Source organism: Salmonella sp. SAL03688, from assembly GCF_046551895.1.
GTDB classification, from domain to species: domain Bacteria; phylum Pseudomonadota; class Gammaproteobacteria; order Enterobacterales; family Enterobacteriaceae; genus Salmonella; species Salmonella enterica.
Map to the genome: position 1 here is coordinate 56,607 of NZ_JBGDVI010000016.1, position 50,798 is coordinate 107,404.

At 52.9% G+C, this 50,798-nt stretch carries 46 protein-coding genes and 1 pseudogene (1 of these 47 only partly in view); 25 read left to right on the top strand and 22 right to left on the bottom strand.

Annotated features, from left to right (window positions below):
• The 4 genes and pseudogenes from ACLJR2_RS16290 to bssR form a co-directional block, all read right to left on the bottom strand.
• Positions 1-323 carry the 5' end (the start) of an electron transfer flavoprotein subunit beta/FixA family protein gene (locus ACLJR2_RS16290; RefSeq protein WP_001523061.1) on the bottom strand. It extends 427 nt beyond the left edge of the window, so only the first 323 of its 750 coding nucleotides appear in the window; the start codon lies at positions 321-323; its stop codon lies off the left edge, out of view.
• 22 nt (positions 324-345) lie between these two features.
• Positions 346-861: a CoA ester lyase gene (locus ACLJR2_RS16295; protein ID WP_001534229.1), complete on the bottom strand. Its 516-nt coding sequence runs from the start codon at positions 859-861 to the stop codon at positions 346-348.
• 325 nt (positions 862-1,186) lie between these two features.
• Positions 1,187-1,472: pseudogene (locus ACLJR2_RS16300) on the bottom strand (IS4 family transposase); the annotation flags it as partial.
• Positions 1,473-1,573: 101 nt separating this feature from the next.
• Complete coding sequence (gene bssR / locus ACLJR2_RS16305; RefSeq protein WP_000259648.1) at positions 1,574-1,957, bottom strand: biofilm formation regulator BssR; 384 nt, start codon at positions 1,955-1,957, stop codon at positions 1,574-1,576.
• A 230-nt stretch (positions 1,958-2,187) separates the two neighbouring features.
• Between bssR and rimO the strand changes: the two genes are divergently transcribed.
• On the top strand, positions 2,188-3,513 hold the full coding sequence (rimO, locus tag ACLJR2_RS16310; protein ID WP_000073317.1) for a 30S ribosomal protein S12 methylthiotransferase RimO: 1,326 nt from the start codon (positions 2,188-2,190) through the stop codon (positions 3,511-3,513).
• Between the two features lie 90 nt (positions 3,514-3,603).
• On the opposite strand, the gene gsiD is transcribed toward rimO, so the two are convergent.
• The 5 genes from gsiD to iaaA are packed head-to-tail and all read right to left on the bottom strand — an operon-like array spanning position 3,604 to position 9,893.
• Positions 3,604-4,515 carry a glutathione ABC transporter permease GsiD gene (gsiD, locus tag ACLJR2_RS16315; RefSeq protein WP_001236024.1) on the bottom strand — a complete coding sequence of 304 codons (912 nt, stop codon included), beginning with the start codon at positions 4,513-4,515 and terminating at the stop codon, positions 3,604-3,606.
• 2 nt (positions 4,516-4,517) lie between these two features.
• Positions 4,518-5,438 (bottom strand): glutathione ABC transporter permease GsiC, encoded by a 921-nt coding sequence (gene gsiC, locus ACLJR2_RS16320; RefSeq protein ID WP_000936067.1) that lies wholly within the window; start codon positions 5,436-5,438, stop codon positions 4,518-4,520.
• Between the two features lie 60 nt (positions 5,439-5,498).
• Positions 5,499-7,037: a glutathione ABC transporter substrate-binding protein GsiB gene (gene gsiB / locus ACLJR2_RS16325; protein ID WP_000191427.1), complete on the bottom strand. Its 1,539-nt coding sequence runs from the start codon at positions 7,035-7,037 to the stop codon at positions 5,499-5,501.
• 32 nt (positions 7,038-7,069) lie between these two features.
• Positions 7,070-8,941, bottom strand: a complete 1,872-nt coding sequence (gene gsiA, locus ACLJR2_RS16330) for a glutathione ABC transporter ATP-binding protein GsiA (protein ID WP_001120598.1) — start codon at positions 8,939-8,941, stop codon at positions 7,070-7,072.
• Positions 8,942-8,951: 10 nt separating this feature from the next.
• The gene (gene iaaA, locus ACLJR2_RS16335) at positions 8,952-9,893 is read right to left on the bottom strand and encodes a beta-aspartyl-peptidase (RefSeq protein WP_001030503.1); all 942 of its coding nucleotides are present in this window, start codon (positions 9,891-9,893) and stop codon (positions 8,952-8,954) included.
• A 203-nt stretch (positions 9,894-10,096) separates the two neighbouring features.
• On the opposite strand from iaaA, the gene moeA reads away from it, so the two are divergent.
• From moeA to ACLJR2_RS16355, 4 genes are all read left to right on the top strand, one after another.
• Complete coding sequence (moeA, locus tag ACLJR2_RS16340) at positions 10,097-11,332, top strand: molybdopterin molybdotransferase MoeA (protein WP_000395782.1); 1,236 nt, start codon at positions 10,097-10,099, stop codon at positions 11,330-11,332.
• Positions 11,332-12,081 (top strand): molybdopterin-synthase adenylyltransferase MoeB, encoded by a 750-nt coding sequence (moeB, locus tag ACLJR2_RS16345; protein ID WP_000829278.1) that lies wholly within the window; start codon positions 11,332-11,334, stop codon positions 12,079-12,081. Before moeA ends, moeB begins: the two co-directional genes overlap by 1 nt.
• Before the next feature lie 277 nt (positions 12,082-12,358).
• Entirely contained in the window at positions 12,359-13,258 is a 900-nt protein-coding gene (locus ACLJR2_RS16350) for a glycyl-radical enzyme activating protein (RefSeq protein WP_000576954.1), read from the top strand.
• A gap of 5 nt (positions 13,259-13,263) precedes the next feature.
• Complete coding sequence (locus ACLJR2_RS16355; RefSeq protein ID WP_000192657.1) at positions 13,264-15,696, top strand: glycyl radical protein; 2,433 nt, start codon at positions 13,264-13,266, stop codon at positions 15,694-15,696.
• Positions 15,697-15,773: 77 nt separating this feature from the next.
• On the opposite strand, the gene ACLJR2_RS16360 is transcribed toward ACLJR2_RS16355, so the two are convergent.
• Positions 15,774-16,583 carry a Cof-type HAD-IIB family hydrolase gene (locus ACLJR2_RS16360; RefSeq protein WP_000217910.1) on the bottom strand — a complete coding sequence of 270 codons (810 nt, stop codon included), beginning with the start codon at positions 16,581-16,583 and terminating at the stop codon, positions 15,774-15,776.
• A 261-nt stretch (positions 16,584-16,844) separates the two neighbouring features.
• Between ACLJR2_RS16360 and ACLJR2_RS16365 the strand changes: the two genes are divergently transcribed.
• Positions 16,845-18,110: a DUF1479 domain-containing protein gene (locus ACLJR2_RS16365; protein WP_000210946.1), complete on the top strand. Its 1,266-nt coding sequence runs from the start codon at positions 16,845-16,847 to the stop codon at positions 18,108-18,110.
• Between the two features lie 121 nt (positions 18,111-18,231).
• On the opposite strand, the gene ACLJR2_RS16370 is transcribed toward ACLJR2_RS16365, so the two are convergent.
• The gene (locus ACLJR2_RS16370; RefSeq protein WP_000961480.1) at positions 18,232-19,827 is read right to left on the bottom strand and encodes an ABC-F family ATPase; all 1,596 of its coding nucleotides are present in this window, start codon (positions 19,825-19,827) and stop codon (positions 18,232-18,234) included.
• A gap of 219 nt (positions 19,828-20,046) precedes the next feature.
• Here ACLJR2_RS16370 and ldtB point away from each other — a divergent pair, with 219 nt between their 5' ends.
• Entirely contained in the window at positions 20,047-20,967 is a 921-nt protein-coding gene (gene ldtB / locus ACLJR2_RS16375) for a L,D-transpeptidase (protein ID WP_001056404.1), read from the top strand.
• A 43-nt stretch (positions 20,968-21,010) separates the two neighbouring features.
• Here ldtB and ACLJR2_RS16380 read toward each other — a convergent pair whose 3' ends face one another.
• Together ACLJR2_RS16380 and mntR are read right to left on the bottom strand one after the other, a co-directional pair.
• Positions 21,011-22,123 carry an anion transporter gene (locus tag ACLJR2_RS16380; RefSeq protein WP_001534219.1) on the bottom strand — a complete coding sequence of 371 codons (1,113 nt, stop codon included), beginning with the start codon at positions 22,121-22,123 and terminating at the stop codon, positions 21,011-21,013.
• Positions 22,120-22,593 carry a manganese-binding transcriptional regulator MntR gene (gene mntR, locus ACLJR2_RS16385; protein ID WP_000533542.1) on the bottom strand — a complete coding sequence of 158 codons (474 nt, stop codon included), beginning with the start codon at positions 22,591-22,593 and terminating at the stop codon, positions 22,120-22,122. Before mntR ends, ACLJR2_RS16380 begins: the two co-directional genes overlap by 4 nt.
• Positions 22,594-22,778: 185 nt before the next feature.
• Between mntR and mntS the strand changes: the two genes are divergently transcribed.
• On the top strand, positions 22,779-22,907 hold the full coding sequence (gene mntS, locus ACLJR2_RS16390) for a manganase accumulation protein MntS (RefSeq protein WP_001001755.1): 129 nt from the start codon (positions 22,779-22,781) through the stop codon (positions 22,905-22,907).
• 264 nt (positions 22,908-23,171) lie between these two features.
• Positions 23,172-24,752 (top strand): phosphoethanolamine transferase, encoded by a 1,581-nt coding sequence (locus tag ACLJR2_RS16395; RefSeq protein WP_001089327.1) that lies wholly within the window; start codon positions 23,172-23,174, stop codon positions 24,750-24,752.
• A 62-nt stretch (positions 24,753-24,814) separates the two neighbouring features.
• Here ACLJR2_RS16395 and ompX read toward each other — a convergent pair whose 3' ends face one another.
• Positions 24,815-25,330 (bottom strand): outer membrane protein OmpX, encoded by a 516-nt coding sequence (ompX, locus tag ACLJR2_RS16400; protein ID WP_000716763.1) that lies wholly within the window; start codon positions 25,328-25,330, stop codon positions 24,815-24,817.
• A 353-nt stretch (positions 25,331-25,683) separates the two neighbouring features.
• Between ompX and rhtA the strand changes: the two genes are divergently transcribed.
• The 6 genes from rhtA (at position 25,684) to ybiO (ending at position 32,465) form a co-directional block, all read left to right on the top strand.
• Positions 25,684-26,571, top strand: a complete 888-nt coding sequence (gene rhtA, locus ACLJR2_RS16405; RefSeq protein ID WP_001119555.1) for a threonine/homoserine exporter RhtA — start codon at positions 25,684-25,686, stop codon at positions 26,569-26,571.
• Positions 26,572-26,873: 302 nt separating this feature from the next.
• A complete protein-coding gene (dps, locus tag ACLJR2_RS16410) occupies positions 26,874-27,377 on the top strand; it encodes a DNA starvation/stationary phase protection protein Dps (protein ID WP_000100805.1) in 504 nt (167 codons plus the stop codon).
• Positions 27,378-27,853: 476 nt separating this feature from the next.
• Positions 27,854-28,600 (top strand): glutamine ABC transporter substrate-binding protein GlnH, encoded by a 747-nt coding sequence (gene glnH, locus ACLJR2_RS16415; protein WP_000838671.1) that lies wholly within the window; start codon positions 27,854-27,856, stop codon positions 28,598-28,600.
• Positions 28,601-28,745: 145 nt separating this feature from the next.
• The gene (glnP, locus tag ACLJR2_RS16420) at positions 28,746-29,405 is read left to right on the top strand and encodes a glutamine ABC transporter permease GlnP (protein ID WP_001159076.1); all 660 of its coding nucleotides are present in this window, start codon (positions 28,746-28,748) and stop codon (positions 29,403-29,405) included.
• Entirely contained in the window at positions 29,402-30,124 is a 723-nt protein-coding gene (gene glnQ, locus ACLJR2_RS16425) for a glutamine ABC transporter ATP-binding protein GlnQ (protein WP_000569093.1), read from the top strand. Before glnP ends, glnQ begins: the two co-directional genes overlap by 4 nt.
• A 118-nt stretch (positions 30,125-30,242) precedes the next feature.
• Entirely contained in the window at positions 30,243-32,465 is a 2,223-nt protein-coding gene (gene ybiO / locus ACLJR2_RS16430; RefSeq protein WP_001267702.1) for a mechanosensitive channel protein, read from the top strand.
• Here ybiO and rlmF read toward each other — a convergent pair.
• Entirely contained in the window at positions 32,462-33,388 is a 927-nt protein-coding gene (rlmF, locus tag ACLJR2_RS16435) for a 23S rRNA (adenine(1618)-N(6))-methyltransferase RlmF (protein ID WP_001275966.1), read from the bottom strand. The two genes, ybiO and rlmF, sit on opposite strands and share 4 nt — an antisense overlap.
• Before the next feature lie 204 nt (positions 33,389-33,592).
• Here rlmF and ACLJR2_RS16440 point away from each other — a divergent pair, with 204 nt between their 5' ends.
• Positions 33,593-33,859 (top strand): DksA/TraR family C4-type zinc finger protein, encoded by a 267-nt coding sequence (locus tag ACLJR2_RS16440; RefSeq protein WP_000146332.1) that lies wholly within the window; start codon positions 33,593-33,595, stop codon positions 33,857-33,859.
• Positions 33,860-34,143: 284 nt separating this feature from the next.
• Complete coding sequence (ybiJ, locus tag ACLJR2_RS16445) at positions 34,144-34,404, top strand: DUF1471 family protein YbiJ (RefSeq protein WP_000849089.1); 261 nt, start codon at positions 34,144-34,146, stop codon at positions 34,402-34,404.
• 155 nt (positions 34,405-34,559) lie between these two features.
• Here the strand turns inward: ybiJ and ybiB are convergent, their stop codons facing one another.
• From ybiB to rhlE, 3 genes are all read right to left on the bottom strand, one after another.
• The gene (ybiB, locus tag ACLJR2_RS16450; RefSeq protein ID WP_000386488.1) at positions 34,560-35,534 is read right to left on the bottom strand and encodes a DNA-binding protein YbiB; all 975 of its coding nucleotides are present in this window, start codon (positions 35,532-35,534) and stop codon (positions 34,560-34,562) included.
• Between the two features lie 29 nt (positions 35,535-35,563).
• Positions 35,564-37,708 carry an ATP-dependent DNA helicase DinG gene (dinG, locus tag ACLJR2_RS16455; RefSeq protein ID WP_001218637.1) on the bottom strand — a complete coding sequence of 715 codons (2,145 nt, stop codon included), beginning with the start codon at positions 37,706-37,708 and terminating at the stop codon, positions 35,564-35,566.
• A 207-nt stretch (positions 37,709-37,915) separates the two neighbouring features.
• A complete protein-coding gene (gene rhlE / locus ACLJR2_RS16460; RefSeq protein WP_000007059.1) occupies positions 37,916-39,280 on the bottom strand; it encodes an ATP-dependent RNA helicase RhlE in 1,365 nt (454 codons plus the stop codon).
• A gap of 229 nt (positions 39,281-39,509) precedes the next feature.
• On the opposite strand from rhlE, the gene cecR reads away from it, so the two are divergent.
• From cecR to ACLJR2_RS16485, 5 genes are all read left to right on the top strand, one after another.
• Positions 39,510-40,184, top strand: coding sequence for a transcriptional regulator CecR (gene cecR, locus ACLJR2_RS16465; RefSeq protein WP_001025254.1), 675 nt, complete (start codon positions 39,510-39,512; stop codon positions 40,182-40,184).
• Positions 40,184-41,179 carry a secretion protein HlyD gene (gene hlyD / locus ACLJR2_RS16470; protein WP_000743431.1) on the top strand — a complete coding sequence of 332 codons (996 nt, stop codon included), beginning with the start codon at positions 40,184-40,186 and terminating at the stop codon, positions 41,177-41,179. Before cecR ends, hlyD begins: the two co-directional genes overlap by 1 nt.
• On the top strand, positions 41,172-42,908 hold the full coding sequence (locus tag ACLJR2_RS16475) for an ATP-binding cassette domain-containing protein (RefSeq protein ID WP_001287612.1): 1,737 nt from the start codon (positions 41,172-41,174) through the stop codon (positions 42,906-42,908). Before hlyD ends, ACLJR2_RS16475 begins: the two co-directional genes overlap by 8 nt.
• Complete coding sequence (locus ACLJR2_RS16480) at positions 42,901-44,031, top strand: ABC transporter permease (RefSeq protein ID WP_000045762.1); 1,131 nt, start codon at positions 42,901-42,903, stop codon at positions 44,029-44,031. The genes ACLJR2_RS16475 and ACLJR2_RS16480 overlap by 8 nt, the downstream gene beginning before the upstream one ends.
• 115 nt (positions 44,032-44,146) lie before the next feature.
• Complete coding sequence (locus tag ACLJR2_RS16485) at positions 44,147-45,253, top strand: ABC transporter permease (protein ID WP_000469050.1); 1,107 nt, start codon at positions 44,147-44,149, stop codon at positions 45,251-45,253.
• Here ACLJR2_RS16485 and ACLJR2_RS16490 read toward each other — a convergent pair.
• Positions 45,215-45,625 (bottom strand): YbhQ family protein, encoded by a 411-nt coding sequence (locus tag ACLJR2_RS16490; RefSeq protein WP_000871970.1) that lies wholly within the window; start codon positions 45,623-45,625, stop codon positions 45,215-45,217. The two genes, ACLJR2_RS16485 and ACLJR2_RS16490, sit on opposite strands and share 39 nt — an antisense overlap.
• Positions 45,626-45,757: 132 nt before the next feature.
• On the opposite strand from ACLJR2_RS16490, the gene ACLJR2_RS16495 reads away from it, so the two are divergent.
• Genes ACLJR2_RS16495 through ACLJR2_RS16505 form a run of 3 tightly spaced genes read left to right on the top strand, consistent with a single transcriptional unit; the run spans position 45,758 to position 48,716 of the window.
• Positions 45,758-46,516 carry an endonuclease/exonuclease/phosphatase family protein gene (locus ACLJR2_RS16495; protein ID WP_000192039.1) on the top strand — a complete coding sequence of 253 codons (759 nt, stop codon included), beginning with the start codon at positions 45,758-45,760 and terminating at the stop codon, positions 46,514-46,516.
• Entirely contained in the window at positions 46,513-47,754 is a 1,242-nt protein-coding gene (gene clsB, locus ACLJR2_RS16500; protein ID WP_000649639.1) for a cardiolipin synthase ClsB, read from the top strand. The genes ACLJR2_RS16495 and clsB overlap by 4 nt, the downstream gene beginning before the upstream one ends.
• A complete protein-coding gene (locus ACLJR2_RS16505) occupies positions 47,754-48,716 on the top strand; it encodes a YbhN family protein (RefSeq protein ID WP_001129824.1) in 963 nt (320 codons plus the stop codon). Before clsB ends, ACLJR2_RS16505 begins: the two co-directional genes overlap by 1 nt.
• Before the next feature lie 2 nt (positions 48,717-48,718).
• Here the strand turns inward: ACLJR2_RS16505 and ACLJR2_RS16510 are convergent, their stop codons facing one another.
• From ACLJR2_RS16510 to ACLJR2_RS16520, 3 genes are read right to left on the bottom strand one after another with little or no spacing between them, the layout of a single operon-like run.
• Complete coding sequence (locus ACLJR2_RS16510; RefSeq protein ID WP_001052202.1) at positions 48,719-49,279, bottom strand: hypothetical protein; 561 nt, start codon at positions 49,277-49,279, stop codon at positions 48,719-48,721.
• Between the two features lie 7 nt (positions 49,280-49,286).
• Entirely contained in the window at positions 49,287-49,895 is a 609-nt protein-coding gene (locus ACLJR2_RS16515; RefSeq protein WP_077905105.1) for a hypothetical protein, read from the bottom strand.
• Positions 49,896-49,918: 23 nt separating this feature from the next.
• On the bottom strand, positions 49,919-50,626 hold the full coding sequence (locus ACLJR2_RS16520; protein ID WP_000529044.1) for a Bax inhibitor-1 family protein: 708 nt from the start codon (positions 50,624-50,626) through the stop codon (positions 49,919-49,921).
• Positions 50,627-50,798: the final 172 nt, after the last annotated feature.

The window sequence follows — 50,798 nt, forward strand, 5'->3', positions numbered from 1 at the left end:
TCATTCCGGGTAATAGCGGTGATAGTTTTGGCCACAATTAGTGGTGTAAGAGAGTTTTTTGTTAATATGTGTATTGCCCTGTCTGCCCCTGCTGCCAGTGCTGTACGCAATACGTCCCCTACACCTGTGTTTCCTATAGACACTACAACAACCTCACTGATTAATCCCCGTTCTTTTAAACGTACTGCTTCTTCAACTGCAATTTCATCAAATGGATTGATACTGAGTTTTGAATCAGAAATATCAACATCAGAATGATCTTGCTTTATTCTAATTCTAACGTTATGATCGACAACTTGTTTTACACAAACTAAAGCTTTCATTGGTGACTCCTTCATATATTTACTAAATGCTATGAGCCAAAATCCTTTTTGCTTTTTCCAGTAACGGTTTATCCACCATTTGCCCTTCATGACTGAACGCTCCATGGGGATATTGAGCCAGTCGCATAATCTGGAGAACCCACTCGATTTCTTGTTTTAAATAGCTGAATGCTCTGTTTACATGTGAAATTTGTGGAGGGTGAATACATACCTTGCCACTGAACCCCATTTTACAGGAGTGAATAACATTTTGTATTGTCAACTCGTTTTTCATAAATTCAGTTGTGATACCGTCAACAGAAGGATATGATCCAGCCAGGCGTGAAGTTATTACAATTTTTGCACGTACAGCAATCAGTACTTTTTCATCATTACTCATGAAATTCAGAGCATTTTCTCTGGCAATTATTTTTTTCTCAGATGACACCGCATTTTCTAAATCAAGGATTACGCTATCAGCACAACTGCTATTTGCTTTTTCAAATCGTTCAGGTTGGTCCCCCGTAACGAAAAGAAAAAACCGTTCTAACGTTTGCATTCTCGTCTCTCATTTGAATGGAGCATCTGATAATTCAATATATCTTAAAAAAATAATTTTCTGAATTAGCTTTTATCTAACCCCCCATTAAAATTGGTTCAGGTTCGCTGATAACAGAAAGAAACATGTAATTTATTGTTACAATAACAAAGATAAAAATAAAATTTAATTATTTGATATAAATAACGTTTCAGAATAGTAAACGGCCGACATTCCGTACCTGTTTCAGGAGTGAATTCGACTATACCGTTCCCTAAGAACATCAACGATTGTCTGGTGAACCGAATTTAGTCACCTTTGGCGGAGAACAGGCTGGCATATAGGAGAGCATGACAACCCGGGTCATTCCCTCCGTGATTTTTTAGTAACACGCTGAAAAAGTATCTGAAACTTCATTCTGCAAGTGAGACTTTCCCCGAAGTCGATCGATACGTTTTATCTTGTGCCTGACCGATGCTACTCCTGACAAATCACGCCCAATACTGAATAAGTGTAAGAGATGCACCGTTAATCACTACACTGGTAGCCTCAATCAGAGATTGACGGCGGTAAAGGTGCAAAGGCTCCAGTATATTTTTAAAGGATTTTTGGCATAATGAACGAGCAGGCATAGTGATGATTTCCTTGAAAGTGTTAGCACAATCAATTAGATCACATAACACTATGCCTGTCCTGGTTTGCTGGGGATTCCTCAGGAGTCGCCTCCCCTTGTTCAGACCTGTGTAAGCGGTGAATGTGCTTTCAGACTCTGAATACTCAGCGTCAAAGTTGTCAGACAGTTTTCAAGTTTATCTGCGTTGACGGCAATAAAGGTCGGACAATCATGGTGTCCGCTCATTAAACAAACGGCGGCGGCTGCAAGCGCGCCTTCGGCACGGCGCAGCGCGTTCCACTCTTCCTGATCGAGATGCAGTCCCTGCCGTAAGGATTGATCGTGGAGCTCGCGATTCAGTTCAAAAAAATTGTCACGCAGAGAGTCACTTTCGCTGACTGACATATACCCCTTCGCTTTTCGCAATTGCAGATAAGCGGCAAGATCGATACGCGCGTTTATCAGCTTGTTGAGAAGATCGGTTCTCAGTCTGTCAACGACCATACCTTTTTTCCTCCTCTTTTCTACCAGGGTTCAACTTAATAGTATGGTCGTTTTTTAGACAAAGGGGTGTCAGAGATCAAGAATTTTCTTAGAATTGCCCTTTTTCACCTTTTGCTGATAACCACAACGGTTGATGCCGCCGCTCCCGATGAGATTGCGATACAATTTTTGTTCGGATATCTGTAGAATCCCTGCCCTGACCATTCCAATAAATGAACACTTTTTAAGCTATGAGTAATGTAACCCACCAGCCAAAGATCGGCTTCGTTTCCCTGGGCTGTCCGAAAAACCTCGTTGATTCGGAACGCATCCTGACTGAGCTGCGTACCGAAGGCTATGACGTTGTGCCACGCTATGACGATGCGGATATGGTTATCGTTAATACCTGTGGCTTTATTGACAGCGCGGTACAAGAGTCGCTGGAAGCCATTGGCGAAGCGCTGAACGAAAACGGTAAGGTAATCGTCACCGGCTGCCTGGGCGCAAAAGAAGATCAGATCCGCGAAGTGCATCCGAAAGTACTGGAAATCACCGGGCCGCATAGCTATGAGCAAGTTCTGCAGCACGTACATCATTACGTACCGAAGCCGAAGCACAATCCATTTTTAAGCCTCGTACCGGAACAGGGTGTAAAACTGACGCCGCGCCATTATGCGTATCTGAAAATTTCTGAAGGCTGTAATCACCGCTGCACGTTCTGCATCATCCCGTCGATGCGCGGGGATCTGGTCAGCCGTCCGATTGGCGACGTATTAAGCGAAGCGAAACGTCTGGTTGATGCCGGGGTCAAAGAGATTCTGGTGATTTCGCAAGATACCTCCGCCTACGGCGTAGATGTGAAGCACCGCACCGGATTCCATAATGGCGAACCGGTGAAAACCAGTATGGTGAGCCTGTGCGAGCAGTTATCAAAACTGGGCGTCTGGACACGTCTGCACTACGTCTACCCCTACCCACACGTTGATGATGTGATTCCGCTAATGGCGGAAGGCAAAATCCTGCCTTATCTGGACATTCCGCTGCAACATGCCAGCCCGCGGATTCTTAAACTGATGAAACGTCCCGGTTCCGTTGACCGCCAGCTGGCGCGCATTAAGCAGTGGCGCGAAATCTGCCCGGAACTGACCCTACGCTCCACCTTTATTGTCGGCTTCCCCGGCGAAACGGAAGAAGACTTCCAGATGCTGCTCGACTTCCTGAAAGAGGCGCGCCTCGATCGTGTAGGCTGCTTCAAGTACAGCCCGGTGGAAGGCGCAGGCGCGAATGAGCTGCCGGATCAGGTGCCGGAAGAGGTGAAAGAAGAACGCTGGAACCGCTTTATGCAACTGCAACAGCAAATCTCCGCTGAGCGCTTGCAGGAAAAAGTGGGCCGCGAAATTCTGGTGATCGTCGATGAGGTTGACGAAGAAGGCGCTATCGGGCGTAGCATGGCGGATGCGCCGGAAATTGACGGCGCGGTCTATTTGAACGGCGAAACCAACGTCAAGCCGGGCGATATCGTGCGCGTGAAAGTGGAAAACGCCGACGAATATGATTTGTGGGGCAGTCGGGTTTAACGCCACCTCCCCCGGCGCGGGTGCCGGATGTGTTATCCCGCCTGACGAGCCCGTTCCAGGCCCGCCAGGCGTCAACGCCACCGGGCTGGCTTACCCCTTAATCTTCGGGTCCAGCGCATCGCGCAACCCGTCGCCTAACAGGTTAAACGCCAGCACAGTCAGGAAAATCGCCACCGCCGGGAAGAGCGCTACGTGCGGCGCGATGACCATATCCGCCCGCGCTTCATTGAGCATCGCTCCCCACTCCGGCGTTGGCGGCTGCGCGCCTAATCCGAGAAATGACAGGCTTGCCGCGGAAATAATTGACGTACCGATACGCATCGTAAAGAAAACCACAATTGACGAGACAGTTCCCGGCAAGATATGGCTAAACAAAATCGTCGTGTCGCTGGCGCCGATACTGCGGGCAGACTCAATAAACGTCTGCTGTTTTAAGACCAGAGTATTTCCGCGCACCAGACGAGCAAACGCCGGAATAGAGAAAATCGCCACCGCAACAATCACGTTAGCAATACCGCTACCTAACACCGCCACAACGGCAATCGCCAGCAAAATGCCGGGGAAGGCGAACAGCACATCGCAAATGCGCATAATGAAACGATCCCACCAGCCTTCATAATATCCCGCCAGCAATCCCAACACCGTGCCGATTATCGCGCCGATAAATACCGCGAACACGCCCGCCGCCAGTGAGATCTGCGCCCCAACGAGAACCCGGCTAAAGATGTCTCTTCCCAGCGAGTCAACGCCAAACCAGTGCTGCAAAGAGGGGCCATTGTTCAGGCTATCGTAGTCAAAATAGTTTTCCGCATCGTAGGGCGTCAGCCAACGGGCAAAAATCGCCACCAGAATTAACGCCAGTACGAATCCCCCGGCGACCAACGCGACATGCTGGCGGCGAAAACGACGCCAGAACTCCCGCCACGGCGTGCGTATCTGGTCGGGTTTTACCACCGGCATAGCATGTAAAATCGCCTGACGGCGCCAGTTAAATAATCGCATCCTTACTTATACCTGATAGCCGGATTAATGGCGGCATAGAGGACATCCACCACTAAGTTGATAAGAATAAATTCCAGAGAAAACAGCAGCACTTCCGCCTGAATCACGGGGTAGTCGCGCATGTCGACGGAGTCGACCAGTAATCGCCCAAGCCCCGGCCAGTTAAACACTTTTTCGACGACGATCGATCCGCCAAGCAAAAAGCCAAATTGCAGTCCCATCATGGTGACGACCGGGATCATTGCATTGCGCAGGCCATGTTTTAACACCACCCACGTTTCACTGACGCCTTTCGCCCGCGCGGTCCTCATGTAATCCTCGCTCAGGACATCGACAAACGAGGAGCGCGTAAAACGCGCCATGACGGATGCCACCGCCGCGCCAAGCGTCAGGGAGGGTAAAATATAATGTTGCCAGCTATCCGCCCCCACGGTCGGTAGCCAGCCCAGATCCACGGAAAAAATCTGCATTAACAACATTCCCAGAGCAAAAGCCGGGAAAGAAATGCCGGTCACGGCAAGCGTCATTCCTAACCGGTCAGGCCAGCGATTACGCCACACGGCGGCGGCGATGCCGATCGCCATGCCAAACAGAACCGCCCATATCATACTGGTTATCGTCAGCCACAGCGTCGGCAAAAAGCGGCTGGCGATCTCCTCAGAAACCGGGCGGCGGGAAACCATTGACGTACCGAAATCGCCTTGTAAAACATGGGTGATGTAACGCCAAAACTGGACATGAAGCGGCTGATCAAGCCCCAGCTGCTGACGAACCAGCGCGATCACCTGCGCGTCGGCTTCCGGTCCGGCTATCAGCCGCGCCGGGTCGCCGGGCAACAAATGAACAAATAAAAACACCAGCACTGCCACAATCAACAGCGTAGGAATTAATCCCAGCAGGCGCTTGAGAACATAGTTAAGCATCACACGAACCTTTTACCGGATGGCGGACAACGCGCGCGCCATCCAGCCCCATCGCATTACTTACTTCAAATCCGCATCGTCAAAGCTGAAACCGGTATCCGGCATAATCCAGAAACCGGTCAAATTTTTACTGTGCGCAGAAACCAATTTCTCCACCACCAACGGTATCCAGGGCGACTCTTTCCAGATAATATCCTGCGCCTCTTTGTACAATCGTGTTTTCTCCTGCGGATCGTTGGTCTTTAAGGCCGCCGCCAAATCGCTGTCGACCTGCTTGTTGCTGTAAAAAGCGGTATTAAACTGCGTCGGCGGCCAGTTTTGTGATGCGAAGAGCGGCGATAACGCCCAGTCAGCTTCGCCCGTCGACGCCGACCAGCCGGTATAGAACATTCGCACGCCGCTCTCTTTTTGCCCTTTGCCCTCAACTTCCGCGGCGCGCTGGCCGGCGTCCATCGCGGTTATCCGGGCTTTAATGCCAATCTGCGCCAGTTGCTGTTGGGTAAACTGCAACACTTTTTGCGCGGTGCTATGGTTATGCGATGACCACAGCGTGGTACTGAAACCGTCTGGATACCCCGCCTCTTTCAACAGTTCGCGCGCTTTAGCCGGATCATAGGGCCACGGCTGATAGCTTTGCGCATAGGCTATCGACGGCGGCACCACGCCCGTCGCCGGCGTGGCGTATCCGGCAAACGCCACTTTAACCAGCGCCTGACGATTGATAGCGTAATTCAACGCCTCACGCACCTTAGGATTATCAAACGGCTTCTGCGTCACATTCATACTGATATAACGCTGCATAATGGACGGGCTGGCGACCAGTTCGAGGTTTTTATTTTTCGCCAGTAACGCGGCCTGCTCATAAGGGATAGGAAAAGCAAATTGCGCTTCGCCGGTTTGCAGCATCGCCGCGCGGGTATTGTTGTCAGTAACCGGACGCCAGGTAATAGAATCCAGCTTGGGTAAGCCCTGCTGCCAGTAACCGGCGAACTTTTTCACTTTGACAAAGTCGGTCTGATTCCAGGTTTCAAGCTGGTATGGACCGGTACCGACCGGATGAAAACCAATATCCTTGCCATATTTTTCCAGCGCTTGCGGCGAGATCATCGCCGTCGCCGGGTGCGCCAGAATATTAATGAAAGCGGAGAACGGCTGTTTCAGGGTGATTTTTACCGTTGCCGGATCGACAACCTCCGTTTTTGCGATATTTTTATACAGGTTATAACGCTTGAGGTGGTTATCCGGATTGCTGGCGCGATCGAGATTCGCTTTCACCGCCGCCGCATCAAAATCCGCGCCGTCCTGAAATTTCACCCCCTGTCGTAAGGTAATGGTGTAGGTCAGACCGTCATCAGAAACGGTATAGCCTTCCGCCAGGACGTTTTTTACCTTCATGTCTTTATCCAGGCCAAACAGCCCCTGATAAAATGACTTCGCCACCGCCTGCGAGAGTGTATCGTTGGCGTCATACGGATCGAGCGTGGTGAAATTAGACCCTACCGCCACCACCACATCTTTGGCCGCCAGGGCCGGAAAAGCCGCAATGGATGAGGCCAGTCCCAGCGCCGCCAGCCATTTATGCGTAATAAATTGCGTCATGTTGTTCTCCTGAAACCCTGCCTGTCTGAATGTTATAAGCGCGAGAGCGCATTATCCTGCAGCGGCCGCGCGACATAATGTCCCGGCCCGACCAACTGTAATGAAACGGCGGGCGTCTCTTCGCCACGTTTATGAATATTGCTGGGTATATCATCTGATAGCAGAACGCGCCGCGGCCGGTGTCTGGAAGGATCGGCAACCGGCACCGCCGCCATCAATTTACGCGTATAAGGATGCTGCGGATTTTCAAAAACGGCGCGCCGCGGCCCCATCTCAACAATTTGACCAAGATACATCACCGCTACGCGATGGCTAATTCGCTCCACGACCGCCATATCATGCGAAATAAACAGGTAGGCGATCCCCATTTCCCGTTGTAAATCAAGCAGTAAATTAATGATCTGTCCGCGAACGGAAACATCCAGCGCGGAGACCGCCTCATCAGCAATAATCACTTTAGGATTCAATGCCAGCGCGCGAGCTATGCAGATGCGCTGACGTTGACCGCCGGAAAACTCATGCGGATAACGCCAGGCATGTTCAGGACGTAATCCGACACGCTCAAGCAACCAGGCCACGCGCTTTGCCGCAGCGTCCCCCTGCCCCAGACCATGAATCCGTAAAGGTTCCATAATGGAATACCCCACGGTCTGGCGCGGGTCGAGCGAGGCGTAAGGGTCCTGGAAAATACACTGAATATCGCGGCGCAACGGCTGGAGTTTACCCGCAGACAGCGTGTCAATGCGCTGGCCGTTAAAGATAATCTCCCCCTGCCGGGATTCAACCAACCGCAGCAGCGCGCGTCCGGTCGTCGATTTTCCGCTACCGGACTCGCCCACCAGCGATAGCGTTTCGCCGGGCCAGAGATCGAAACTGATATTCTCAACGGCATGAACTTCACGCGTAACGCGGTTAAAGAGACCGCTACGCAGCGGGAATCGCGTCACCAGCCCCCGAACCTGGAGAATAGGCTCGCCTTCCACCACCGTGTCTTGCTCAATCTGCGATTCATAAAGGGCCGGTTCGTCAGCGGAAATCAACGGGAAACGGCGTGGCAGCGAGTGGCCGCGCATCGCGCCAAGCTGAGGGACGGCCGCCAGTAACGTTTGGGTATAAGGATGCGTCGGCGCATGGAAAATCTGCTCTACGCTGCCGGTTTCCACGGCCTCGCCCTGATACATCACCAGCACGCGATCGGCGATATCCGCCACGACGCCCATGTCGTGGGTGATAAAAATCACGCCCATCGACATCTCTTGCTGCAACACTTTGATAAGTTGCAGAATTTGCGCCTGGATAGTGACATCCAGCGCCGTGGTGGGTTCATCGGCAATCAATACCGCCGGACGGCAGGATAGCGCCATCGCGATCATGACTCGCTGGCGCATCCCGCCGGAAAGCTGATGCGGATAACGCGATAAAATCGCCTGCGACTCCGGGATCCGTACCTGATCGAGCATACGTTTCGCTTCCGCCAGCGCCTCTTCGTGGCTGGCGCCCTGATGCAAACGAATAGATTCGGCAATTTGCTCGCCAACGGTAAATACCGGGTTGAGCGAGGTCATTGGCTCCTGGAAAATCATGGCGATATCCGCGCCGCGCACACGCCGCATCTGCGCGTCACTCTGCTCAGACAGCTCAATCACCTGGCGATTACGCCGACGCAACAGCATTTCGCCGCAGCGCACGTTCGCGCCCGACTGCTCAATCAGCCGCATTAACGCCAGCGCCGTCACCGATTTTCCCGAGCCCGACTCGCCGACAATCGCCAGAGTCTCTCCACGCTTCAGGCGTAATGACACATTACGCACGGCGTCTACCTGTTGCCCTTCGTGGTGAAACGCGATATTCAGGCCACTGACGGACAGAACATCGCGGCTATCCAGTTCATCGCTGTGCGGCACCTGCGGCTCCTTATTCCCGGTAAATTCCTGTGGTAGGCGTATCCCCGGCATATCCCCAGGCGCGATACATCCCTTCGCTGTTAAACGGCAACGCGACATTACCTTCGTGATCAACGGCGATTAATCCACCGCTGCCGCCCAGCGCCGGTAATTTTTCCATCACCACGCGCTCACAGGCGTCGGCAAGGCTGAGTCCGCCATATTCCATCAATGCGGCGATATCGTAAGCCGCGAGCGTGCGAATAAAGACCTCTCCCGTTCCGGTACAGGAAACGGCGACGCTGGCGTTGTTGGCATAACACCCGGCGCCGACCAGCGGGCTGTCGCCGACGCGCCCGGGCAATTTATTGGTCATCCCGCCGGTAGACGTTGCCGCCGCCAGATTGCCGAATTTATCCCGCGCCACCGCGCCGACTGTACCCATTTTTTTCGTTTCGTCCAGCGGCGCGCCGCTGTGATCGAGCGCCATTTCGCCCGCCGCACGCGCCGCCAGCAATTGCTCGTAACGCGCCGGGGTGGAAAAGATATCCGGCGAAACGCGCGCCATCCCCTGTGAAAAGGCAAAGTTTTCCGCCCCTTCCCCCACCATGAGTACATGCGGGCTGCGCTCCATCACCAGTCTGGCGGCGAGCACAGGATGGCGAACATGACTCACGCCCGCGACGGCTCCGGCTTTCAGGGTATTGCCGTCCATCACGCAGGCATCCAGTTCATGAGTTCCGTCTCGGGTATAGACCGCGCCGATACCCGCATTGAAGAGCGGACACGCTTCCAGCAGGCGCACCGCTTCCGTCACTACATCAAGCGCGCTGTCACCCGCTTCCAGCATCTTTTGCCCGCTTTCGACAATCTCTGACAGCGCCTGGATATAGCGTAGCTCCTGCTCATGGCTCATTTGCGCGCGAGCAATCGCGCCTGCGCCGCCGTGAATCGCAATCACTGCTTTATTCATTTTTAGGGTCCATTAACGGTGGCACACAACTTTTACTATAACTATCAGAATTGTTGTGAGTTATTCATTCGATTTTTGAATATAGAAAGATGCGTAAGGTATGTAAAGGCGCAAGGCCGTCTCTAAGACCGAGGTAGCATACTGCCCGCCACTGTTTTCTGACATAATAGCCGGATTCGATTTTGCCTCGCAGGAGTATGTTCATGGAATTTTCCGCCGGATTGATGCCGCTTGAAACGGCGCTGACCCAGATGCTTTCACGTATTACCCCGCTCACCGCCGTAGAAACGTTGCCGCTGGTGAACTGCTTTGGCCGCATCCTGGCGACCGATATCGTTTCTCCCCTCGATGTTCCCGGCTTTGATAATTCAGCTATGGATGGTTATGCGGTACGTATGGCGGATTTGTCCGCCGATAAGCCGCTGCCCGTCGCCGGCAAAGCATTTGCCGGTCAGCCTTACCAGGGAGAGTGGCCTGCGGGCACCTGCATTCGCATTATGACCGGCGCCCCGGTGCCGACAGGTTGCGAGGCGGTAGTTATGCAAGAGCAGACGGAACAAACCGATGACGGCGTGCGTTTTACCGCCGATGTTCGTTGCGGACAAAACATCCGCCGCCGCGGCGAGGATATTCGCCAGGATGCGGTGGTCTTTCCGGCCGGTACGCGCCTGACTACTGCCGAATTGCCAGTGCTGGCGTCGCTGGGAATTGCCGATGCGCAGGTTGTACGTAAAGTGCGCGTAGCGCTGTTCTCGACCGGCGACGAGCTCCAGCTTCCGGGCCAGCCGCTGGAGGCGGGACAAATTTATGACACTAACCGTCTAACTATACATTTGATGCTGCAACAGCTTGGCTGCGAAGTGATCAATTTAGGCATTATTCCTGACGATCCCGGTAAGCTTCGCGCCGCATTTATCGACGCCGACAGCCAGGCCGATGTAGTGATAAGCTCCGGCGGCGTCTCGGTTGGTGAAGCGGACTATACCAAAACCATCCTTGAGGAGCTGGGCGAAATCGCCTTCTGGAAGCTGGCTATCAAGCCAGGCAAACCGTTTGCCTTCGGCAAACTCAGTAATAGCTGGTTCTGTGGCCTGCCGGGGAATCCAGTCTCTGCGGCGCTCACGTTTTATCAACTGGTTCAGCCTTTACTGGCGAAGCTTGGCGGCAACACGGCAAGCGCTGTACCGCCGCGCCAGCGTGTACGCACAACATCTCGCCTGAAGAAAACGCCGGGGCGTCTCGATTTCCAGCGCGGCATCCTGCAACGTAGCGCCAACGGCGAACTGGAGGTCACGACCACCGGACACCAGGGTTCACATATTTTTAGCTCGTTTAGTCTGGGCAACTGCTTTATTGTGCTGGAGCGTGAACGCGGCAATGTTGAGCCGGGAGAATGGGTGGAAGTCGAGCCGTTTAATGCTCTGTTCGGAGGCCTGTAATGGCGGAACTTAGCGACCAGGAGATGCTGCGCTATAACCGACAAATTATTCTGCGCGGCTTCGATTTTGAAGGGCAGGAAGCGTTAAAAGATGCGCGGGTATTAGTGGTCGGGCTGGGCGGGCTCGGCTGCGCGGCAACGCAGTATCTGGCCGGCGCTGGCGTCGGGCAACTGACGCTACTCGATTTTGATACCGTTTCCGTTTCCAATCTCCAGCGTCAAACCTTGCACAGCGACGCCACGGTCGGGCAGCCAAAGGTAGAGTCCGCCCGCGACGCGCTGGCGCGAATCAACCCGCATATTACCATTACGCCCGTTAACGCGCGGCTGGACGACGACGCTATGACCAGCCTGATTGCGGGGCATTCGCTGGTACTGGACTGTACTGATAACGTTAGCGTACGTAATCAACTTAACGCCGGGTGCTATACCGCGAAAGTGCCGCTAATCTCCGGCGCGGCAATTCGTATGGAAGGACAAGTTACCGTCTTTACGTATCGGGAAAACGAACCCTGTTACCGCTGCCTGAGCCGTCTGTTTGGCGAAAACGCTCTGACCTGCGTAGAGGCAGGGGTGATGGCGCCACTGATTGGCGTGATCGGTTCGCTACAGGCAATGGAGGCCATTAAGCTGCTGGCGCATTACGGTCAGCCCGCTAGCGGAAAAATCGTCATGTACGATGCGATGACCTGTCAGTTCCGCGAAATGAAGTTGATACGCAACCCCGGCTGTGAAGTCTGCGGACAGTAGCCACTTTACGGATAAACATACCGAAGCACGGTTTATGGCCGTGCTGTATCAACAGATAATTACTGTCATCAGACGCAAAGCCAGCTTACCCAAGCTCCGACTGACGATCGGCTCAAGCAGCGCGGCATCATCTTAAACGCCATACTACAACCTCAAACCGTGATGTTGTACCTCATTTAACGCCTCTTTGTCAGAACCTCTCCATTCGTTGACGCACATCAAGATAACTTTCATTCGAAAGTAATTTAATCTTTATATGAAATAAGAGAGGCCGTTTATGATCTTCAATATTCAGCGCTATTCTACCCACGATGGCCCCGGTATCCGTACCGTAGTATTTCTCAAAGGCTGTTCGTTGGGCTGTCGCTGGTGCCAGAACCCGGAAAGCCGCGCCCGCGCTCAGGATCTGTTATACGACGCGCGGCTGTGTCTCGAAGGATGCGACCTGTGCGCGCAAGCCGCGCCGGACGTCATTGAGCGCGCGCTAAACGGCCTGCTCATCCATCGCGAGAAACTGACCGACGCCCATTTTTCAGTCCTGGCGCATTGCTGCCCCACACAGGCGTTAACCGTGTGCGGCGAAATAAAAAGCGTGGATGAGATCATGGCGACGGTACTGCGCGATAAACCTTTTTACGATCGCAGCGGCGGCGGTCTTACGCTTTCCGGCGGCGAACCGTTTATGCAGCCGGAACTGGCGGCAGAGCTGTTTAAAGCCAGCCATGACGCCGGTATTCATACAGCGGTTGAGACCTGTCTGCATGTTCCATGGAAATACATTGCGCCCTCACTGCCTTATATCGATCTGTTTCTGGCTGATTTGAAGCATGTCGCCGACGGGCCGTTTAAGCAGTGGACCGATGGCAGCGCCTCGCGGGTGCTGGAAAATCTCAGGAAACTCGCAGCCGCGGGCAAAAAAATGGTGATTCGCGTCCCGCTGATTCAGGGATTTAATGCCGATGAGGAGACCATTAAAGCCATTACCGACTTTGCCGCCGACGAACTGCACGTCGGGGAAATTCATTTTCTGCCCTACCACACGCTGGGCATCAATAAATACCACTTACTCAGTCAGCCCTATCATGCCCCGGATAAACCACTGGATGCGCCGGCGTTACTTGATTTTGCCCAGAAGTACGCCTGCCAAAAAGGTTTAACCGCGACCCTACGAGGATAATTATCATGACCCAACTGAAACTGGACACGCTCAGTGACCGCATTAAGGCGCACAAAACCGCGCTGGTACATATCGTGAAACCGCCGGTCTGTACCGAGCGCGCGCAGCATTATACCGAAATGTACCAGCAGCATCTGGATAAACCGATTCCGGTACGCCGTGCGCTGGCGCTGGCCCATCACCTGGCGGAACGCACTATCTGGATAAAACACGATGAACTGATCGTCGGCAACCAGGCAAGTGAAGTCCGCGCCGCGCCGATTTTCCCGGAATATACCGTCTCGTGGATTGAAAAAGAGATCGACGACCTGGCAGACCGGCCCGGCGCAGGTTTTTCCGTCAGTGAAGAAAACAAACGTATTCTGCACGACGTCTGTCCGTGGTGGCGCGGTCAAACCGTCCAAGATCGCTGCTACGGCATGTTTACCGATGAACAAAAAGGGCTTCTGGCGACTGGCATTATCAAAGCCGAAGGCAATATGACTTCCGGTGACGCGCACCTGGCGGTGAACTTCCCGCTGCTGCTGGAAAAAGGGCTTGATGGCCTGCGCGATAAAGTCGCCGAGCGCCGCTCACGCATCAACCTGACCGTGCTGGAAGATCTGCATGGCGAGCAGTTCCTGAAGGCGATTGATATTGTGCTGGACGCGGTAAGCCAGCACATCACGCGCTTTGCCGCGCTGGCGCGCCAGATGGCAGGCGAAGAGTCCCGTGAAAGCCGTCGTAAAGAGCTACTTACCATCGCCGAAAACTGCGAGGTGATCGCCCACCAACCGCCGCAGACCTTCTGGCAAGCACTGCAATTGTGCTACTTCATCCAACTGATTCTACAAATTGAGTCTAACGGTCACTCGGTGTCATTTGGTCGTATGGACCAGTATCTTTACCCCTATTATCGTCGCGATGTCGAACTAGACCAGACGCTGGATCGTGAGCACGCCATTGAACTGCTGCACAGCTGCTGGCTGAAACTGCTGGAAGTAAACAAGATCCGCTCCGGTTCGCACTCTAAAGCTTCCGCAGGCAGCCCGCTGTATCAAAACGTCACCATTGGCGGTCAGAATCTCATCAACGGTCAGCCAGTGGACGCAGTGAATCCGCTGTCTTACGCCATTCTGGAGTCCTGCGGACGTTTGCGTTCTACCCAGCCCAACCTCAGTGTGCGTTATCACGCCGGAATGAGTAACGATTTCCTTGACGCCTGCGTCCAGGTCATCCGCTGCGGCTTTGGGATGCCGGCGTTTAACAATGATGAAATCGTCATCCCGGAATTTATCAAGTTGGGGATCGAACCGCAGGACGCTTACGATTACGCGGCGATCGGCTGTATCGAAACCGCCGTCGGCGGGAAATGGGGTTATCGCTGCACCGGCATGAGCTTTATTAACTTCGCCCGCGTCATGCTGGCGGCGCTGGAAGGCGGTCGCGACGCCACCAGCGGTAAGGTATTTCTGCCGCAGGAAAAGGCGCTCTCCGCAGGCAACTTTAACAATTTTGACGAAGTGATGGCCGCCTGGGATACCCAAATTCGCTACTACACGCGCAAATCGATCGAAATTGAGTATGTGGTCGACACCATGCTGGAAGAGAATGTCCACGATATTCTCTGCTCAGCGCTGGTAGACGACTGTATTGAACGCGCGAAGAGTATCAAGCAAGGCGGCGCGAAATATGACTGGGTATCCGGTCTTCAGGTCGGTATCGCCAACCTGGGCAACAGCCTCGCCGCCGTGAAAAAACTGGTCTTCGAACAGGGCGTTATCGGTCAACAGCAGCTTGCCGCCGCGCTGGCCGATGACTTTGACGGGCTGACCCATGAGCAGCTGCGCCAGCGTCTGATTAACGGCGCGCCGAAGTACGGTAACGACGATGACAGTGTCGATACCCTGCTGGCGCGCGCTTATCAGACCTATATTGATGAGCTGAAGCAGTACCATAACCCGCGCTACGGTCGTGGCCCTGTGGGCGGCAACTATTACGCCGGTACGTCCTCTATCTCAGCAAACGTGCCGTTTGGCGCCGCGACTATGGCTACCCCGGATGGTCGCAAAGCGCATACACCGCTGGCGGAAGGCGCAAGCCCTGCATCAGGTACGGATCATCTCGGCCCGACGGCGGTGATTGGTTCCGTAGGCAAATTACCTACCGGTTCCATTCTCGGCGGCGTGCTGCTCAACCAGAAACTGAACCCAACGACGCTGGAAAACGAATCCGACAAACAGAAACTGATGGTTCTGCTACGGACGTTCTTTGAGGTGCATAAAGGCTGGCATATTCAGTACAACATCGTGTCACGCGAAACGCTGCTGGATGCGAAAAAACATCCGGACCAGTACCGCGATCTGGTCGTGCGTGTGGCAGGCTACTCCGCCTTCTTCACCGCGCTGTCGCCGGATGCGCAGGACGATATCATCGCCCGTACCGAACATATGCTGTAATTTACCCTGGCGCCATCGGCAATATGTCCGAACTGCCTGATGGCGCTACGTTTAACAGGCCTACGCAGGCCTGTTAATCAGAAGGGATCGGTGCCGTCAAGCACGGCCTGAATGACGTTGAGCGCGCCTTGATGGTTATTATCATCAGTGTGATAACGTGAAAGCGCTTTGATATTGTCTGCGGCATTGCCCATGGCAAAAGAGTAATGCGCCATTTTCAACATTTCCGCATCATTACCGCTGTCGCCAATGGCGACGACATTCTGTGGCGACCTGTTCCAGCGCTTTAACAGACGACTGATGCCATTCGCTTTATGCAGTCCCGGGATAATCAGGTCGATAAAACCGAAGCCGCTGGTGACGGGCTTCATGATGCCATCCAGAGATACGTGCAGTTTGTCGATAACCAGCGGAATTTGTTCATCGGGCAAATTCAGGGAGAACTTAAACAGGATATCGTCAATGTCGTGATAATCGTTTACCGGCTGCAGGCGGTGATAATGTTTGGCCATCAGCGCCACGAAAGTCTCGGGAGCGTTTTTGCTGACATAAGCGCTTTTCAGACCGCAGGCGACGAAGTTAAGCTGCTTATCCTTCAGCAGTTCGCCAATCACAATCCGCGATTCATGCCGGGTTAGCTCCCCGTGAAACAACTGCTTGCCATGTTCATACACCAGCGCGCCATTTTCTGCGACGAAGGAAATTTCGTCTTTCAGCTCGGGGAAGAAGGAGATCAACTGGTAGTACTGATTACCGCTGGCGACCACAAATTCGATATTACGTTTTTTCAGTTCCTGGTATTGCGCCATGAAGCGTACACGATCGTACTGCTTGGCATCGTCGAGAAAAGTGCCGTCCATATCGGTAACGACAACGTTAACGGTCATACTTAAGCTCCTGGCTGTAACTGCGACCAGAAACATTTTAATAACAATGTGAGCAGAACCACAAATTTATTTCGAATGAAAAGTGGCTGAACGAAAGGAATAGCCGCATAAGACATTAAGGCGTCCTGGCCACCTTACGTTTTCCTCTCGCTTCCCTCTTTGTGCACCCCTGCAATATTTTAAACTTGCATTAACCTTATTTTAACTTAAAGTATCACATGTAACTAATTTTACTTTCGAACGAAAGATGATGAGGTTGATATGACGACTCCTTTTACCCACGAAACGCTGCCCGCCGACCCAAAAGCGGCCATTCGCCAGATGAAGCAGGCGCTACGCGCGCAAATCGGCGACGTACAGGCGGTGTTCGACCGTTTGAGCGCCACCATAGCAGCCCGGGTGGCGGAAATTAACGATCTGAAAGCGCAGGGACAGCCGGTATGGCCAATTATCCCTTTTAGCGAACTGGCGATGGGCAACATTAGCGATGCCGCCCGCGCCGAGGTTAAGCGCCGCGGGTGCGCGGTGATTAAAGGTCATTTTCCACGCGAACAGGCGCTGGCATGGGACCAGTCGATGCTCGACTATCTGGACAAGAACCATTTTGACGAGGTGTATAAAGGACCGGGGGATAATTTTTTCGGTACGCTGAGCGCCTCCCGGCCTGAAATCTATCCTGTCTACTGGTCGCAGGCGCAAATGCAGGCCCGCCAAAGTGAAGAGATGGCGCTGGCGCAGTCGTTCCTCAACCGTCTGTGGCAGGTAGAGCACGACGGCAAGCGATGGTTTAATCCGGATATCAGCATCATTTACCCGGATCGCATCCGTCGCCGCCCGCCGGGCACCACATCCAAAGGACTGGGAGCGCATACCGACTCCGGCGCGCTGGAACGCTGGCTGCTGCCAGCCTATCAGCAGGTATTCGCCAGCGTGTTTAACGGCAACGTCGAGCAGTACGATCCGTGGAATGCGGCACACCGTACCGAAGTTGAAGAGTATACGGTGGATAACACCACAAAATGCTCGGTATTTCGCACCTTCCAGGGCTGGACCGCGCTCTCCGATATGCTGCCCGGTCAGGGGTTGCTTCATGTCGTCCCTATCCCGGAGGCGATGGCGTATATTCTGCTGCGCCCGCTGCTGGATGATGTCCCGGAAGATGAATTATGCGGCGTCGCGCCGGGCCGGGTGCTGCCGATTTCTGAACAGTGGCATCCTTTACTGATGGCGGCGTTAACCAGCATTCCGCCGCTGGAAGCCGGGGATTCCGTGTGGTGGCATTGCGATGTCATCCACTCCGTCGCCCCCGTCGAAAACCAGCAGGGCTGGGGCAATGTGATGTACATTCCTGCCGCGCCAATGTGTGAGAAAAATCTGGCCTATGCGCGTAAGGTGAAAGCGGCGCTGGAGACAGGCGCATCACCGGGCGATTTCCCGCGCGAGGACTATGAAACCACCTGGGAAGGGCGCTTCACGCTGCGCGATCTGAATATTCACGGTAAACGGGCATTAGGTATGGACGTTTGACGGTCGTACCGCCCTGCCCGCTCACCTGCGGTGTGCCCTTTGCCTGGGCGCACCCGTCTTACCGAACCTACGCGCCAGGATACGTAGGCCCGGTAAGCACAGCGCCACCGGGCGTCAGTGTTTAGCTTTCAATCCCTTTACTACGCAAATAATCGTCGTAGTTGCCGCTGAAGTCCACCACGCGCTCCGGCGTAATTTCAATGACGCGGGTTGCCAGCGAGCTGACGAACTCACGGTCGTGCGAAACAAAGATCAGCGTGCCCTGATACAGCTCCAGCGCCATATTCAGCGATTCGATCGACTCCATATCCAGGTGGTTAGTCGGTTCGTCCATGATCAGGATATTCGGCTTTTGCATCATCAGTTTGCCGAACAGCATACGGCCCTTCTCGCCACCGGAGAGGACTTTCGCAGGCTTTTTGATATCATCCTGGCTAAATAGCAGGCGGCCCAGAATACTGCGCACTGCCTGCTCGTCGTCGCCTTCCTGCTTCCACTGACTCATCCATTCAAACACCGTCAGGTCATTTTCGAATTCATATTCGTGGTCCTGCGCGTAGTAACCAATACGCGCGTTTTCCGACCATTTAACGGTGCCATGATCGGCGTCCAGATCGCCAACCAGCGTCTTCAGCAGCGTAGATTTACCCACGCCATTGGTGCCGAGTACTGCCAGCTTCTCGCCGACTTCGAGCAGCAAATTGACATTTTTAAACAGCGGACCGTTATCAAAACCTTTCGTCAGCGCCTCCACTTCCAGAGCGTTACGGAACAGTTTTTTATCCTGCTCAAAACGGATGAACGGGTTCTGACGGCTGGAGGCTTTCACCTCTTCCAGCTTGATTTTATCAATCTGCCGCGCGCGCGACGTTGCCTGACGCGATTTAGAGGCATTGGCGCTAAAACGGCTAACAAAAGATTGCAGCTCGGCAATTTGCGCTTTTTTCTTCGCATTATCGGCCAACAGACGTTCACGCGCCTGGGTCGCCGCCGTCATATACTCATCATAGTTACCCGGATAGACGCGCAAGTCGCCGTAATCCAGATCCGCCATATGCGTACAAACCATGTTCAGGAAGTGACGGTCGTGCGAAATGATGATCATCGTGCTATCGCGCTCGTTCAGCACCTGCTCCAGCCAACGGATAGTATCAATATCCAGGTTGTTGGTCGGTTCGTCGAGCAACAGGATGTCCGGGTTAGAGAATAACGCTTGCGCCAGCAGCACACGCAATTTCCAGCCTGGCGCGACTTCACTCATCAGACCGTAATGCTGCTCCAGCGGGATGCCCACCCCCAACAGCAGTTCGCCCGCACGCGCCTCAGCGGAATAACCGTCCATCTCGCCGTATTTTACTTCCAGATCGGCGACTTTATAGCCGTCTTCTTCGCTCATTTCCGGCAAGGCGTAGATACGGTCGCGCTCCTGCTTGACTTCCCACAGTTCGCCATGCCCCATAATGACAGTATCAAGTACGGTGAATGTTTCAAAAGCGAACTGGTCCTGACGCAGCTTACCGATGCGCTCATTCGGATCGAGGGAAACATTGCCCAGCGTCGGCTCCAGGTCGCCGCCGAGGATTTTCATAAAAGTGGACTTTCCGCTACCGTTGGCGCCGATCAGGCCGTAACGGTTGCCGCCGCCAAATTTGACGGAAATGTTTTCGAACAGCGGCTTACTGCCGAACTGCATGGTAACGTTGCTGGAAACTAACACAGGCTTATCCTGAAAAAAGATGTGACAAACCGCTTATTATGCCACAAGTCTGAAATAAGATCGCGCCCTGTACAAAGGGCTACACTGAACCGTAAGGGGAAAAAAACGTGATTTCGTACACATCTGAATTCCCTGTTTACTGGAATGCACCTATAATGCGCTCCCAACATGACAGAATTCTCAACCTACTAGCCTGCTTGGCACAGAATCTCGCATAACATGAATATGAAATTAACAACGCTTTTCGCGGCGGCTTTCGCTGTAGTTGGTTTTTGTAAAACAGCCTCAGCAGTCACTTACCCGCTGCCTACCGATGGTAGCCGTTTAATTGGGCAAAATCAGGTCATCACCGTTCCGGAGGGCAATACCCAGCCGCTGGAGTATTTTGCCGCGGAGTATCAGATGGGACTCTCCAACATGCTGGAAGCCAACCCTGGCGTGGATACCTTCCTGCCGAAGGGCGGTACCGTGCTGAATATTCCGCAGCAGCTGATCCTGCCGGATACCGTACACGAAGGCATTATCATCAATAGCGCGGAAATGCGCCTCTATTACTACCCGAAAGGCACAAACACCGTTATCGTCCTGCCGATTGGGATCGGTCAGTTAGGTAAAGACACGCCTATCAACTGGACGACCAAAGTTGAACGTAAAAAAGCCGGTCCGACCTGGACGCCTACGGCAAAAATGCACGCTGAATATCGCGCCGCCGGCGAGCCGCTGCCTGCGGTCGTGCCTGCGGGCCCGGATAACCCGATGGGCCTGTACGCGCTGTACATCGGTCGCCTGTATGCTATTCACGGCACCAACGCCAACTTCGGCATCGGGCTTCGCGTGAGCCACGGCTGCGTACGTCTGCGCAACGACGATATCAAATTCCTGTTTGAAAATGTGCCGGTCGGTACCCGCGTGCAGTTTATCGATGAACCGGTAAAAGCCACCACCGAGCCGGACGGTAGCCGTTACATTGAGGTGCATAACCCGCTGTCAACGACGGAAGCGCAGTTTGAAGGTAAGGAAGCGGTGCCGATCACGCTTAATAAGAGCATCCTGGCCGTCACCAACGAGCCTGACGTTGATCAGACCGTCGTACAACAGGCGGTTCAGGATCGTTCCGGGATGCCGGTTCGTCTGAACTGACAGACTCTGCCTGCGAAGCCCGATAGATACTATCGGGCTTCTCTTACGGCATCAGTTGCAATAATCCATATCCCACCAGCGCCGCCCATGCCAGCATCGGCAGCGAATAGAAATGAAACCGCCACCAGATTCGGCGATCGTTCGCCATCCGTAAAGCAATAAGATTTGCCAGCGACCCCGGCAGCAGACCAAACCCGCCGATATTCACCGCCCACGCCAGCAGCGTCGAGGCCGGTACATAGTTCAGCAGGAGAATGGTACTGGGCACATTACTGATAACCTGAGACAAGCCGATAGCGGTTAGCCAAAGTCCCAGGTGAGACAGTGCGCCAACCTGGTTGAAAACGCCCTGCAACGCCGGCAATTGCGTTAGTAGATGGACATCAATAAACATCGCCATAAATACCAACAGCAGCGTCCAGTCCACGCTGACTATCACCCTGCGCGCCAGCACAATAAACCCAACAGCCACCAACACCAGTCCCCATAACTCTTGCCTGAGCTCCAGCGCGGTAAGAAAAACGACATATAATCCCAGGCAACTCCACACCAGACGGGGCTGCCACTGCGGCGAACGCGTACCGGTATGGTACTGTAACGCCCTACCCGGAAAACAAAACCAGCACAGGAGCAGTAACGTCAGCATCATCATGACGGCAAGCGGCGCCATTTGCCCGCTAAATTCAGCAAAGGTTAAGCCGGAGCGTCCCCACAACAGAATATTTTGCGGATTACCGACAGGCGTCAGCAGCGAACCGGCGTTCACCGCCAACGCTTCAAAAATAATCAATCGGTTGACCGGAATCGCGCACAGTTTTTTCAACGTTATCGTCAGCGGCACAACGATAAACAGCGCGACATCGTTTGTCAGAAAGGTCGACAGCACCGCCGCAGCCAGCACCAGGAACATCGCCAGTTGCCGCTCGGTATGAAATCGGCGCGTCATCTTGCGTCCCAGCACATCAAAATAGCCGCTCAGCTCAACGCCTTTAGTGAGCAACATTAACCCACTGAGGGTAATAATGGTGTGCCAGTCAATCGCGCCAGGCCAGGCGCGAGGCGCAAAAGGAACAAACAGGCTTAACGCCATCCCCACAATGATCAACAACTGAAAAAAACGGTCACGCCGCAGCGCCCGTAAAAAGGCCAGATTCATTCTGCAGATGTTCCATGCTGTTGCGTGAAGGCCAAAAAGGCATCCAATGTCTCCTGGCTGACATGGTGTTCCATCCCTTCCGCATCACGACGCGCGATTTCCGGGCTTACGCCTAATACCAGTAAAAAATTTTCGACAATTTGATGCCGCTCGCGGCTTTCCTGCGCCAGCTTCTCCCCTTCCGGCGTCAGAAAAACGCCGCGCCAGGGGATCATTTGAATAAATCCTAACGATGCCAAGCGCTTAAGCATTTTGGCCACAGTCGGCTGGGAGACGCCGAGCCGCGCCGCCATATCCACCTGACGCGCTTCCCCTACCTCAATAATTAAATCGGAAATCAGCTCAACGTAGTCGTCTATCAACTCACGGCGATGCGCCTCTCTGACCTGACGAAATCCTTCAACGTGTTCTTCTACGTTCACCAATTGCGTCACTTTTTTTGTTGTTGGCGTACCTGCGCGACGACCCATTTTGCTTCCTCGTTTCTGTGACGCGTTAACGCGTCAGCTGACAGAGCGCTCATTGTAAACCAGAGTTGTCCGGGCACAAAAAATTAACGTTTTAGCAATAGCTATAAAACATAGCCTGTGCTATATCTGTATGTAATGCAGACATCCCTCACGGATCGATGGGATAGAAACATCAGGAGGTTTATATGAACGAATTTAAGAGGTGTATACGCGTGTTCAGTCACTCTCCCTTTAAAGTCCGGTTAATGCTGCTCTCTATGTTGTGCGATATGATCAACGGCAAACCGGAGCAGGATAACCCTTCCACGAAATAACGCGGCGGTGCGGTACGCCGCTTTATTTTGCATCCTCAACGGAAATGGCGCCCATTTCCCCTGTTTTTTTGTGGTTTTGCTATTCTCTTCGCAAAACATTTTCTTTCCGGCGGTTGACCTTCTTACCCGCACGCTCTATCTTCTGGCAGCCCTGAATATTTTGCGACTCGCCGTTGCGAACCCAATACCTTTTTTACGCATAATCAGGCAGGTAATGACCCTTCGCGCCAGGGTTAGCACATGGCGTTTTTGCAATAGTGGCATATGAATTCAACCCTTATCGATTCACTTCTGGCCCGTCGTCGGGCTGTAAGCCCGTGGGCGGGCCTCTACTTTTTACAGTCGCTGCTGATTAACCTCGCGCTCGGCTACCCCTTTAGCCTGCTTTATACCGCGGCGTTTACCTGCCTGTTGCTGTTGCTCTGGCGCTACCTGCCCCGCGGACAAAAAGCGCTGCTCGGCATCTGTTCGCTGGTAGCTGCTTGCTATTTTCCCTTTGGCCAGGCTTACGGCGCGCCGAACTTTAATACGCTGCTGGCGCTGCACTCCACCAATATGGAAGAGTCGAGCGAAATCCTGACCATCTTCCCGTGGTATAGCTACCTGACCGGACTTTTTATTTTTGCGCTGGGTATTATTGCGCTTCGCCGCCGAAAAGAAGAAGTCAGGCCGCGCTGGAATAGCCTCGACAGCCTGTGCCTGCTGATCAGCGTCGCGGCATTTTTCGTCGCGCCGGTACAAAATCTGGCCTGGGGCGGCGTTTTTAAGGTTATTGATACCGGCTATCCGGTTTTTCGCTTCGCCAAAGATGTTATCGTCAATAACAACGAAGTCATTGAAGAGCAGCACCGTATGGCGCAGCTATCCGGCATAAAAGATAGCTGGACGGTTACTGCGGTGAAACCCAGATATCACATCTATGTCGTGGTGATTGGTGAAAGCGCGCGACGGGATGCCATGGGCGCTTTCGGCGGCCACTGGGATAATACCCCCTTCGCCAGCCATGTGAATGGCGACTTCTTTATGGATTACATCGCCGCCAGCGGCTCAACGCAAAAATCGCTCGGTTTAACGCTCAATCGCGTGGTGGATAACAAACCGCAGTATCAGGATAACTTCGTCACGCTGGCTAACCGCGCCGGTTTTCAGACATGGTGGTTTTCCAATCAGGGGCAAATCGGCGAATACGACACGGCCATCGCCAGTATCGCCAAACGCGCCGATGAAGCGCATTTCCTGAAAAACGGCGATTTTGAAGCGGATAAAAATACTCGCGACGACGCGCTGTTAACCATGACGGCGCAGGTATTGGCGACAGAACGCACGCAACCGCAGTTGATTGTGTTGCATTTAATGGGGTCGCATCCCCAGGCCTGCGACCGTACTCAGGGAAAATACGCGACGTTTGTCCAGTCGAAAGAGACGTCTTGTTATTTATACACCATGACGCAAACCGACGATTTGCTCCGTCAGCTCTATACTCAGCTTCGTCATAGCGGCGACAGCTTTTCGCTCGTCTATTTCTCCGATCACGGGCTGGCGTTTAAAGAGCGCGGCAAAGCGGTACAGTACCTGGCGCATGACGACAAATTCCAGCAAAACTTCCAGGTGCCGTTTATGGTGCTATCCAGCGACAGTAAAGCGCATCGGATCATTAAAGCTCGCCGTTCTGCGAACGATTTCCTGAGTTTTTTCTCGCAATGGACAGGAATTAGCGCTAAAGAGATCAAAAATCGCTATCGATTTATTTCGGAGCAGAAAGCCGGGCCCGTTTATATCACCAATTTCAAATTACAGAAAGTGGACTATAACCATCTGGGCAGCGATATTTTTTCACTAAAATAATGCACGTTTCAGGCAAAAAAAATCCGCCCCGAAAGGCGGATTTTTCATTTTCACCGACGTGATTAGAAGCGGTAACCCACGCCAGCAATCCAGGTGCCAACGTCAACGCTACGAATACGGCTCTGCTCGTAAGAGAAGTCCAGAGCAACATTTTCCATCGGGTTGAATTGCAGACCAGCGCCATAGGAGAAGCCATAATCGCTGGTGTCATGTTTGTAGGTTGGGTAATCGGTCGTCTGGAATTTACCGTAACCCACACCGACTACACCGTAGATGCTCGCCCAATCGTTCAGACGGTAAGCCGGGCCGGCAGTGATGCCGTAGTACTGACCTTTGTTGTAATCGCCCGCACCGTTAGTACGATCTTTTTCGGTGTAGGTGAAGGAACCGATTACGCCCAGCGGGTTGTCGTCCTGCTCGTAACGATACTTCAGGTTGAAACCGCTCATTTTATTCGCTACGCCCTGCGCGTCGCTCTGAGCGTAACCACCGGTAACGGTAGAAGTAGCAGCTACTGCAGTACCTGCGGAAAAAGCCAGAACAGCGGCCAGTGCTGAAAGACATGCAATTTTTTTCATAACCACCTCAAATGTGCTTCAAGTAAGTCCTAAGTTTTAAATATATCAAAAATTAATGGGAAACTCTTTGCGATTCACGGTGTCTAAGGGCGCCTTTCATGTAACAGAACGTTTCCATATCGCGCTATCTTATTCAATTAACATCACTTTTCCGGCTGATTGCACCAATAATGCGCGTGCGGCGCGATACATTCATCCAGATTATTCCTAAACTAACAGTCTATTTATCCATCAATTTAAGTTCATTTTATGGAATCCTGGAAATTTTTTTTCAACGAATCCTCAACCGCCGCGGGGAATTTCCATTACACTGCCACCTTTACTCGTACTGACATTTTTTGACAGGAGAAAGGATGCCGGGGTCAACACGTAAACTACCAGTCTGGTTGCCCATTTTGGTTTTGCTCATTGCCATGTCCTCTATTCAGAGTGGCGCTTCACTGGCGAAATCGTTATTTCCTCTTGTCGGCGCGCCGGGCGTAACGGCGCTTCGTCTGGCGTTGGGAACGCTTATCCTTATCGCCTTTTTCAAACCCTGGCGTTTGCGTTTTGCCAAAGAGCAGCGGCTGCCTTTACTGTTTTATGGTCTGTCGCTGGGCGGGATGAACTATCTATTCTATCTGTCGATTCAGACGGTGCCGTTGGGTATTGCGGTCGCGCTGGAATTTACCGGTCCTCTGGCGGTCGCGCTGTTTTCATCCCGGCGGCCGGTAGATTTTATTTGGGTCGTACTGGCTGTGCTTGGACTCTGGTTCCTGCTGCCATTAGGACAAGATATGTCTCACGTCGATCTTACCGGGGCCGCGTTAGCGCTCGGCGCTGGCGCCTGTTGGGCTGTCTATATTCTTACCGGCCAGCGAGCAGGCGCGGAACATGGTCCGGCCACGGTGGCAGTAGGCTCGCTGATTGCCGCCATCATTTTCGTGCCGATTGGCGCAGTTCAGGCTGGCGACGCGCTATGGCACTGGTCGATTCTTCCCTTAGGGTTAGCGGTCGCTGTGCTTTCTACGGCGCTGCCTTATTCACTGGAAATGATTGCGCTGACGCGCCTGCCAACCCGCACCTTCGGTACGCTGATGAGCATGGAACCCGCGCTGGCCGCCGTTTCCGGGATGATTTTTCTGGGCGAAACGCTTACGGGCATACAAATCATGGCCCTGTGCGCCATCATTGCCGCTTCAATGGGATCTACCCTAACGATTCGCCGCGAACCGCAAATTAAACAAGTTGACGTAAAATAGTTTCTTATTCTGCATGATGTGCATAATCATGCAGAATATCACCTCGTTATTCACCTTTTATTATTGCGCTATTACTTCGTCATTTTTTGTCATATTTTTTCTCATTTTTTACATTAAAATGAGAATTATTACCCACCAAACAGCAAACTCACCTAACCAATTGATTTTTAATCAAAATAAATATTAAATCTTGTCTGTACTATTAAAGTGATAGGTAAATTCAAAAAAGCAAAGTTAAAAACCGGTGCTATACTTATTTTCGTTAATTACCTGGGACACAAACATCAAGAGGATATGAGATTATGAGTACCGCTAAACTGGTAAAAACAAAAGCGTCTAATCTGCTTTATACCCGTAACGATGTATCAGAGAGCGATAAAAAAGCGACGGTTGAGTTGCTTAATCGTCAGGTGATCCAGTTCATTGACCTGTCGCTGATCACGAAACAGGCCCACTGGAACATGCGCGGTGCTAACTTTATTGCCGTTCATGAGATGCTGGATGGCTTCCGTACCGCACTGACCGATCATCTGGATACTATGGCCGAGCGCGCCGTACAGCTTGGCGGTGTGGCGTTAGGCACCACGCAAGTTATCAACAGCAAAACTCCACTGAAAAGCTATCCGCTCGACATCCATAACGTGCAGGATCACTTAAAAGAACTGGCCGATCGCTACGCTGTTGTCGCTAATGATGTTCGCAAAGCTATCGGTGAAGCCAAAGATGAAGACACTGCCGATATCTTTACCGCCGCGTCACGCGACCTCGATAAATTCCTGTGGTTTATCGAATCCAACATCGAATAAATCTATCTCTACCCTGAATACTTCGAGTTGCAGGAAGGTACAAACGCAGCGAATCCGCAGAAGCCTGACTTCCGTCGGTCACTGAAGCGAACGCACCTGCAACTTGATGTACACAGGTATATAAGTCATCCCTATACCCCTGCCTGGCACAGGGGTTTTGCACTTAAATAGTGCACACGTCTTGTACTCCCCTCCGATAAAAGTGAATTATTTGTAATAATTACATCACACAATCGTTAATTAAAGATTGTTTTAACAACAATTTTTACGCTAAATAGACCCTGTATCTCTACTTTGTTATTCATGCACTAAATCAGTGCCCCAAAACGGTGCGGCATACTGGTTTTGCCCGACTTATTGTGCACAGGAATGGTTCACGCTTCTGTTAAAACAATGAGTTACATAATTGGCATGATTTTTTCATTACGCTACATGTTCTCGCAGGGGATCGCCCCGTGGATAGAAAAGGAAATGCTATGAAGTCTCTATTAAAAGTTTCACTGGCTGCACTTACCCTGGCTTTTGCGGTGTCTTCGCACGCTGCGGATAAGAAACTCGTGGTGGCAACCGATACGGCGTTCGTTCCGTTTGAATTTAAACAGGGCGACAAATACGTCGGTTTTGATGTTGATCTGTGGGACGCTATCGCGAAAGAACTGAAGCTGGACTACACCCTGAAACCGATGGATTTCAGCGGCATTATTCCGGCATTACAAACCAAAAATATCGATCTGGCGCTGGCGGGTATTACGATTACGGACGAGCGTAAAAAAGCGATCGACTTTTCCGATGGCTATTACAAAAGCGGTCTGCTCGTGATGGTGAAAGCCAACAATAACGATATTAAAAGCGTGAAAGACCTCGATGGCAAAGTCGTTGCCGTGAAGAGCGGAACCGGGTCGGTGGATTACGCGAAAGCGAATATCAAAACCAAAGATCTGCGTCAATTCCCGAACATTGATAACGCGTACATGGAATTAGGCACCAACCGCGCAGACGCCGTTCTGCACGATACGCCGAACATCCTGTACTTTATCAAAACCGCAGGCAACGGCCAGTTCAAGGCGGTAGGCGAATCGCTGGAAGCACAGCAATACGGAGTTGCCTTCCCGAAAGGCAGCGATGAACTGCGCGAGAAAGTCAACGGCGCGCTGAAAACGCTGCGTGAGAATGGCACCTATAACGAAATCTACAAAAAATGGTTCGGTACAGAACCTAAATAAAACGACCTGATGTTGGCTTGTGGCCCGGTAGTGAGGACGCTCACCGGGCCTACAGCTCTTTTCCGTGACGGATAAGACACTTTCACGCCATTTCCGCGCCGGATAGAGCATTTGACTATTTACACCACGGTAACAGGAACGACATATGCAGTTTGACTGGAGCGCCATCTGGCCCGCCATTCCGCTTTTGCTTGAGGGCGCTAAAATGACCCTGTGGATCTCGGTCCTCGGTCTGGCTGGCGGCCTGGTTATTGGACTGGCGGCAGGTTTTGCCCGTACGTTTGGCGGCTGGTTCGCCAACCACATCGCCCTGGTTTTCATTGAAATTATTCGCGGCACGCCCATCGTTGTCCAGGTCATGTTTATCTACTTTGCCCTGCCGATGGCATTTAATGATTTGCGTATTGATCCGTTCAGCGCAGCGGTCGTGACAATTATGATTAACTCCGGCGCTTATATCGCGGAAATTACTCGCGGCGCAGTACTATCCATTCACAAAGGTTTTCGCGAAGCGGGTCTGGCGCTGGGCCTTTCTCGCCGGGAAACCATCCGCCATGTTATTTTACCGCTTGCTCTGCGCCGTATGCTGCCGCCGCTGGGCAACCAGTGGATCATTAGCATCAAAGACACCTCGTTGTTTATTGTTATCGGCGTAGCCGAGCTGACCCGTCAGGGCCAGGAAATTATTGCCGGTAACTTTCGCGCCCTGGAAATCTGGAGCGCCGTGGCCGTCTTCTATTTGATCATTACGCTGGTGCTGAGCTTTATTTTGCGTCGTCTTGAAAGAAGGATGAAAATCCTGTGATTGAATTTAAAAACGTCTCCAAGCACTTTGGCCCCACCCAAGTGCTACATAACATTGATTTAAACATCCGTCAGGGCGAAGTGGTTGTGATTATCGGCCCTTCCGGTTCGGGTAAATCCACGTTATTACGCTGTATCAATAAACTGGAAGAGATCACCTCCGGCGATCTGATTGTCGATGGCCTGAAAGTCAACGATCCTAAAGTAGACGAACGGCTGATTCGCCAGGAAGCCGGCATGGTGTTTCAACAGTTTTATCTGTTCCCGCATCTGACCGCGCTCGAAAACGTGATGTTCGGTCCTCTGCGCGTGCGCGGCGTAAAGAAAGAAGAAGCGGAAAAACAGGCGAAAGCTCTGTTAGCGAAAGTTGGACTGGCGGAACGGGCGCACCACTACCCCTCCGAGCTTTCCGGCGGTCAACAACAGCGCGTCGCCATTGCCCGAGCGCTGGCAGTGAAGCCGAAAATGATGCTCTTTGACGAGCCAACCTCCGCTCTGGACCCTGAACTGCGCCATGAAGTGCTGAAAGTCATGCAGGATCTGGCGGAAGAAGGCATGACCATGGTCATTGTCACTCACGAAATCGGCTTTGCCGAAAAAGTCGCCTCACGGCTAATTTTCATCGATAAAGGCCGTATTGCCGAAGATGGCAGTCCGCAGGCGTTGATCGAAAACCCGCCAAGCCCACGTTTACAGGAATTTTTACAGCACGTCTCCTGAGATATCGCCCTTCCTGCCCTACGGCAGGAAGGGCATCATGGAATAGTCCCATTTCATTTTCCCTCCCCTGCGCCATCTATACTTAGTGTTTTGCGTCTCTTTTCTCACTGGAGGAGTCATGCGGTGGACCCTGTTCATCCTTTTTTGTCTACTGGGCGCGCCTGCCCATGCGGTCGCCATACCCGGCGTGACCACGGGGACATCAACCAGCCAGCAAGCAGCGCCAGAGCCCAGTCCTGAACAAAAAAAAGCGGCCTATGCGGCCTTGGCTGACGTACTGGAGAACGAGGCTTCACGTAACGAATTGATAGCGCAACTCCGCGAAGCCTCAACCACGCCGCCGACCGAGCCGGCGCCAGCGCTTGCGCCGCCTGCGGCCAAAGATGAAAAAACGGTACTGGAGAATGTCACCACCGTTACCCGTCAGTACGGCGATGCTTTCGCTACCCGTTTCGCCCAGCTTTATCGCAACATCACCGATGCGCCGCACAAACCGTTTAACTCGCAAACCTTCACCAACGCGTTAACCCACTTTTTATTTCTGGCCGTCGCGGTATTTGGTTTTTATAGCGTGATACGGCTTTGCGCCCTGCCGTTATATCGAAAAATGGGCCTGTGGGCGCGCAAGAAAAACCGTGAACGCAGCAACTGGTTACAGCTCCCGGCGATGATCGTCGGCGCGTTTATTATCGACCTGCTGCTACTGGCGCTCACCTTATTTATCGGTCAGATGCTCAGTGATAATTTCCATGCGGGAAGTCGAACTATCGCTTTTCAGCAAAGCCTGTTCCTGAATGCCTTCGCGCTGATAGAGTTCTTTAAAGCGATTCTGCGGCTTATTTTTTGCCCTAATGTACCGGAGTTACGCCCATTCGCGATTCAGGATGCGACAGCGCGTTACTGGAATCGCCGTATGAGTTCCCTTAGCAGCTTGATTGGCTACGGGCTGATTGTTGCCGTTCCGATTATTTCCAACCAGGTGAATGTTCAGGTTGGCGCGATGGCTAATGTGGCGATCATGCTCTGCATCACTATCTGGGCGCTGTACCTGATCTTTAAAAACAAAGCGGAGATTACGCAACATTTATTAAGTCTGGCGGAACGATCATTAGCCTTTTTTAGCCTGTTTATCCGCGCCTTTGCGCTGGTGTGGCACTGGCTGGCCAGCGCCTACTTTATCGTGCTGTTTTTCTTCTCGTTATTCGACCCAGGCAATAGTCTGAAGTTTATGATGGGCGCGACCGTGCGCAGTCTGGCGATTATTGGCATCGCGGCGTTTATCTCCGGTATGTTTACCCGCTGGATAGCGAAAACCATCACCCTGTCGCCCCATACGCAGCGCAATTACCCGGAATTACAAAAGCGGCTTAACGGCTGGCTCTCCTCGGCGCTAAAAGTCGCACGCTTTTTGACCGTCTGCGTCGCCGTCATGCTGTTGCTCAACGCCTGGGGATTATTCGATTTCTGGCACTGGCTACATTATGGCGCGGGGGAAAAGATGGTCGATATCCTCATCCGTATCGCGTTAATCTTATTCTTCTCCGCCGTGGGATGGACGATTCTCGCCAGTCTGATTGAGAATCGCCTGGCCTCTGATATTCATGGTCGCCCGCTACCCAGCGCCCGCACGCGCACGCTGCTGACGCTGTTCCGCAATGCGCTGGCAGTGATTATCAGTACCATAACCATCATGATCGTGTTATCGGAAATCGGCGTCAATATCGCGCCATTGCTGGCTGGCGCGGGGGCGTTAGGTCTGGCTATCTCTTTCGGTTCGCAAACCCTGGTGAAAGATATTATTACCGGCGTCTTTATTCAGTTTGAAAACGGGATGAATACCGGCGACTTAGTCACCATAGGCCCGCTGACGGGGACGGTCGAAAGAATGTCGATTCGTTCCGTCGGCGTGCGGCAGGATACCGGGGCATACCATATTATCCCGTGGTCCTCGATCACCACTTTCGCCAACTTTGTGCGCGGTATCGGCTCTGTTGTCGCCAACTATGACGTGGATCGCCATGAGGATGCGGATAAAGCGAATCAGGCGCTGAAAGACGCGGTAACGGCGCTGATGGAGACGGAGGATATTCGCGGGCTGATTATCGGCGAACCCACGTTCGCCGGTATTGTCGGTTTAACGAACACGGCGTTTACTTTACGCGTATCGTTCACCACCCTACCGCTCAAGCAGTGGACGGTGCGTTTTGCCCTTGATAGCCAGGTGAAAAAGCATTTTGATCTGGCCAATGTGCGCGCGCCGGTGCAAACGTATCAGGTTCTACCCGCCCCCGCCGGCGGCCCGTCGCCTGATTCACTGCCGCCGCGCGAACCGACGATTTAGCGTTTACGGGTGATAAAACGGCGACGCTGGTCGTCATTCATAAAGGTCCAGGCAATAAAGCGGCTTTGCTTTTGCCCCTGGGCCATCTCTTTTTTCACCACTTTCACCGCGCCAGCCTCCGTCAACGCCCGGTAAAGCGGCGGTAAATTCTCGCCGCGCGACACCAACGTCGTAAACCACAACACCTGACGGCGGAAGGTTTGGCTTTCAGCAATCATTTTTTTAATAAAGGCGACTTCGCCGCCTTCGCACCATAGCTCCTGCTGTTGACCGCCAAAGTTCAGCGCATCATCTTTATTCTGCCCCAAATTGCGGCGCTTACGCTCGCTGCCCGCGCGGGCTGCGGCGGCGGAGTCGTGAAAAGGCGGGTTACAAAGCGTTGCGTCATAAAATTCATTTTTATGAATAATACCGGTAAAAATGGCCGCCGGATCTTTTTGCCGACGCAGACGAATGGCGCGGCTTAACCCCGTATTAGCCTGAATGATAGCCTGCGCGCTGGACATCGCTGCGTCGCTGACTTCACTACCGGTAAATCGCCAGCCATATTCATGGACGCCGATAAGCGGATAAATACAATTGGCGCCCACGCCCACGTCCAGAATAGTTGCCTGTGCCGGAATACTCCCTGTCGTTTCGCCAAGCAGATCCGCCAGATGATGGATATAATCCGCACGGCCAGGCACCGGCGGACATAAAAAACCTGGCGGAATGTCCCAGTGTGTGACGGCATAAAAATGCGCCAGCAATGCCTTATTGAGCGCTTTTACCGCTTGCGGATTAGCAAAATCAACGCTCTGTTCACCGGCGGGCGTGCGGATAAGAAAGGACGTCAATTCTGGCGTGGTCTGACACAGTGCGGCGAGATCATAACGGTGTTGATGGCGGTTGCGCGGGTGTAACCCCGGTTTCTGGGCGGACATGGCATTCTCCTTTTAGCAGCGGCGTAAGATACCCGTATAACGCCACGGGGTAAATATACCACCGCGAATTCCCTGCCTCGCTCGTTTGATCGGATATCTGAATGACATTGGTTCTGCTCATGGTCTGAAAAGATCGCGCGATGCGATTTTTTCACCTGACGGCGCTACACTTAACCTCAGGTACCCTAAAATCAGGAGAGCGTGATGGCATCCGGCTGGGCAAATGACGACGCAGTGAATGAACAAATCAACAATACCATTGAAGATGCCGTTGCCCGCGCTCGCGGCGAACTTCCTCACGGCGAAAGTCGCGATGAATGCGAATCTTGCGGCGACCCTATCCCTGAAGCGCGGCGTAAAGCCGTACCGGGCGTTCGGTTATGCATATCCTGCCAACAGGAGAAAGATTTACATAACGCAACATTTTCAGGATATAATCGCAGAGGTTCAAAAGACAGCCAGTTACGCTGACTTTTCTTTACCGAAACCGCCAGTATCATCCATTCCTTTACGCTCATGCTTTTTAGCGTTCTGCGTCGCAGAATGTGCCGTTAACCTCGACTCTGTAAAGCCAGATGACAAGAACGGTAAATTCCACTGTTGAATTAATTAATAATCAATAGGTTATTTGTCATTCAAAAATTTTGAGCAAGGCCGTCAATTCTATTCGATTTTATCTTTCGCAAAAAACCGTGATACTCATCACATCGACGGAACATCGTCCCATAAACAGAATAACCTGCGAGAGATTAATCATGAAAACCATTAAATATGCTGTTGCAGCCATCGCGCTTTCCACCCTTTCTTTTGGCGCTTTTGCCGCAGAACCGGTTAGCGCGTCTCAGACGCAAAACCTGCATAAAATCGGCGTAGTGTCTGCCGATGGCGCCACCACGCTGGATGGCCTGGAAGCTAAACTGGCTGAAAAAGCCGCCGCTGCTGGCGCAAGCGCTTATAACATCACCTCCGCCGTGGGTAATGACAAAATGAGCGGCACTGCGGTGATTTATAAATAATTTACCTGCCCGCCAGATTTCAGAATGTAACATCGCTGTTGTTTGAATTCTGACGGGTATTACCCTCGTCTGTTTGCCAACAGACCCACTGCTCCAACCCTCATTAACCCTGTTTGTTACCCTTATTTGCCCGTCCGTCACTGGACGGGCTTTTTTTATTCGCTAAAAGCCTGTTCGACGCGCGCAATCCCGTCTTCTAACGTCGCCGCCTCTCCCGTCGCAACCAGACAACAGGCCATTTGCGTTTTTAATGATTGCGGCACCGGCTCGCGGCCGGCAAGGCAGCGCTCAATCCAGCGCGCGGTGATTTCAGGATCTTTAGTCGCAGGCAGTGAAAGCGGCTCGTCGTGCGTGTCGCTCTGACGCTCATGCAGTACCTGCACGCCACGGCTATCAATCAGGCTGATTTGCGGACAGCGTTGCGGGTTGGCATAGACTTCGCCTTCGGTACCATGCATCAGCAAAGCCCGCCCGCCAATGCGGCTAAAAAAGGTCGCCACACGCGGGACATATTCAGGGTGAGAAACGCTTGATAAACGCAGCGCGGCATCCTCAGCAAATGGCGTCGCCAGCTTGGCCAGTGAATGCGCGCTGTTGCGCACGCCCATCCGCCAGCGCATCGCCAGTTGTTTTTCCAGCGGCGGGCAGAGCGCGCTCACCGGGATAAACACCGGCTGGTGCCCGTCCAGTTTGGCCTGCGCTTGTCCGCCGTGTAGGGTGGGGACAATCCCCATCAGCTCAAATATTGTTTCCGTCAGTACGCGGGTCGGATCTTCACTGACGCCGTGTACTACAACTGGAAAGCCCAATTTATGCAGCAGGATAGCCAGCAACGGCGTTAAATTCGCCTGTTTACGCGCGCCGTTATAGCTGGGAATAACGACCGGCAACGGCCTATCTGCGGGCGGTGTCAGTTTGATGGCATGATTCTGCATGGCCTCATAAAAGCCCAGCATTTCGGCTTCGCCTTCGCCTTTAATACGCAGCGCCATCAATATACTGCCCATTTCCAGGTCGGGGACGTCGCCATTCAGCATTCGGGTATACAAACCGCGCGCGGTATCCAGATCCAGATCGCGGGCGTGATTTTTACCTCGCCCGATCTCTTTGATGATCTTGCGATAATCCATTGAAAGCTCCTTGAAGTGTGCTCACAGCATTAACGCCGTCGGCGGCGTGCAGGTTTTGCTTTTGGTTTTACTATAACGTCTGGCACGGCAGGCTGCTCTATCGGAAAAACAGGTAAGGCATTCAGTAAACGCTGTCCGTAGTTTTTGGTCAACAACCGCTTATCATAAATGACCACTTCTCCCCGACAGGCGTGGCTACGGATCAATCGCCCTACCTGCTGAATTAAATTAAAAGACGCGCTTGGTAAACTTTGTACCTCAAACGGATAACGATTCAGGCTTTTTAGCCATTCGCCTTCGGTGATCACGACCGGGCTGTCGATCGGCGGGAAGGCAATTTTATGGATATGGACCTGCGTCAGCAGCTCGCCTTTAAGATCCAGCCCTTCGGCAAAAGACTGAAGCCCAACCAGCACGCTGCGTTCGCCGCTCTCCACCCGTTTACGGTGTAGCTCCACCAGCCGGTAACGCGGCTGGTCGCCCTGAACCAGGAGAAGTAAGCGCACATCAGCGACATGCTCCAGAAAACGCTGCATCGCCCGCCCGCTGGCAAACAGTACCAGCATACCATGATGTTTTTTGCTCTCCAGTTGCTCACGAAAATAGGCCGCCATTTCGGCAATATGCTGCTCTTCGTTATCAATGGTGGGTTCGTAGCGCATTTGAGGAATCACCAGTTTCCCCTGTTCCACATGATTAAACGGCGAATCCAGCGCCACAAAGCGGTCGCCGGCTTTTTCTTTTAAGCCGCTCATTTCCTGCAGGCGCGAAAAGCTATTGAGCGAGCGCAGTGTCGCCGAGGTGACAATAATGTGCGGTACGCTGCGCCATAACAATCTTTCCAGCTGCTCGCTGACGCGGATACCGACACAATGGAACCAGACGTGGAGTTGCCCTTCGCGTATTTCACGCGTCGCCCATTTGGACACCGGCGCGCCTGAAGACTGCGCCATCGAAGCCAGCCGCCATAATTTACTTTGCGCCTCGAACATTCCCAGCGCCCGGTTCATCTGTAAAATCACCCGATGCAAACGCACAATATCGTGCGACCCGGTTTTTTCGCTGAGATCGTTGAGAAAGGACTCCGCCAGCCCACGCAACGTCTCGGTCAGCTTCGCCAGTCGCTGGCAGATTTCCATGACCTCATCAGGCAACTCGCCCATTGCAAAACGGTGCTCCGCCTCCTGCGCTGCGGGCATATACAGATTAAGAATGGCATTGAGCGAGGCGATCAGTTCATATACCTCCTCGCAATGGGCGTTAAGTCGCTCAGGGTTCGCTAACGGCGGCGTGGTCTTAGGACGAAATTGCTCCATGCAGGTCGCCACCAGTTTGCTGAACAGATCCAGTTGCAAGCGATACCAGGAGGCGGTAATTTCCGCGCTCATCTCCAGCGCATCGCGAGCGACATCGGGTAGATGATGACCTTCATCCAGTACCAACAGCAGATGCTTTGGTTCCGGCAGTACGGCTTCACTTTCCATCGCCGCCATTACCAGCGCGTGATTCGCCACCACGACTTCCGCTTCCTGTATTTCACGTCGGGCGACAAAGAATGGACATTCGCGGTAATAGTGACAGTTGCGGTTCAGACAACTGGCTTTATCGGTACTTAATCGCCGCCACAGATCGTCGTCAATAGCAATGTCGGTATGATCCCGCAGACCATCCCATTTGTAACCGTCAAGATCCCCTTTCAGCCTGGCGCAGCGCTTTTGCTCTTCCTGGTTGTTAGGCGTCAGTTCGTCATCAAGAAAGGCGAGCAGATCCTGCTGCGTAGGCTCGCTACTGGCGAGCGCCGCCAGATTTCGCGGACACACGTAACGCCCGCGGCCAAAGGCGGCGGTAAAGCGCAGATCGGGGATGATTTTTCGTAGCAGCGGCAAATCTTTGCTAAAGATCTGATCCTGTAACGCCACGTTAGCGGTACTGACCACCAGTGTTTTTTGCTCTTCCCGGGCAATGGCGATACCGGGAATAAGATAGGAGAGGGTTTTCCCGACGCCGGTCGGCGCTTCAATAGCCAGATGTCTCCCTTCTTCCCCGGCCAGCGTTCTGGCGACGTCAGCAATCATCTGCCGCTGCGGCGCACGGGGAATAAAGTCGGGGATCTGGTCCTGAAGCGCCTTATACCAAGCGGCGATTTGCGCTTTCAGCGCAGCGGTCAATGCCATGAGAAAACCTGAAGTACTGTATAAACAGCCACTATTGTGTCACATTTCAGGGGCGGGAAGTACCTTTTTTACCGGTTCTGGAAGGCGGCTCGCAACGCGATGTGTATTTTGCCGGATGACGGTGCAAGCACCTTATCCGGCCTACGTATTTGCATAGTCCGTAGGCCCGGTAAGCGTCGCGCTACCGGGCATGTTGCCGGATAAAATTTACTGGGCAGGCGTGATTCTGCGCGGGCGACGCGGCGGACGTGCTTTGTCGCCAGCGGGTTTCCCCTCGCCTGTGCGCGGTTTTGGTTTCGCCTTCGCCGCCCCGCTATCCTGACGTCGCGGCTGCTGACTGCGCCCCGCTCCCCCCTGATTTTGTCCGCGTCCACGACCGCCGCCGCCGCCGCGCTGCTGACGGCCATTCTGAATCGGCTCCGCTTTAATCGACGGGTCCGGCTCATAGCCCGGCGTCGTAATGCGTGGGATCTCTTTTTTCAGCAATTTTTCGATATCACGCAACAGTTTATGCTCGTCAACACAGACCAGCGACAGCGCCTCGCCAGTTGCCGCCGCGCGACCGGTACGGCCAATACGGTGTACATAATCTTCCGGCACGTTCGGCAGTTCATAGTTGACCACGTGCGGCAGCTCTTCAATATCCAGACCACGCGCCGCAATATCCGTCGCCACCAGCACGCGAATATCGCCGGATTTAAAATCGGCCAGCGCGCGGGTACGTGCGCCCTGCGATTTATTACCGTGGATCGCCGCGCTGCGAATACCGTCTTTATTAAGCTGTTCCGCCAGATGGTTCGCGCCATGCTTGGTGCGGGTGAAGACCAACACCTGCTGCCAGTTGCCCTGGCCAATCATCTGCGACAACAGTTCACGTTTGCGTTTTTTATCGACAAAGTGCACGTGCTGCGTCACCTGCTCTGAGGCCGTGTTGCGGCGCGCCACTTCGATTTCCAGCGGGTTGCGTAACAGCTTTTCGGCAAGCGCTTTGATGTCGTCGGAGAACGTGGCGGAGAACAGCAGATTCTGACGCTTCGCCGGCAGTTTCGCCAGCACGCGACGAATGTCGTGAATGAAGCCCATATCCAGCATACGGTCGGCTTCATCCAGTACCAGAATCTCAATCTGATCCAGCTTTACGGCATTTTGATGTTCCAGGTCGAGCAGACGTCCCGGCGTCGCCACCAGCACATCCACGCCGCCGCGCAGTTTCATCATCTGCGGATTGATGCTTACGCCGCCAAATACCACCAGCGAGCGAATGTTGAGATATTTACTGTAATCTCTGACGTTTTCGCCAATTTGCGCCGCCAGCTCGCGGGTTGGCGTGAGGATCAACGCACGCACCGGGCGACGACCTTTAGCGTGCGGCTGATGGGTAATCAGATGCTGCAACAATGGCAGGGTAAAACCCGCCGTTTTACCGGTTCCGGTCTGGGCGCTGGCCATCAGATCGCGGCCTTCCAGCACGGCGGGAATCGCCTGTTGCTGAATAGGGGTAGGTTCACGGTAACCCTGCTCGGCAATAGCGCGCAGGATATCAGGGTTTAATCCCAGGGAATCAAAAGACATAACTACTCCGGACCGCCCCGACCGTTGCCGGTGTAGTTTTCAGGGAGATGCTCAAATTTGGAATGACAAAAACCACAATGTCATGAAGGGGCGGAGTGTAGCAGTTTTTGTGATGCGGCGCATAAATTATCCCGGAAGGTAGCAAAGACAAATTAATCGACCACACTGGACAAGTGCCATTATGAGTCATAGTCTTAATCAATCGATTGATTAAAAATTAGGACGTGTGATGAATATTCCCACCACGACCACCAAGGGCGAGCAGGCGAAAAGTCAGCTCATTGCCGCCGCGCTGGCGCAGTTTGGCGAGTATGGCCTCCATGCCACCACGCGCGATATCGCCGCGCTGGCGGGGCAAAATATTGCCGCCATTACTTACTATTTCGGCTCAAAAGAGGATTTATACCTCGCCTGCGCCCAGTGGATTGCCGATTTTCTTGGCGAAAAATTTCGCCCCCATGCTGAAAAAGCGGAACGTCTGTTTAGCCAGCCTGCCCCTGACCGGGACGCCATACGCGAACTCATTCTGCTCGCCTGCAAGAACATGATTATGCTGCTGACGCAGGAAGACACCGTTAACCTGAGCAAATTTATTTCACGCGAGCAGCTCTCTCCCACGTCGGCCTATCAATTGGTCCATGAACAGGTTATCGATCCGTTGCACACCCATCTGACAAGATTGGTTGCCGCTTATACCGGCTGCGACGCTAATGATACGCGCATGATTTTGCATACCCATGCCTTACTGGGCGAAGTGCTGGCGTTCCGTCTCGGCAAAGAAACTATTCTGTTACGTACCGGCTGGCCGCAGTTTGATGAAGAAAAAGCGGAGCTGATTTACCAGACGGTAACCTGCCACATCGATCTTATTCTGCACGGTTTAACGCAAAGGAGTCTGGACTGATGAAAAAACCTGTCGTTATCGGACTGGCAATCGCAGCGATCGTCGCTGTGATTGCCGGTGGAACCTGGTGGTATCAAAGTCGGCAGGACGATGGGCTGACGCTATACGGTAATGTCGATATCCGTACCGTCAATATCAGCTTTCGCGTCGGCGGCAGGCTGGCGTCGCTGAATGTTGATGAAGGCGATGCCATCAAAGCCGGACAGGTGCTCGGCGAACTGGATCACGCGCCATACGAAAACGCGCTAATGCAGGCGAAAGCTGGCGTGTCGGTCGCGCAGGCGCAATATGATTTGATGCTGGCAGGCTATCGCGATGAAGAGATAGCCCAGGCCGCCGCCGCCGTCAGACAGGCGCAAGCCGCCTATGACTACGCGCAAAACTTTTATAACCGTCAGCAAGGATTGTGGAAAAGCCGCACCATTTCCGCTAACGATCTGGAAAACGCCCGCTCATCGCGCGATCAGGCGCAGGCGACGCTGAAGTCCGCGCAGGATAAACTGAGCCAGTACCGTACCGGTAATCGTGAACAGGATATCGCCCAGGCGAAAGCCAGCCTGGAACAGGCAAAGGCCCAACTGGCGCAGGCGCAGCTTGATTTGCAGGACACTACGCTTATCGCGCCTGCCAACGGAACCTTGCTCACCCGCGCGGTCGAGCCTGGCAGTATGCTGAACGCCGGCAGCACGGTATTAACGCTCTCGCTGACCCGCCCCGTCTGGGTGCGCGCCTATGTCGATGAACGCAACCTCAGTCAGACGCAACCGGGGCGCGACATTCTGTTGTATACCGACGGTCGTCCTGATAAACCTTACCACGGCAAGATTGGTTTCGTTTCGCCCACCGCGGAATTTACGCCGAAAACCGTCGAAACGCCGGATCTGCGTACCGATCTTGTCTATCGCCTGCGCATTATCGTCACCGATGCGGACGATGCGTTACGCCAGGGGATGCCAGTCACGGTGAAATTTAATGACGAGGCACGGCATGAGTGAGGCCGTTATTACGCTGCACGGTCTGACGAAGCGCTTTGCGGGAATGGATAAACCCGCCGTCGCGCCGCTCGACTGTACCATTCATTCCGGTTATGTCACCGGGCTGGTAGGGCCGGACGGCGCAGGAAAAACCACGCTAATGCGTATGCTGGCGGGCCTGCTCAAAGCCGATGGCGGCAACGCGTCAGTATTGGGCTTCGACCCGATACAAAACGACAGCGAGCTGCACGCGGTTCTGGGCTATATGCCGCAGAAATTCGGTCTGTATGAAGATCTTACCGTCATGGAGAACCTTAATCTCTATGCCGATTTACGCAGCGTTACCGGCGAGATACGGGAAAAGACCTTTGCCCGTTTGTTGGAGTTTACCGCCCTCGGCCCTTTCACTGGCCGTCTGGCAGGAAAATTGTCCGGCGGGATGAAGCAAAAACTGGGGCTGGCCTGTACGCTGGTCGGCGAACCGAAAGTGCTGCTGTTGGATGAACCGGGCGTTGGCGTTGACCCGATTTCACGGCGCGAGTTGTGGCAAATGGTCCACGAACTGGCGGGCGACGGGATGCTGATTTTATGGAGCACCTCCTATCTGGATGAAGCCGAACAGTGCCGCGATGTGCTGCTGATGAATGAAGGCGAGCTGCTCTATCAGGGCGAACCTAAAGCGCTGACGCAAACGATGGCCGGTCGTAGCTTTCTGATGAGCAGTCCACAGGAAAACAACCGTAAGTTGCTACAGAGAGCGCTCAGACTGCCGCAGGTGAGCGACGGCATGATTCAGGGACGTTCGGTACGCCTGATCCTGAAAAAAGAGGCGACCGCAGCAGATATTCGTCAGGCCGAAGGGATGCCGGAAATCACCCTCAATGAGACCGCGCCGCGTTTCGAAGATGCGTTTATCGATCTGCTTGGCGGAGCGGGAACCTCGGAGTCTCCGCTGGGTTCAATCCTGCATACGGTTGAAGGCACTGCCGGCGAAACGGTGATTGAAGCGCAGGAACTGACGAAAAAATTTGGCGATTTCGCGGCCACGGACCATGTTAATTTCGTCGTACAGCGCGGCGAGATTTTTGGCCTGCTCGGCCCGAACGGCGCGGGTAAATCAACCACCTTTAAAATGATGTGCGGCCTGCTGGTGCCGACATCCGGCAAGGCGCTGGTGCTGGATATGGACCTGAAAGTCAGCTCCGGCAAAGCCCGTCAGCATCTGGGCTATATGGCGCAAAAATTTTCGCTTTACGGCAACCTGACGGTTGAGCAGAACCTGCGTTTTTTCTCCGGCGTCTACGGTTTGCGGGGCCGCGCGCAAAATGAAAAAATTCAGCGCATGAGTGAAGCGTTTGGTCTGAAAAGCATCGCGTCGCATCCCACCGATGCGCTACCGCTGGGCTTTAAACAGCGACTGGCGCTGGCCTGCTCGCTGATGCACGAACCGGATATTTTATTCCTTGATGAACCAACGTCCGGGGTTGATCCCCTCACCCGCCGTGAATTTTGGCTGCATATTAATAGCATGGTGGAAAAAGGGGTCACGGTAATGGTGACGACCCACTTTATGGATGAGGCGGAATATTGCGATCGCATCGGACTGGTTTATCGCGGGAAGCTTATCGCCAGCGGTACGCCGGACGATCTCAAAGCGCAGGCCGCCGATGAGCAACAGGCCGATCCGACGATGGAGCAGGCCTTTATCACTCTCATCAATGACTGGGATAAGGAGCATACGCATGAGTAAGTCTCTCTCCTGGCGCCGCGTGCGTGCGTTGTGCGTCAAAGAGACGCGCCAGATCGTGCGCGATCCCAGTAGCTGGCTGATTGCGGTGGTGATCCCGCTGCTGTTGCTGTTTATTTTTGGTTACGGTATTAACCTCGACTCCAGCAAGCTGCGGGTGGGGATTCTGCTTGAACAACAAAGCCAGGAGGCGCTGGATTTCACTCATGCGATGACCGGTTCACCCTATATCGACGCGACCATTAGCGATAATCGCCATGAATTAATTGAAAAAATGCAGGCCGGACGCATTCGCGGACTGGTGGTGATTCCGGTGGATTTCGCGCAGCAAATGGCGCGCGCCGGTGACAGTGCGCCGATTCAGGTGATTACCGACGGCAGCGAGCCAAACACCGCCAACTTCGTTCAGGGCTATGTGGAAGGCATCTGGCAAATCTGGCAACAGCAGCGGGCGGAAGATCGCGGCGACACCTTTGAACCGCTCATCGACGTCCAGACGCGCTACTGGTTTAACCCGGCGGCGATCAGTCAGCATTTTATCATTCCCGGGGCGGTGACCATTATCATGACGGTAATTGGCGCAATCCTCACCTCGCTGGTCGTTGCCCGCGAATGGGAGCGCGGCACGATGGAGGCGCTGCTCTCAACCGAAGTGACGCGTGTTGAACTGCTGCTGTGTAAGCTTATTCCCTATTACTTTCTCGGTATGCTGGCGATGCTGCTCTGTATGCTGGTATCGGTGTTTATTCTCGGCGTGCCGTATCGCGGTTCGCTGGTGATTCTGTTTATCATCACCAGTCTGTTTTTACTGAGTACGCTGGGGATGGGGCTGTTGATTTCCACCATCACTCGCAACCAGTTTAACGCCGCGCAGGTGGCGCTGAACGCCGCGTTTTTACCCTCGATTATGCTGTCCGGATTTATCTTCCAGATAGACAGTATGCCTGCGGTGATCCGCGCGGTGACCTATATTATTCCGGCGCGCTATTTTGTCAGCACCCTGCAAAGTCTGTTTCTGGCCGGCAATATTCCGGTCGTGTTAGGCGTTAACGTACTGTTTTTAATCGCCTCGGCGGTGATGTTTATTGGCCTGACGTGGCTAAAAACCAAACGACGGCTGGATTAAATATGTGTATGGATAATTGTCGTCGTAGGCCGGATAAGGCGTTCACGCCGCCATCCGGCATTATGCCTGATGCGCTTTGCTTATCAGGCCTACAAACTGGACTGAGAGGACGGACATGTTTCATCGTTTATGGACGTTAATTCGCAAAGAACTGCAATCGCTTTTACGCGAACCGCAAACGCGCGCGATCCTGATTCTGCCGGTGCTGATTCAGGTCATCCTGTTTCCGTTCGCCGCGACGCTTGAAGTCACTAACGCGACTATCGCCATCTATAACGAAGATAACGGCAAACATTCGGTAGAACTTACCCAGCGCTTTGCCCGCGCGAAAGCGTTTACCCATGTGCTATTGCTGAACAGTCCGCAGGAGATCCAGCCGACTATCGATACGCAAAAAGCGCTGCTGCTGGTACGCTTCCCGGCGGATTTCTCGCGGAATCTGGATACCTTCCAGCCTGCGCCGATGCAACTCATTCTTGATGGACGTAACTCCAACAGCGCGCAAATCGCCGCCAATTATCTGCAACAGATCGTCAAGGAGTATCAGCAGACATTGATGGACGGCAAGCCAAAGCCCAACAATAGCGAACTGGTGGTACGCAACTGGTATAACCCGAATCTGGACTACAAGTGGTTTGTGGTGCCCTCGCTGATCGCCATGATCACCACTATTGGCGTGATGATCGTCACTTCGCTGTCCGTCGCCCGCGAGCGTGAACAAGGCACTCTGGATCAGCTGCTGGTCTCTCCGCTCACCACCTGGCAGATTTTCGTTGGTAAAGCGGTGCCGGCGCTGATTGTCGCGACCTTCCAGGCCACGATCGTGCTGGCTATCGGCATTTGGGCATACCAAATTCCCTTCGCCGGTTCGTTAGCGCTGTTTTATTTCACGATGGTGATTTACGGGCTGTCGCTGGTAGGCTTTGGCTTGCTGATATCATCGCTTTGCGCCACGCAACAGCAGGCGTTTATCGGCGTCTTTGTCTTTATGATGCCGGCGATTTTGCTCTCGGGTTATGTCTCGCCGGTGGAAAATATGCCGGTCTGGCTGCAAAACCTGACGTGGATAAACCCTATCCGCCACTTTACTGATATTACTAAGCAAATTTATCTTAAGGATGCGAGTCTGGGAATTGTCTGGGGAAGTTTGTGGCCGCTACTGGTGATAGCGGCCACCACGGGGTCAGCGGCGTATGCGATGTTTAGACGCAAAGTGATGTAGCTTTTTATCTTTCGCCAGTAGCGAGACCACGGCGGGCCCGGCCAGGATAGCCAGCCCCGCCAGCGCCAGCAAGACATTGTTTTGCAATACGCGGGATAGCAGCCAGAGGACAATCAGCGCGGTGCCGAAGTACCAGGTGGTAGTCAGCTCTTCCAGCACATCCGCCACATCGCGCCAGCGTTGCTCATGATGGCGCTGCAACGCCAGCATCAGCAGTACCGTCACGCCATAAAGCACGCATAATCCCAGGCCGACGCGCACTAATGTGCCGCTCATCCAGCCTATTACCAGCATCGCCACTACCAGTAAATGCAACATAATCTGCCAACAACCGAGGCCGGTTGCGACACGAACGCGTTGTTGCCACTTCATGGCTTTTCTCCTGAAGCATTTTTCTCTCATTATTCAGAGTACCGAACTTTACGGAAAATTCCGTAAGACCGCATCTTTTTGTGACGACGACTACACTATTTCAATCAGGATAGTGACGCGGACAGGAAGAAAATGACTCAACACACGCGAAATTTTTCATTCAAAGTGCTCACAATTAATACGCACAAAGGTTTTACCGCCTTTAATAAACGCTTCATCCTGCCGGAGCTGCGCGACGCCGTCAGAACGGTCGGCGCCGATATCGTCTGTCTGCAAGAAGTGATGGGCGCGCATGAAGTACATCCGCTGCATATCGAAAACTGGCCGGACACTACCCACTATGAATTTTTGGCCGACACCATGTGGAGCGATTTCGCCTATGGCCGCAATGCGGTCTATCCGGAAGGCCATCACGGTAACGCGGTTCTTTCTCGCTATCCCATTGAACATTATGAAAATCGCGACGTCTCGGTCGGCGGTAGCGAAAAACGCGGCGTGCTGTATTGCCGCATTACGCCGCCCATGCTCAACCGCCCTATCCACGTCATGTGCGTACATCTCGGCCTGCGGGAGAGCCACCGCCAGGCGCAGTTAACCATGCTGGCGGGATGGGTGAATGCCTTGCCGGAATCAGAACCGGTGCTGGTGGCCGGAGACTTTAATGACTGGCGGCAAAAGGCCGGCCCGCCGTTAAACGCGGCCGGGCTGGAGGAGATATTTACCCGTGCCCATGGCCGACCGGCGCGCACATTCCCGGTGAGTATGCCGCTGCTGCGACTCGATCGTATTTACGTCAAGAATGCGAACGCCAGTTCTCCTACGGCGCTACCGCTGCGGAACTGGCGACATTTATCAGACCATGCCCCCCTTAGCGCGGAGATCCATCTATGAAATGCGGCTGGCGTGAAGGTAATCAAATTCAGCTACTGGAAAACGGCGACCAGTTCTATCCTGCCGTGTTTGAGGCTATCGCTCAGGCACAGCAAAAAATCATTCTGGAAACCTTTATCTTGTTTGAAGATGAGGTGGGTAAAAAACTCCATGCCGCTCTGCTAAAAGCCGCACAGCGCGGCGTAAAAGCCGAAGTATTACTCGACGGCTACGGCTCTCCCGATCTCAGCGACGCGTTTGTCGGCGAATTAACCTCGGCGGGCGTTATTTTTCGCTATTACGACCCCCGCCCGCGTCTACTGGGGTTGCGAACTAATATCTTCCGCCGAATGCACCGCAAAATTGTGGTGATTGATGATCGTATTGCCTTTGTCGGCGGCATTAACTACTCCGCCGAACATATGTCGGATTACGGCCCGCAGGCGAAACAAGACTACGCGGTACGGGTCGAAGGGCCTGTTGTGGCCGATATCCTGCAATTCGAAGTCGAGAATCTGCCGGGGCAAAGCCCCGCGCGCCGCTGGTGGAAGCGCCATCACCAGGCCGAAGAAAACCGTCACCCCGGCGAAGCGCAGGCGCTGTTTGTCTGGCGAGATAATGAAGAGCACCGCGACGATATCGAACGTCATTATCTGAAAATGCTGACCCAGGCAAAGCGTGAAGTGATTATCGCTAACGCCTATTTTTTCCCCGGCTATCGCTTGCTCCACGCAATGCGTAAAGCCGCCCGCCGTGGCGTGAGCGTAAAACTGATTGTCCAGGGGGAACCAGATATGCCGATAGTCAAAGTCGGCGCGCGGTTGCTCTATAACTATCTGGTGAAGGGCGGCGTGCAGGTTTATGAATACCGACGCCGTCCGCTGCATGGCAAGGTGGCGCTGATGGACGATCACTGGGCCACGGTAGGGTCGAGTAATCTCGATCCGCTCAGCCTGTCGCTTAACCTTGAAGCTAACCTGATCATTCACGATCGTACCTTTAACCAGACCCTGCGCGATAATTTACAAGGCATCATCGTGAACGATTGTAAGCAGGTCGATGAGTCTATGCTGCCGAAACGCACCTGGTGGAACCTGACCAAAAGCGTGCTGGCGTTCCACTTTTTACGCCATTTCCCGGCGCTGGTCGGCTGGCTACCTGCGCATACCCCGCATCTGGCGCAGGTTCCCCCGCCTGCCCAGCCAGAAATGGAAACCCAGGATCGCGTTGATCCAGAAAATACAGGAGTGAAGCCCTAATGGCTAAATCGCATCCGCGCTGGCGGCTGGCTAAAAAAGTGCTGACCTGGCTGTTTTTTATTGCGGTCGTCGTTCTGCTGGTGGTTTATGCTAAAAAGGTCGACTGGGGCGATGTCTGGACCGTCATCCGCGACTATAACCGCACGGCGCTTTTAAGCGCTGTAGGACTGGTGATCGTTAGCTATCTTCTGTACGGCTGCTACGACCTGCTTGGACGGCTTTATTGCGGCCATAAGCTGGCGAAGCGACAGGTGATGTTGGTATCGTTCGTCTGCTATGCCTTTAACCTGACGCTCAGCACCTGGGTCGGCGGGATCGGGATGCGTTACCGACTATACTCTCGCCTCGGGTTGCCCGGCAGTACTATTACGCGCATTTTCTCACTCAGCATTACCACTAACTGGCTGGGCTATATTCTGCTTGGCGGCATCATTTTTACCTTCGGTGTTGTCCAGCTTCCCGACCACTGGTATATCGATGAAGGCACGCTACGTATTCTCGGTATCGTTTTATTGTTGATTATCGCGGTCTATCTGTGGTTTTGCGCCTTTGCGAAGCGGCGGCATATGACGATTAAAGGACAGAAACTGGTGCTGCCGTCATGGAAATTCGCGCTGGCGCAGATGGCGATCTCCAGCGCGAACTGGATGGCGATGGGCGCCATCATCTGGCTGCTGATGGGTCAGGATGTGAACTATTTCTTTGTGCTGGGCGTACTGCTGGTGAGCAGTATCGCGGGCGTCATCGTGCATATTCCGGCAGGCATCGGCGTGCTGGAGGCCGTATTCCTTGCGTTGCTGGCGGGCGAACATACGTCGCAAGGCACGATTATCGCCGCCCTGCTCGCGTACCGCGTGCTTTACTATTTTATTCCCCTGTTGCTGGCGCTGGTGTGCTACCTGATCCTGGAGAGCCGGGCGAAGAAGCTGCGGGCGAAAAACGAGCGGGCGATGGCGAAATAAATTTAAGCAGACGCGTTTTCGCTTTCCAGCACAACGCGTTTTATCCGGTAAAAATAAACATATGCTGAGAAAAAAGACGTATTCATCTGTAAGCGGGAAAAAAGCAGCAATGACCAGCTAAACAGCAGCAGGAGCACTTCGTGAAACTCGCCCATGAATACTGATGACAGGGTACAGAACGTTGCCAACGTAACGGAAATAATGGCCAGCAATAGCGCATACCGGTAAATAATGACCCCGCTCATTCTTCCTTTAAGCAGGAGCTGATTTGACGGGGTAAGAAAAGCGATATAGCCCACGGTCAGGAAGAAGACCAGCTCCAGATGCTTTTTATTGTGCAGCTCAAACTGCGCAATAACCATGTTTATACTGATGATCCATGTCATGGTCATCATGATCGCCGTAAGCCCAATAACGCCTCCGTGAGGAATACCTTGTTCATACCAGTTTTTTTTGTAGTGGCTGGCCGGATACACAGATAACTTAATTTCTGGCGGGATCAACTGCCCTTTTTTCACCAGCTCCGCCAGTGTTTTTCCTGTTAGCCACGTCATCAGGTTCATGGGCTTATCATTTCCTTGTCTGTGAGGTGAGATATTTTTGTAATGCGACTCGCACTAATCGACGCCCCAGGCAGAAACGAATCATCATCGTAAACGTTTCGCCATTCATCACCCAGCGGCAAAGCACAACCATAATAATCGCGATAACAAGATCACTCTTTAGTTCGCTATTTTGATGGCACAACACGTCAAATAATCCAGTACCGCAGAGCATAATATTTAATAAAAACAGTAAAACGCAGAGGCGCAACCCCAGGATAAAACCCTTGGCAATAAGCCATACCTCAGCCATAACACATAGCATCATACCTATAGCACTGCCAAAATAAATGATTATATTTAGCGGCCAATACAGGATAAACTTATCGAAAGCAAAATGCGCACTACACACACCTCCCACAAGAAGCATAAAACTAAACGCGCAAACAGGCGCAGGATTGGGTAATGAATGTTCCCATGACAATCCGGTAATGAAATGAGAAATCAGCGCTGGCGGGCATTTCTTATTAAAATCCTCGCCGCCATTTTTAATGGCGCGAGTGACGTCTTTAGCTTCACAAAACGCTAACCAAAATTGTTTGCCACATAATTTACTCATTATACCCATCATCACCAACCTGAATAAAAAACCTGCAACGCCTACGGCCTGAAAGATAATAGTATTTCCAGAATCATCAAAATAATATAACGACACAGCGTAACCACAGCATTAATAATGCCAAGGTAAAGCGTCAGCGCGCCAAATAAAGCGCAACGAGGCAGGGATGAAAACTCGCTGTGGTATAACATGCGGGCATAACCATGAAGTGTCGATTTTTCTAGTGCTGTAATCAATGTCCATACCAATACCGTCAGCACACTGACTATCCAGACCAGAGTGCTACTGGCCACCAGGCTATTGACAACTATCGCAGCGATGATCCCGCTTACCGCCATGAAGATTAACGGCCTGAATAGACCAGAACTGATATTCAGGTAGAAAATAAATAAGGCATTAAGACTAAACATGATTCCAACAATCACGAAAATGGTCGCGCCACCTGAGAAAAGGTAAGCTAATGACACGCCGGTAAGCGTAATGATGGCAATATATATCAACGTTGCGACAACAGTGCCAAAGCGGGAAAGACAGGTAATGGCCCCATACCCCAGGCCAAGCAAAAGTGCTGATATCCACAAAACAACAACAGGTTGAACGTGGGTTATTAAAAAATGACTATACAACGTTAACCATATAATGCCGGCGGTACACCATAGTCCCAACGCAGTATACCAATAGGTAAGGGATAACATTGTCGCGGGAATAAATGCTATTTGTCGTATACGTATTGCAGCCAGAGGTCCCACTTGTCATTTATCACTCTTCACATGATCACGGTGATAAGAATGGCAAGCGCAGGAAAACATTTCTAAGATATTTAGAGAGCGTTCAGAATTCTGTGTCACGTTAAAAATTCTACAGCGTCATCACATTATTCAGCCGCCCTTCAAAATAAATCGCCAACTGCGACAATGTCAA

Bases quoted from the DNA above. Each gene is read 5' to 3' on its own strand.
- ACLJR2_RS16360 (WP_000217910.1), bottom strand. From the start codon at position 16,583: ATGACCGTTAACGTTGTCGTTACCGATATGGACGGCACTTTTCTCGAC.
- dinG (WP_001218637.1), bottom strand. From the start codon at position 37,708: ATGGCATTGACCGCTGCGCTGAAAGCGCAAATCGCCGCTTGGTATAAG.
- ACLJR2_RS16480 (WP_000045762.1), top strand. From the start codon at position 42,901: ATGAGTAAGTCTCTCTCCTGGCGCCGCGTGCGTGCGTTGTGCGTCAAA.
- ACLJR2_RS16475 (WP_001287612.1), top strand. From the start codon at position 41,172: ATGAGTGAGGCCGTTATTACGCTGCACGGTCTGACGAAGCGCTTTGCG.
- mntR (WP_000533542.1), bottom strand. From the start codon at position 22,593: ATGGGTCGTCGCGCAGGTACGCCAACAACAAAAAAAGTGACGCAATTG.
- ACLJR2_RS16490 (WP_000871970.1), bottom strand. From the start codon at position 45,625: ATGAAGTGGCAACAACGCGTTCGTGTCGCAACCGGCCTCGGTTGTTGG.
- rlmF (WP_001275966.1), bottom strand. From the start codon at position 33,388: ATGTCCGCCCAGAAACCGGGGTTACACCCGCGCAACCGCCATCAACAC.
- bssR (WP_000259648.1), bottom strand. From the start codon at position 1,957: ATGGTCGTTGACAGACTGAGAACCGATCTTCTCAACAAGCTGATAAAC.
- clsB (WP_000649639.1), top strand. From the start codon at position 46,513: ATGAAATGCGGCTGGCGTGAAGGTAATCAAATTCAGCTACTGGAAAAC.
- rimO (WP_000073317.1), top strand. From the start codon at position 2,188: ATGAGTAATGTAACCCACCAGCCAAAGATCGGCTTCGTTTCCCTGGGC.
- ybiB (WP_000386488.1), bottom strand. From the start codon at position 35,534: ATGGATTATCGCAAGATCATCAAAGAGATCGGGCGAGGTAAAAATCAC.
- ybiO (WP_001267702.1), top strand. From the start codon at position 30,243: ATGCGGTGGACCCTGTTCATCCTTTTTTGTCTACTGGGCGCGCCTGCC.
- glnH (WP_000838671.1), top strand. From the start codon at position 27,854: ATGAAGTCTCTATTAAAAGTTTCACTGGCTGCACTTACCCTGGCTTTT.
- iaaA (WP_001030503.1), bottom strand. From the start codon at position 9,893: ATGAATAAAGCAGTGATTGCGATTCACGGCGGCGCAGGCGCGATTGCT.
- ACLJR2_RS16395 (WP_001089327.1), top strand. From the start codon at position 23,172: ATGAATTCAACCCTTATCGATTCACTTCTGGCCCGTCGTCGGGCTGTA.
- dps (WP_000100805.1), top strand. From the start codon at position 26,874: ATGAGTACCGCTAAACTGGTAAAAACAAAAGCGTCTAATCTGCTTTAT.
- ACLJR2_RS16350 (WP_000576954.1), top strand. From the start codon at position 12,359: ATGATCTTCAATATTCAGCGCTATTCTACCCACGATGGCCCCGGTATC.
- rhtA (WP_001119555.1), top strand. From the start codon at position 25,684: ATGCCGGGGTCAACACGTAAACTACCAGTCTGGTTGCCCATTTTGGTT.
- gsiD (WP_001236024.1), bottom strand. From the start codon at position 4,515: ATGCGATTATTTAACTGGCGCCGTCAGGCGATTTTACATGCTATGCCG.
- gsiB (WP_000191427.1), bottom strand. From the start codon at position 7,037: ATGACGCAATTTATTACGCATAAATGGCTGGCGGCGCTGGGACTGGCC.
- ACLJR2_RS16355 (WP_000192657.1), top strand. From the start codon at position 13,264: ATGACCCAACTGAAACTGGACACGCTCAGTGACCGCATTAAGGCGCAC.
- cecR (WP_001025254.1), top strand. From the start codon at position 39,510: ATGAATATTCCCACCACGACCACCAAGGGCGAGCAGGCGAAAAGTCAG.
- mntS (WP_001001755.1), top strand. From the start codon at position 22,779: ATGAACGAATTTAAGAGGTGTATACGCGTGTTCAGTCACTCTCCCTTT.
- gsiC (WP_000936067.1), bottom strand. From the start codon at position 5,438: ATGCTTAACTATGTTCTCAAGCGCCTGCTGGGATTAATTCCTACGCTG.
- moeA (WP_000395782.1), top strand. From the start codon at position 10,097: ATGGAATTTTCCGCCGGATTGATGCCGCTTGAAACGGCGCTGACCCAG.
- hlyD (WP_000743431.1), top strand. From the start codon at position 40,184: ATGAAAAAACCTGTCGTTATCGGACTGGCAATCGCAGCGATCGTCGCT.
- ACLJR2_RS16505 (WP_001129824.1), top strand. From the start codon at position 47,754: ATGGCTAAATCGCATCCGCGCTGGCGGCTGGCTAAAAAAGTGCTGACC.
- ompX (WP_000716763.1), bottom strand. From the start codon at position 25,330: ATGAAAAAAATTGCATGTCTTTCAGCACTGGCCGCTGTTCTGGCTTTT.
- moeB (WP_000829278.1), top strand. From the start codon at position 11,332: ATGGCGGAACTTAGCGACCAGGAGATGCTGCGCTATAACCGACAAATT.
- ldtB (WP_001056404.1), top strand. From the start codon at position 20,047: ATGAATATGAAATTAACAACGCTTTTCGCGGCGGCTTTCGCTGTAGTT.
- glnP (WP_001159076.1), top strand. From the start codon at position 28,746: ATGCAGTTTGACTGGAGCGCCATCTGGCCCGCCATTCCGCTTTTGCTT.
- ACLJR2_RS16440 (WP_000146332.1), top strand. From the start codon at position 33,593: ATGGCATCCGGCTGGGCAAATGACGACGCAGTGAATGAACAAATCAAC.
- rhlE (WP_000007059.1), bottom strand. From the start codon at position 39,280: ATGTCTTTTGATTCCCTGGGATTAAACCCTGATATCCTGCGCGCTATT.
- ACLJR2_RS16365 (WP_000210946.1), top strand. From the start codon at position 16,845: ATGACGACTCCTTTTACCCACGAAACGCTGCCCGCCGACCCAAAAGCG.
- ACLJR2_RS16510 (WP_001052202.1), bottom strand. From the start codon at position 49,279: ATGAACCTGATGACGTGGCTAACAGGAAAAACACTGGCGGAGCTGGTG.
- ACLJR2_RS16380 (WP_001534219.1), bottom strand. From the start codon at position 22,123: ATGAATCTGGCCTTTTTACGGGCGCTGCGGCGTGACCGTTTTTTTCAG.
- ACLJR2_RS16495 (WP_000192039.1), top strand. From the start codon at position 45,758: ATGACTCAACACACGCGAAATTTTTCATTCAAAGTGCTCACAATTAAT.
- ACLJR2_RS16295 (WP_001534229.1), bottom strand. From the start codon at position 861: ATGCAAACGTTAGAACGGTTTTTTCTTTTCGTTACGGGGGACCAACCT.
- ybiJ (WP_000849089.1), top strand. From the start codon at position 34,144: ATGAAAACCATTAAATATGCTGTTGCAGCCATCGCGCTTTCCACCCTT.
- ACLJR2_RS16485 (WP_000469050.1), top strand. From the start codon at position 44,147: ATGTTTCATCGTTTATGGACGTTAATTCGCAAAGAACTGCAATCGCTT.